At 59.3% G+C, this 56,960-nt stretch carries 51 protein-coding genes and 1 tRNA gene (1 of these 52 running past the window's edge); 26 read left to right on the top strand and 26 right to left on the bottom strand.

The window, feature by feature from the left end; genetic code table 11:
• Positions 1-696 carry the 3' portion of a tripartite tricarboxylate transporter permease gene (locus tag ACXAIC_RS19375; RefSeq protein ID WP_475184014.1) on the top strand. The gene continues 843 nt to the left of window position 1, outside the view, so only the last 696 of its 1,539 coding nucleotides appear in the window; the start codon falls outside the window, past its left edge; the stop codon is at positions 694-696.
• A 207-nt stretch (positions 697-903) separates the two neighbouring features.
• Here ACXAIC_RS19375 and ACXAIC_RS19370 read toward each other — a convergent pair whose 3' ends face one another.
• Positions 904-1,803 (bottom strand): SphA family protein, encoded by a 900-nt coding sequence (locus ACXAIC_RS19370; protein WP_475184012.1) that lies wholly within the window; start codon positions 1,801-1,803, stop codon positions 904-906.
• 650 nt (positions 1,804-2,453) lie between these two features.
• Here ACXAIC_RS19370 and msrP point away from each other — a divergent pair.
• Positions 2,454-3,428: a protein-methionine-sulfoxide reductase catalytic subunit MsrP gene (msrP, locus tag ACXAIC_RS19365; RefSeq protein WP_475184009.1), complete on the top strand. Its 975-nt coding sequence runs from the start codon at positions 2,454-2,456 to the stop codon at positions 3,426-3,428.
• Between the two features lie 7 nt (positions 3,429-3,435).
• Positions 3,436-4,068 (top strand): protein-methionine-sulfoxide reductase heme-binding subunit MsrQ, encoded by a 633-nt coding sequence (gene msrQ / locus ACXAIC_RS19360; RefSeq protein ID WP_475184006.1) that lies wholly within the window; start codon positions 3,436-3,438, stop codon positions 4,066-4,068.
• A gap of 175 nt (positions 4,069-4,243) precedes the next feature.
• On the opposite strand, the gene ACXAIC_RS19355 is transcribed toward msrQ, so the two are convergent.
• A complete protein-coding gene (locus tag ACXAIC_RS19355) occupies positions 4,244-5,176 on the bottom strand; it encodes a LysR substrate-binding domain-containing protein (protein WP_475184004.1) in 933 nt (310 codons plus the stop codon).
• Between the two features lie 184 nt (positions 5,177-5,360).
• On the opposite strand from ACXAIC_RS19355, the gene ACXAIC_RS19350 reads away from it, so the two are divergent.
• The 9 genes from ACXAIC_RS19350 to ACXAIC_RS19310 all read left to right on the top strand — a co-directional run bounded on the left by ACXAIC_RS19350 (position 5,361) and on the right by ACXAIC_RS19310 (position 13,658).
• Entirely contained in the window at positions 5,361-6,527 is a 1,167-nt protein-coding gene (locus ACXAIC_RS19350; RefSeq protein ID WP_475184001.1) for an alpha/beta hydrolase family protein, read from the top strand.
• A 43-nt stretch (positions 6,528-6,570) separates the two neighbouring features.
• Positions 6,571-7,518 (top strand): VOC family protein, encoded by a 948-nt coding sequence (locus ACXAIC_RS19345; protein ID WP_475183999.1) that lies wholly within the window; start codon positions 6,571-6,573, stop codon positions 7,516-7,518.
• 110 nt (positions 7,519-7,628) lie between these two features.
• The gene (locus ACXAIC_RS19340) at positions 7,629-8,042 is read left to right on the top strand and encodes a Rieske (2Fe-2S) protein (RefSeq protein ID WP_475183995.1); all 414 of its coding nucleotides are present in this window, start codon (positions 7,629-7,631) and stop codon (positions 8,040-8,042) included.
• 9 nt (positions 8,043-8,051) lie between these two features.
• Positions 8,052-9,182, top strand: coding sequence for an FAD-dependent oxidoreductase (locus ACXAIC_RS19335; RefSeq protein ID WP_475183993.1), 1,131 nt, complete (start codon positions 8,052-8,054; stop codon positions 9,180-9,182).
• A gap of 67 nt (positions 9,183-9,249) precedes the next feature.
• On the top strand, positions 9,250-10,368 hold the full coding sequence (locus ACXAIC_RS19330; protein ID WP_475183990.1) for an MFS transporter: 1,119 nt from the start codon (positions 9,250-9,252) through the stop codon (positions 10,366-10,368).
• A complete protein-coding gene (locus tag ACXAIC_RS19325; protein ID WP_475183988.1) occupies positions 10,365-10,991 on the top strand; it encodes a cupin domain-containing protein in 627 nt (208 codons plus the stop codon). Before ACXAIC_RS19330 ends, ACXAIC_RS19325 begins: the two co-directional genes overlap by 4 nt.
• Positions 10,988-11,965 (top strand): fumarylacetoacetate hydrolase family protein, encoded by a 978-nt coding sequence (locus ACXAIC_RS19320; RefSeq protein WP_475183985.1) that lies wholly within the window; start codon positions 10,988-10,990, stop codon positions 11,963-11,965. Before ACXAIC_RS19325 ends, ACXAIC_RS19320 begins: the two co-directional genes overlap by 4 nt.
• Positions 11,965-12,891, top strand: coding sequence for an NAD-dependent epimerase/dehydratase family protein (locus tag ACXAIC_RS19315; protein ID WP_475183983.1), 927 nt, complete (start codon positions 11,965-11,967; stop codon positions 12,889-12,891). Before ACXAIC_RS19320 ends, ACXAIC_RS19315 begins: the two co-directional genes overlap by 1 nt.
• Positions 12,888-13,658 (top strand): cyclase family protein, encoded by a 771-nt coding sequence (locus ACXAIC_RS19310; protein WP_475183981.1) that lies wholly within the window; start codon positions 12,888-12,890, stop codon positions 13,656-13,658. The genes ACXAIC_RS19315 and ACXAIC_RS19310 overlap by 4 nt, the downstream gene beginning before the upstream one ends.
• 114 nt (positions 13,659-13,772) lie before the next feature.
• Here the strand turns inward: ACXAIC_RS19310 and fumC are convergent, their stop codons facing one another.
• Together fumC and ACXAIC_RS19300 are read right to left on the bottom strand one after the other, a co-directional pair.
• On the bottom strand, positions 13,773-15,167 hold the full coding sequence (fumC, locus tag ACXAIC_RS19305) for a class II fumarate hydratase (RefSeq protein WP_475183978.1): 1,395 nt from the start codon (positions 15,165-15,167) through the stop codon (positions 13,773-13,775).
• Between the two features lie 62 nt (positions 15,168-15,229).
• Entirely contained in the window at positions 15,230-15,700 is a 471-nt protein-coding gene (locus ACXAIC_RS19300) for a VOC family protein (RefSeq protein ID WP_475183975.1), read from the bottom strand.
• 331 nt (positions 15,701-16,031) lie between these two features.
• On the opposite strand from ACXAIC_RS19300, the gene ACXAIC_RS19295 reads away from it, so the two are divergent.
• Positions 16,032-17,078, top strand: coding sequence for a siderophore-interacting protein (locus ACXAIC_RS19295; protein ID WP_475183973.1), 1,047 nt, complete (start codon positions 16,032-16,034; stop codon positions 17,076-17,078).
• 90 nt (positions 17,079-17,168) lie between these two features.
• Here the strand turns inward: ACXAIC_RS19295 and ACXAIC_RS19290 are convergent, their stop codons facing one another.
• Positions 17,169-18,473, bottom strand: coding sequence for an MFS transporter (locus ACXAIC_RS19290; RefSeq protein ID WP_475183972.1), 1,305 nt, complete (start codon positions 18,471-18,473; stop codon positions 17,169-17,171).
• Between the two features lie 339 nt (positions 18,474-18,812).
• On the opposite strand from ACXAIC_RS19290, the gene cyoA reads away from it, so the two are divergent.
• From cyoA to ACXAIC_RS19260, 6 genes are all read left to right on the top strand, one after another.
• Complete coding sequence (gene cyoA / locus ACXAIC_RS19285) at positions 18,813-19,943, top strand: ubiquinol oxidase subunit II (RefSeq protein WP_475183970.1); 1,131 nt, start codon at positions 18,813-18,815, stop codon at positions 19,941-19,943.
• Positions 19,944-19,999: 56 nt separating this feature from the next.
• On the top strand, positions 20,000-22,009 hold the full coding sequence (gene cyoB, locus ACXAIC_RS19280; protein ID WP_475183968.1) for a cytochrome o ubiquinol oxidase subunit I: 2,010 nt from the start codon (positions 20,000-20,002) through the stop codon (positions 22,007-22,009).
• Positions 22,009-22,641: a cytochrome o ubiquinol oxidase subunit III gene (gene cyoC / locus ACXAIC_RS19275; RefSeq protein ID WP_475183966.1), complete on the top strand. Its 633-nt coding sequence runs from the start codon at positions 22,009-22,011 to the stop codon at positions 22,639-22,641. Before cyoB ends, cyoC begins: the two co-directional genes overlap by 1 nt.
• A complete protein-coding gene (cyoD, locus tag ACXAIC_RS19270; RefSeq protein ID WP_475183964.1) occupies positions 22,638-23,027 on the top strand; it encodes a cytochrome o ubiquinol oxidase subunit IV in 390 nt (129 codons plus the stop codon). The genes cyoC and cyoD overlap by 4 nt, the downstream gene beginning before the upstream one ends.
• Positions 23,028-23,039: 12 nt before the next feature.
• On the top strand, positions 23,040-23,762 hold the full coding sequence (locus tag ACXAIC_RS19265) for an SURF1 family protein (RefSeq protein ID WP_475183961.1): 723 nt from the start codon (positions 23,040-23,042) through the stop codon (positions 23,760-23,762).
• A gap of 390 nt (positions 23,763-24,152) precedes the next feature.
• Positions 24,153-24,653 (top strand): ferritin, encoded by a 501-nt coding sequence (locus ACXAIC_RS19260; protein WP_475183959.1) that lies wholly within the window; start codon positions 24,153-24,155, stop codon positions 24,651-24,653.
• 151 nt (positions 24,654-24,804) lie between these two features.
• On the opposite strand, the gene ACXAIC_RS19255 is transcribed toward ACXAIC_RS19260, so the two are convergent.
• From ACXAIC_RS19255 to ACXAIC_RS19235, 5 genes are all read right to left on the bottom strand, one after another.
• On the bottom strand, positions 24,805-25,923 hold the full coding sequence (locus ACXAIC_RS19255) for a mannitol dehydrogenase family protein (RefSeq protein WP_475183958.1): 1,119 nt from the start codon (positions 25,921-25,923) through the stop codon (positions 24,805-24,807).
• The gene (locus ACXAIC_RS19250; RefSeq protein ID WP_475183955.1) at positions 25,920-26,921 is read right to left on the bottom strand and encodes a zinc-binding alcohol dehydrogenase family protein; all 1,002 of its coding nucleotides are present in this window, start codon (positions 26,919-26,921) and stop codon (positions 25,920-25,922) included. Before ACXAIC_RS19250 ends, ACXAIC_RS19255 begins: the two co-directional genes overlap by 4 nt.
• Before the next feature lie 11 nt (positions 26,922-26,932).
• Positions 26,933-28,213 (bottom strand): TRAP transporter large permease, encoded by a 1,281-nt coding sequence (locus ACXAIC_RS19245; RefSeq protein WP_475183953.1) that lies wholly within the window; start codon positions 28,211-28,213, stop codon positions 26,933-26,935.
• Positions 28,210-28,755, bottom strand: coding sequence for a TRAP transporter small permease (locus tag ACXAIC_RS19240; protein ID WP_475183951.1), 546 nt, complete (start codon positions 28,753-28,755; stop codon positions 28,210-28,212). Before ACXAIC_RS19240 ends, ACXAIC_RS19245 begins: the two co-directional genes overlap by 4 nt.
• A 66-nt stretch (positions 28,756-28,821) precedes the next feature.
• Complete coding sequence (locus ACXAIC_RS19235; RefSeq protein ID WP_475183949.1) at positions 28,822-29,811, bottom strand: sialic acid TRAP transporter substrate-binding protein SiaP; 990 nt, start codon at positions 29,809-29,811, stop codon at positions 28,822-28,824.
• Positions 29,812-29,913: 102 nt separating this feature from the next.
• Here ACXAIC_RS19235 and ACXAIC_RS19230 point away from each other — a divergent pair, with 102 nt between their 5' ends.
• The 3 genes from ACXAIC_RS19230 to ACXAIC_RS19220 all read left to right on the top strand — a co-directional run bounded on the left by ACXAIC_RS19230 (position 29,914) and on the right by ACXAIC_RS19220 (position 33,658).
• Positions 29,914-30,795 (top strand): FCD domain-containing protein, encoded by an 882-nt coding sequence (locus ACXAIC_RS19230; protein ID WP_475183946.1) that lies wholly within the window; start codon positions 29,914-29,916, stop codon positions 30,793-30,795.
• 223 nt (positions 30,796-31,018) lie between these two features.
• Complete coding sequence (locus tag ACXAIC_RS19225; RefSeq protein WP_475183944.1) at positions 31,019-32,176, top strand: cytochrome-c peroxidase; 1,158 nt, start codon at positions 31,019-31,021, stop codon at positions 32,174-32,176.
• Positions 32,177-32,545: 369 nt separating this feature from the next.
• Positions 32,546-33,658: a GGDEF domain-containing protein gene (locus ACXAIC_RS19220; protein WP_475184056.1), complete on the top strand. Its 1,113-nt coding sequence runs from the start codon at positions 32,546-32,548 to the stop codon at positions 33,656-33,658.
• Between the two features lie 217 nt (positions 33,659-33,875).
• On the opposite strand, the gene ACXAIC_RS19215 is transcribed toward ACXAIC_RS19220, so the two are convergent.
• The 4 genes from ACXAIC_RS19215 to ACXAIC_RS19200 form a co-directional block, all read right to left on the bottom strand.
• On the bottom strand, positions 33,876-35,870 hold the full coding sequence (locus ACXAIC_RS19215) for a HAMP domain-containing methyl-accepting chemotaxis protein (RefSeq protein WP_475183942.1): 1,995 nt from the start codon (positions 35,868-35,870) through the stop codon (positions 33,876-33,878).
• Positions 35,871-36,076: 206 nt separating this feature from the next.
• The gene (locus ACXAIC_RS19210) at positions 36,077-36,418 is read right to left on the bottom strand and encodes a hypothetical protein (protein WP_475183940.1); all 342 of its coding nucleotides are present in this window, start codon (positions 36,416-36,418) and stop codon (positions 36,077-36,079) included.
• 55 nt (positions 36,419-36,473) lie between these two features.
• Positions 36,474-36,659: a hypothetical protein gene (locus tag ACXAIC_RS19205; protein WP_475183938.1), complete on the bottom strand. Its 186-nt coding sequence runs from the start codon at positions 36,657-36,659 to the stop codon at positions 36,474-36,476.
• Positions 36,660-36,954: 295 nt separating this feature from the next.
• A complete protein-coding gene (locus ACXAIC_RS19200; RefSeq protein ID WP_475183937.1) occupies positions 36,955-38,073 on the bottom strand; it encodes an HD-GYP domain-containing protein in 1,119 nt (372 codons plus the stop codon).
• A gap of 452 nt (positions 38,074-38,525) precedes the next feature.
• Here ACXAIC_RS19200 and ACXAIC_RS19195 point away from each other — a divergent pair, with 452 nt between their 5' ends.
• Entirely contained in the window at positions 38,526-38,888 is a 363-nt protein-coding gene (locus ACXAIC_RS19195) for a hypothetical protein (protein ID WP_475183935.1), read from the top strand.
• 217 nt (positions 38,889-39,105) lie between these two features.
• Here the strand turns inward: ACXAIC_RS19195 and ACXAIC_RS19190 are convergent, their stop codons facing one another.
• The 11 genes from ACXAIC_RS19190 to ACXAIC_RS19140 all read right to left on the bottom strand — a co-directional run bounded on the left by ACXAIC_RS19190 (position 39,106) and on the right by ACXAIC_RS19140 (position 52,590).
• Positions 39,106-40,068: a helix-turn-helix transcriptional regulator gene (locus tag ACXAIC_RS19190; RefSeq protein ID WP_475183932.1), complete on the bottom strand. Its 963-nt coding sequence runs from the start codon at positions 40,066-40,068 to the stop codon at positions 39,106-39,108.
• A 351-nt stretch (positions 40,069-40,419) separates the two neighbouring features.
• A complete protein-coding gene (locus tag ACXAIC_RS19185; protein ID WP_475183930.1) occupies positions 40,420-41,652 on the bottom strand; it encodes an NAD(P)/FAD-dependent oxidoreductase in 1,233 nt (410 codons plus the stop codon).
• A gap of 89 nt (positions 41,653-41,741) precedes the next feature.
• A complete protein-coding gene (locus ACXAIC_RS19180) occupies positions 41,742-42,080 on the bottom strand; it encodes a RidA family protein (RefSeq protein WP_475183928.1) in 339 nt (112 codons plus the stop codon).
• A 14-nt stretch (positions 42,081-42,094) separates the two neighbouring features.
• A complete protein-coding gene (locus ACXAIC_RS19175) occupies positions 42,095-43,597 on the bottom strand; it encodes an amidase (RefSeq protein ID WP_475183926.1) in 1,503 nt (500 codons plus the stop codon).
• 55 nt (positions 43,598-43,652) lie between these two features.
• Positions 43,653-44,471: a sulfite exporter TauE/SafE family protein gene (locus ACXAIC_RS19170; RefSeq protein ID WP_475183924.1), complete on the bottom strand. Its 819-nt coding sequence runs from the start codon at positions 44,469-44,471 to the stop codon at positions 43,653-43,655.
• 18 nt (positions 44,472-44,489) lie between these two features.
• Entirely contained in the window at positions 44,490-45,887 is a 1,398-nt protein-coding gene (locus tag ACXAIC_RS19165; protein WP_475183922.1) for a M20 family metallopeptidase, read from the bottom strand.
• Between the two features lies 1 nt (position 45,888).
• Positions 45,889-47,511, bottom strand: a complete 1,623-nt coding sequence (locus ACXAIC_RS19160) for a gamma-glutamyltransferase (RefSeq protein ID WP_475183920.1) — start codon at positions 47,509-47,511, stop codon at positions 45,889-45,891.
• On the bottom strand, positions 47,511-49,163 hold the full coding sequence (locus tag ACXAIC_RS19155) for an ABC transporter ATP-binding protein (RefSeq protein WP_475183917.1): 1,653 nt from the start codon (positions 49,161-49,163) through the stop codon (positions 47,511-47,513). The genes ACXAIC_RS19160 and ACXAIC_RS19155 overlap by 1 nt, the downstream gene beginning before the upstream one ends.
• Entirely contained in the window at positions 49,163-50,071 is a 909-nt protein-coding gene (locus ACXAIC_RS19150; RefSeq protein WP_475183915.1) for an ABC transporter permease, read from the bottom strand. The genes ACXAIC_RS19155 and ACXAIC_RS19150 overlap by 1 nt, the downstream gene beginning before the upstream one ends.
• A 19-nt stretch (positions 50,072-50,090) precedes the next feature.
• A complete protein-coding gene (locus tag ACXAIC_RS19145) occupies positions 50,091-51,008 on the bottom strand; it encodes an ABC transporter permease (RefSeq protein WP_475183913.1) in 918 nt (305 codons plus the stop codon).
• A 70-nt stretch (positions 51,009-51,078) separates the two neighbouring features.
• Positions 51,079-52,590 (bottom strand): ABC transporter substrate-binding protein, encoded by a 1,512-nt coding sequence (locus ACXAIC_RS19140; RefSeq protein ID WP_475183910.1) that lies wholly within the window; start codon positions 52,588-52,590, stop codon positions 51,079-51,081.
• Positions 52,591-52,700: 110 nt separating this feature from the next.
• On the opposite strand from ACXAIC_RS19140, the gene ACXAIC_RS19135 reads away from it, so the two are divergent.
• Positions 52,701-53,381 carry a GntR family transcriptional regulator gene (locus tag ACXAIC_RS19135; protein ID WP_475183908.1) on the top strand — a complete coding sequence of 227 codons (681 nt, stop codon included), beginning with the start codon at positions 52,701-52,703 and terminating at the stop codon, positions 53,379-53,381.
• Between the two features lie 378 nt (positions 53,382-53,759).
• Here ACXAIC_RS19135 and ACXAIC_RS19130 read toward each other — a convergent pair.
• Positions 53,760-53,836, bottom strand: a tRNA-Arg gene (locus ACXAIC_RS19130).
• 561 nt (positions 53,837-54,397) lie between these two features.
• Between ACXAIC_RS19130 and ACXAIC_RS19125 the strand changes: the two genes are divergently transcribed.
• Both ACXAIC_RS19125 and ACXAIC_RS19120 read left to right on the top strand, forming a co-directional pair.
• Positions 54,398-55,192, top strand: a complete 795-nt coding sequence (locus ACXAIC_RS19125; RefSeq protein WP_475183906.1) for a hypothetical protein — start codon at positions 54,398-54,400, stop codon at positions 55,190-55,192.
• Between the two features lie 88 nt (positions 55,193-55,280).
• Positions 55,281-56,690 (top strand): M48 family metalloprotease, encoded by a 1,410-nt coding sequence (locus ACXAIC_RS19120; protein WP_475183904.1) that lies wholly within the window; start codon positions 55,281-55,283, stop codon positions 56,688-56,690.
• Positions 56,691-56,960 lie beyond the last annotated feature (270 nt).

Below are 56,960 nucleotides of genomic sequence, written 5' to 3'. Positions count from 1 at the left end.
GCGGCCTTTGTGGCCTATGCGGATGCCAAGCGCGGCTCCAGAAGGCCTCAGGAGTTTGGCAAGGGCAGCCGGACGGGCATTGCGGCAGCGGAAAGCGCCAACAACTCCATGTGCGGCGGGGCTTTTGTGCCCATGCTCATGTTCGGCATCCCCGGCGATCCGACAACGGCCGTCGTGCTGGGGGTTCTGGTCATCAACGGCCTGCAGCCTGGCCCGCGCCTTCTGGAGAACCAGGTGGATCTGATTGCGCCCATGTTCGCCTCGCTCCTGTTGAGCGCCCTGATCCTGATCCCGCTGACCCTGTTCCTGCTGGGGCCCTGGTTCGTGCGGATCGTTTCCATTCCCCGCGGGCTTTTGTATGCGTCCATCGCGGTCGTGGCCCTGGTGGGCAGCTACGTGGCCACCTTCTCGGTGTTTCAGATGGCGCTTGCGGTGGTATTCGGCATTCTTGCCTTCTTCATGCGCAAGAACGGATACCCGACGGTTTCGCTGCTGCTGGGCTTCATTCTGGGACCGGATCTGGAACAGTATCTGCGCCGGTCCCTTGCGCTCAATGACAACAATCCTATGGTGTTTCTCACCAGTCCGGACAGCCTGTTTTTCCTGGTGCTGGCGGCTGTCTTCTTCTACGTCATGGTTCTGAAGGGATCTTCAGGCAAGGCCGGAGATCCGGAGCAAGACCGTCTGGCGGAGTGATACCAATTTGATCAGATAGGTCTTTGTCAGGTCAGGTTGAGATCAGCTGACCGGCTTTGTACACGGCGCCGTCAACAATCCTTTTCGTCAAAACCAAAGACCACGCCTTCTCGGGTGGAAAGGCGTGGTCTTGTCGCGGGGCAGCCTTTTTGAAACTGGAGCCAAGGAGGCATGGCGCCAAGGCTACCGCCTTGGGAGCGCGGGTCCCTAGAATTTCTTGGCCACGTTGAACCAGAACGTATCGCCCTGGGAGCGGTTCTGTGTGACCACGTCATGCTGCCAGGAGCCGCTCAGCTCAAATCCGGGGTTGAAGGAATAGCTCAGCGACGGGCCAATGGCGAAGGCCATGCCGCGGTTGCCATCGTCCGAAACCCTCGGGCCGCTGTCATCCGTCAGCTGCTGCAGGTAATAGCCAACCGCGCCAAGGCGCCATTTGTCGATGTTCCAGCCAACCGCATAGTCAACCACCAATTCCGTTCCGGAGGTGTAGTCGGTGTCATGGTTTTCGGTGTTGAAAATCAGCCGGGCAGTGGTGCCTAATTCCAAGCCCTTCGGGTCCTTGTAGTGATAGCCAATGGTCGGCTGGAAAGACCAGTGGTTCAGGCCGATATTGATTGCATCATCGGCGCTGTATTTGCCGGTCGGGCCGGCAATATCGAGGCCGGCGAGAAAGGCGTGTTTTCCCTTTGTGTGCCAGGCGAGGCCAATCGTGCCGGAAATGTCGGCAAGTCCCAGTTGGGTGTCCGAGGCCACCGGAATGGTCAGATCGAGATGAACAACCGGAATGACGAGCTGGGTCCAGAGCTTGGCGCCTGCAATCTCCACCGGGCTTACATACAAGAACCGCATGGTTTCTGCGACGGATTGAACCTCAAAGGGGATCGGCCGCTCGTTGCCGTCGGCATCATTGGTCCGGTCGGCGTTGAAATAGCTGGTCTGTGACAGGAAGTAGAGACCGGGGAAGGGCGGCACACCTCCGGCAAAAAACTGGGCGGAACCGGGCGAATACTGGGTGTTGCCGTTTTCTGCTGCCCAAGCGCCCGATATGGCGGTTCCTGAAAGAGCCGCACACAGAAGCACTCCGCTCACTTTAGATTTCAAATGCATTCCATCCTCCTCACATGGACCTGAAAGGTCCTTTGGGACCTTTTGGGGTGCACGCCTCCCGTCAGCGCCCTCGACACAAGGGAACAGCAACGGTTTTCCAGTCTGGGAACACACGACTTCCCTCCGGCCGGCTCTTCCGCCGTCCGCGGCCTGCCGGTCTTGCCGGCGGCGTGGTGATGTCGATAAACCCTCCCGCTCGGGATCCGGGACAGGAACTGTCTCGAAGATCCCAGATTTCGCTGGCCCAATTCCTCCTGGAGCACGATGCGAACACCCGGAAATATACGTAGAATATGCAATACTATCTGTAAAATTACGATTTCAAATGAATGGTATTCATTTTTGAAATACCTGTTTGGGTGTCCTTTTTCATAAAACAAGCGCGGCGATTTCGCATCCGGACCTGAGGAAGACGATGACATGACGCCTTCCAGAGCCAGTCTTTGACCGTCGACTGCATCCGGGAGGCTGATGACTTGCTGGCTGATGACTTGCGGGCCGGGCAGGCGCGCTGGTAAAATTCACGTAACTGTAACGTGTTTACATGTTGTTTTGGCGTATCACGGAAAAAGACGCATCTAGAAGCAGACGCGGTCCGGCCCTGCCCGAGTGGCAGACGCCCGGACAATGCCCCGGATCGAGAGACGAATATGCCTGCCTACAAGCCCCCTTTCATAGCACCTTCCGAGATCACCCCGCACAGCGTCTATGTGAACCGGAGGGCCCTGCTTCTGGGCGGGGCTGCAGCGGCGGCGGCCCTTGCGGCCGGGCCGGTGCTGGCTGAGGGGCTGCGCAAACAGGGCGAGGCGCTGACAACGGTTGCCGGGCCTTTTCCAGCGCCCGAAGACAAGGTGACGCCTTTCAAGGACGTCACCAATTACAACAATTTCTATGAATTCGGCACGTCCAAGACAGACCCGGCAAACTACTCGTCGGCGTTCAAGCCGTATCCTTGGACTTTCCGGATCGATGGCATGGTCAAGGCCGAAAAGACCATCGACATTGACACACTCTTGACCAAGTTCCCGCTGGAAGACCGGGTCTACCGGATGCGCTGCGTGGAAGCCTGGTCAATGGTGATCCCCTGGGTCGGTATTCCGCTGAAGTCCATTCTCGATCTGGCAGAACCGCTCGGGTCGGTGAAATATGTCGCCTTTGAAGGGGTGGTTCGCCCGGAGGAAATGCCAGGCCAGCGCGGTTTCGGACAGGCTTTGTCCTGGCCTTACCGGGAGGGTCTGCGTCTTGATGAGGCAAATCACCCGCTGACAATCATGGCGCTTGGTCTTTATGGCAAAACGCTCTTGAACCAGAATGGCGCGCCGATGCGTCTGGTGGTGCCCTGGAAATATGGCTTCAAGGGCATCAAGTCGATCACGAAGATCACGTTGACGGACAAGATGCCGGAGACCAGCTGGAACGATGCGGCGCCCAATGAATACGGCTTCTATGCCAATGTGAACCCGAATGTGCCGCATCCGCGCTGGAGCCAGGCCAGCGAGCGGCGGATTGGCACGGGCGGTGGCCTCTTCAACAGCGGGGAGCGGATCCCAACCCTGATGTTCAACGGGTATGGGGACGAGGTGGCCGGTCTTTATGCGGGGCTGGATCTGAAAGCGAATTTCTGAGGCGTCCATGAGCATCCTGCAACCGGCTCAGCCTGTCTGGTGGCGCAGCCTATGGCGCCCGGCATCTGTCTGGGCTCTTTATGCCGCCGGACTGCTTCCGGCCCTGTGGTATTTCTATCTGGGCGTGACCAACAATCTGGGCGTTGATCCGGTCAAGACTTTTGAACATGTGCTGGGCGTGTGGGCCTTGAGGTTCCTGCTGCTCAGCCTGTGCATCACTCCGGTCCGGGATCTGGCCAGGATCAATCTTCTGCGCTACCGGCGGGCTCTCGGGCTGCTCGCTTTCTATTATGTCTGCTTCCATTTTCTGGTCTATGCGGGGCTCGACCAGCAACTGGTCCTGACAGCGGTCTGGCAGGACATCATCAAGCGTCCCTTTATTACTTTCGGTATGGCTGCCTTTGTTCTGCTGATGCCGCTGGCGGCAACGTCAAACGCCTTTTCGGTCCGCAAACTGGGCCGGGCGTGGCAGAAGCTGCACCGGCTGGCCTATGCCGCGGCCGGGCTCGGGGCGCTGCACTTCTTCATGGCGCGCAAGGTGACAGATCCTGAAATCACCTTCTATGTGGCTGTGACCCTTTTGCTGCTTGGCTACCGTCTGGTGCGGTCCAGACTTCTGGCGTGGCGGCAAGGACGGTAGCCCCGCCATCTCTTTGACCATGGTGCGTTCCAGGTGATTTGCATATTAAGCAAGACCCTCCTCGAAACCGGTCACGGCCTGCCCTGGAGGAAATCCTGACCGGCGGCCAGAGCCTTTCCGCTCGGCGCAACGCCTGGGATAGGCTTCCGCGGAAAGCTGCGCAGTCCGTGCTGCGTCAGCTTCCGTCAGTGGTTTGGGTCTCTTCAAACAGTTTTTCTGCAGCTTCCCGGACCTGTTCTCTGACCCAGGCCAGGGCAGGGTCCCGTGTGCGGTAGCTGTGCCACTGCATCGACTGTTCAAGAGCGGGAATGTCAACAGGCGGTATTGCGGTTTTCAGACCGCCCTGTTTGACGGCCTGTTCGGCCAGTTTGCTCTGGAGCAGCGCAACCCGGTTGGTGCCGCGGATCAGAAGCGGCAAGGACCAGAAGGAGAAGGTTGTCACCTCCGCCTTGATCGTCATGCCCTGTTGCTTGCAGGCCCTTTGGGCAAAGCTGATCCCGCCGCCGGGAGGCTGCATCACCACATGTCCGGCTGCCAGAAACGCCTTGCGGCTGATTTTGCCGTTCTTCAACGGCATACTCTCACTGACCATGCACAGGAACGGGTCTTCGAACAGCTGCTCGCTGGGGTGGTTGGTGGAACAGAAAATGGACGGGGCAATCAGAAGATCGGCTTCGCCCCGTTCCAGAAGCAGGTGCGGATAGTTTTGCTGGGGAGTGAAATTGATCTGCAGTCCCGGAGCCCGGTTGGCCACCTGCCGCAAAAAGACCGGCATCAGGGTGTTGAGCGTATAATCGGAGACGACAAGATTGACGCTTCGTGTGGAGGTCTCCGGCACAAAGGACGGGGTTGCCACGACAGCCGCATCGATCCGCACGATAATATCCCGCAATGGCTGCTCAAGAGATACGGCTAGGGGGGACAGCTCCATGCTTCGGCCCACCTGGATCAGTAGTGGGTCGTCGAAATAGTCCCGCAACCGTCCGAGGGCGTTGCTCATGGCCGACTGGGTGATGAACATCTCTTCGGCCGCCCGGCTCACATTGCGCACCCGGATCAGGGTGTCCAGGGCCGCCAGCAGATTGAGATCAAGATTCTTGAATCGCATCTTTCCCCTCCCAAGGCATGAATCCCGTAAATACAAATCATTGATTAAAGCAATTTTGTAAACATGTCGTTTGTTACTATCTGTCTTTTCAGGGGAGGAAATCGAAACGTATTTCCAAAAATGCGTTCCGATTGGTCTCCCCTTTTGCGAATGCCCGGCGAAGAGGCACCCCAAAGGAGACCAGATGTTCAAGTATTTCCCAACCAACTATCCGTGGAACCTGTCCGTCGATCTGTCGATCGAAATGGGCGCGCGAATAGGCGAGATTGAGGAAATGTGTGCGCCTCTTCAGGAGGCCGCCAAGGCCCGTGATGCGGCTGGAACACAGGCTTTCCGCGAAACCTGGATCACCATGGCCGACAAGCTGGTCGGCCTTGCGGAAGATGACGAGGCCAGGGGACGGATGATCTCCGCCGGAGACAAGCTGGTGCGCGCCGCCAATTACATGCTGACCGCCGAGCGCCTGCAGGCGCATGGGTCCGAAGGACGTGTCGCGCTTTACAAAAGGTTTCTGGCGACCTTTGAAAAAGGTCTCGCCCTGTCGGGGGCCAAGGCGCGCCGGGTTGAAATTCCCTATGAAGGTACGCACCTGTCAGCGCTCTATGTGCCGGCGGACGGTGTTGAGGGGCCGGCGCCCATTCTGGTCCAGGTCAACGGCTTGGACAGCACCAAGGAAATGAAATACCTGGTCGGCCTGCCGGCTTGGCTGGCCGCCCGGGGCGTTGCCTCTCTGGTGGTCGACCAGCCGGGAACGGGCGAAGCCCTCAGGCTTCATGATCTGCACGCCCGCTATGACAGTGAGCATTGGGCGAGCCGGGTGGTCGATTGGCTGGAAGACCAGCCGTTTGCCGATCCGAAGCGTATCGGCATGGAAGGGGTGTCCCTGGGCGGCTATTACTGCCCGCGTGCGGTCGCCTTTGAACCCCGTTTTGCCTGCGGTGTTGTCTGGGGCGCCAATCATGACTGGCGCGATGTTCAGAAAAAGCGTCTCGCCAAGGAAGGCAATTTCCCCGTGCCCCATTACTGGGAGCATGTGCGCTGGGTCTGGGGCGCCAAGGACATGGATGCGTTCCTGAAGATCGCCGAACAGGTGCATCTGCACGGCATTCTGGATCGGGTCAAGGTTCCCTTCCTTGTCACCCATGGTGAAAAAGACAGCCAGATCCCCGTTCAATGGGCGCAGGAAACCTATGACCAGCTGGTCAACAGCCCGAACCGGGAGCTGAAAGTGTTCGATGCCCGCACCGGCGGCGTTCAGCATTCCAGCTTCGACAATTCAGCAAATGCGGGAGCCTATATTGCTGATTGGGTCGCAGAGGTTCTGGGCGGACGCACGGCAGTTACAACTTAAAAGAAGCCTGGCCGGATCCGGCCGGGACCTGGGAGACGAGAGTATGAATATCATCGGTCCTGATTTTCTGGTGTTCGGCGTCGACGATGTTGCCGCGTCAGGCGCCTATCTGACCGATTTCGGCCTTAAGCCGGTCGATGTCGATGAGACGGGTGGGCTCTTTGAGGCGCTGGACGGAACGGGGGTTATCCTCCGGGCGAAGGACGACCCGTCTCTTCCACCGCCGCTGCCGACCGCAAATTTGCTGCGTCAGCAGGTTTATGGTGTTCAGTCCGCCGATGACCTGGAGGCTATTGAGGCGGAGCTGTCCAAGGACCGCCGGGTGACCAGGCTTGCAGACGGATCGCTGGAAACGAAGGATGACCACGGATTTGAACTGAAATTCCAGGTCACGATCCGGCGGGAGCTGACGATGCCGGCGGAAAAGATCAATGCGCCGGGCGCGCCTGCGCAGCGCATGCCGAACGAAATCGGTGTGTGGGAAGAAATGCCGGCTACGCCGCGCACCCTCAGCCATGTGGTCCTGTTCGTGCCCGATATCGACATTGCAACCGGGTTCTACTGCAACCGTCTCGGATTTGTGGTGACGGACATTCTCACCGGGGCCGGTCCTTTCCTGCGCCCGAAGGCAAACGCGGACCATCACACGCTCTTCTTCATCCGCACGCCGGAATACATGAAGGGATGTGAACATCTTGCCTTCCATATGGGCGGACCGACCGAACTCATGGTGGCCGGCACCCGGTTTGTGAAAAAGGGATACCAGAGCTTCTGGGGCCCGGGTCGCCACAAGTTCGGATCCAACTGGTTCTGGTATTTCAACAGCCCGCTTGGCTGCCACTTCGAATATGACGCGGACATGGACAAGCATGACGACACCTGGGTGGCCCGTGAGGCGCCCCATGGCGCCGAAGCTTCCCAGATCATTCTGTTTGAGACGCGGGAAAAATGGGCGCCGGGCGGCGGTCCGCCCCCAGGCAAGGAAGGCTGAGCAAACTTGGGGTCATTGAAGGCAGACAGGTTCCCGGCAAGAGGGGCTAACGTGCCTGGCCGATCCTGATGCCCAAGCACAGCGGAACGAGACGGCAAACGGAGACGGGAATGTTGACAGACGAAGACATGCCAGCCCCCGTTCCGCCTGATCAGACCGGCCCTTGCAAGGGCGGGACGGAACGTGTCCGGCTCTGTTCTGGCCGAGAGATCGGCGAAGGCGAAGCCCGCGGGTTCGGCCCGTTGGAAGGCTTTGACCGGAAGGTCATCTTGCTGCGCAAAAACGGTGTTCTTCACGCGTGGCTTGATGCCTGTCCGCATTATTCGAGCGGCACGCCGATGGCCTGGAAAACCGATGCATATTTGAATGGCGGCGGGACCCATGTCGCCTGCCATTCCCACGGGGCGCTTTTCGAAATGGACACGGGCAAATGCGTTCTGGGGCCATGCCTCGGACAATCCCTGACCCGGGTCAAGATTACGGTGACGGAAGAAGACAGCGTCTTTGCCGAGGTCACCGGCTAGGAGGAAGAAATGAGCAAAAGCATCCAGAAGGTGCTGATCATTGGTGGCGGGTTCTCCGGCATGACAGCGGCCTTGCAGCTGTCGCGTCAGGGGTTTGAGGTCGATCTTGTGGAGATAGACGCAGGCTGGCGCTCCTATGGGGCAGGGATCAGCCTGCACGGCTCCACCTTGCGGGTCATACAGCAGCTCGGCCTGCTCGATCAGTTCATGGAAGCCGGTTATGCCTCTGACGATGTGGAGATGCGGGGCCCGGATGACAGCGTGGTGGCCCGCATTCCGACACCGCGCGTTGCCGGACCCGACATTCCGGGCGGTGGTGCCATCATGCGTCCGGCGCTGGCCAGGATCATGTCTGATGCCGTGCGCGCCTCGGCCACACATGTTCGGTTGGGGCTTACCTTTTCGAAGATTGTTGACACTGATGCCGGCGTATCGGTGACCTTCACCGACGGCACACACGGGCTCTATGACCTTGTAATCGGTGCGGACGGTCTGAATTCGTCCTTACGTAAGACCTGTTTCCCGGATGCTCCGGAGCCTGAATTCATCGGCCAGTCGGTCTGGCGGGCGGTTTTGCCGCGCCCGGAAGGAGTGGATACCATCACCATGTGGATGGGTCCAAAGCTCAAGGTTGGCGTCAATCTGGTGTCAAAGGATCAGGTCTATCTTTTCCTGACCGAAGACCGGATGACGAATGATCACGTGCCACCGGAAACCTTCGTGGAAAGCCTGCGGGCTCTGCTCAGACGGTTCCCGTCTCCGACCATCCAGAAGATCTCAGATCAACTTGGCGAGGACAACCAGATCATCTATCGGCCGCTGGAACATCTGCTTCTGCCGAGGCCCTGGTTCCGGGGGCGGGTGGTTCTAATTGGCGATGCGGTGCATGCCACCACACCCCATCTGGCGGCTGGAGCTTGTATCGGCATTGAGGATGCCGTGGTGCTGACAGAGGAACTTGTCCGGAATGAGGGGCTGGAATCGGCCTTGACTGCCTTTCAGGACCGGCGCTGGGAGCGCTGCCGGATGGTGGTCGAAAATTCCGGTCAGCTGGCCGAGATCGAGATCAAAAACGGGGACCGCCAGCAGCATGCGGCGATCATGCAGGCGTCCATGAAGACCCTGTCCCAGGCGATCTGATCCTTTGGCCTGACCGTCCCGGAGGACGAGACGGGCGGCAGGCAAATGACACATATGAGGAGGGAATATGTCGAAGAAAGAATTCGGCGTAGCCGCCATGGCTGCGCTCGTGGTTGGCCATTGCGCCGGTATGCTGGATCTGGTGGCCCTGCCCGTGTGGGTCGGAGCCCTGGTGGAACGCTATGGATTCAGCCCGCAGGAGAGCGGCGCGCTGGCCACGCTCTTCCTTTTGGGGGCAGTTGCCGCCAGCCTTGTTCTGGCCCCGCGGTTCAACCAGCTGAACCAGCGCCTCGTGGCCACAATGGGCTTTGCCCTGTCTGCGGCCGCCTTCCTTATCACCTCCACCCAGTCCAGCTTTGTGCCTCTGGCCGTCCTTCACCTGATTGCCGGTCTGTCGGCAGGCTCGGCGCTGTCCATGGTGCATGGCACGATGGGTCATTCGGGCAATCCGCACCGGCTGTTCGCGGCTGCGGGCATGGCGCTTGGCCTCTTTGCCATCATCTTGCTGGCGGCGCTGCCGCAGCTGCTGATTGCTCAGGGCGGTCCGGTGATGTTTGAGGTGTTCGGTGGCGTCATGGTTCTGGCCGCGCTCGCCTCTGCCGTTCTGTTCCGCAATCCGGGACAGGTGGAAGAGCAGGCCAAGACCCCCTTTAGCAAGGCTACCTGGTTTACCATTTTGGGCATCAGCATCATGACCTTCAACCAGGCCATGGTGTTCTCCTTCGTGGAAGTGATCGGCAAGGCCAGAGGTTTTGAGACCCAGCTGGTGCTGGGCGTTCTGATTGCGCTCGGCTTCATCAACTTCCTGATCCCGGCGCCGCTGGCCACTTTTTTACAAAACCGGGTGTCCGCCACGCGGGTCACCCAGATAGGCCCCGCCATTCAGGCGGTTCTTGCGCTCGGAGTTACCACGGCCACCATCGCGCCGCTCTGGGCCCCCTCTGCAGCTTTTTTTGTGGCGATCCAGATCTTTACGCACACGTTCGCCTTCGGCCTTCTGGCACGGCTTGATCCGTCGGGCCGGGCAGTTGCAGCCACTCCGGCCATGCTCATGATCGGCGCTGCGCTGGGGCCGATTGCCGGTGGTGTTCTGGGCGAAAATTTCGGCTTCCACACGCTCGGCATTGCCGCCGTGCTGGTGGCGGTCCTGTCGATCACCTTGTTTACAAAGGCTAGAAACGCATGACTGAGTTTCCCCCCATCACCCGCATTGTCACCGGCCATGGGGAGGATGGCCGGTCAATCCTGACCGACGTCGGACCTCTAGCGACCGTCAGTGAAATCAAGGCCATACCGGGCACCGTCTTTCATGAGGTCTGGGCGACCGGAGCAACGCCAGCGCCCATCGGGCCGGACGGAGCGGACCCGGCCGCCGGGGCGATCACTTTGCCGCCACCGGCCGGAGGCACCCGTATCCGGTTTGTCGACATTCCTCCGGATACGGAAGAGTTCCTGAAATCCGGCTCGAAGCAGGTGGGCGATGCCTTTGCGCAGATCGGCGACAGCAACGCCTCGACCGTCAAGACAGATTCCCCCCATCCCCTGATGCACCGGACCGAATCCATTGACTATGGCATCGTGATCGAAGGGGAACTGACCCTTGTGGTGGATGACGGCGAGGTGGTTCTCACACCCGGTTCCGTGGTCGTTCAGCGGGGCACCAATCATGCCTGGGCCAACCGCTCCGGCAAACTGTGCCGGATGCTGTTTGTGCTTGTGTCCGGAGAATACGAACCGGCCCTGTCCCAAATCCTGTTGGACCGGGACAACGGTCAGTCTCCTGCGGATCAGGAAGGGACCCAGGCATGAAACTTGCCACCTATCATGACGGCAGCCGCGACGGCCAGCTCTGGGTTGTCTCAAGGGATGCCACACAAGCTGTGGCCGCAACTGGCATCGCTGCCACGCTGCTGGAAGCGATCGAGGCCTGGGACGACACCGCGCCCCGTCTGGATGCGCTATATGCGCGGCTGAACGTGGGTGAAGAACCGTTTGCGACTGCCTTTGAGCCGGAGCGCTGCCTGGCCCCCATGCCACGGGCGCCGCAATGGCTGGATGCCTCGGCGTTTCTCAATCACGGGCGGCTGATGGACAAGGCGTTCGACAATCCGCCCAACCCGGATTTTGAGACCATTCCGCTGGTTTATCAGGGCGCGAGCGATGATTTTCGCGGGCCGTTGGCCCCGGTCGAGTTTCCCGATGAAGCGCTGTTCATCGATATGGAAGGCGAATTCGGCGTGATCGTCGGCGATGTGCCGATGGGCGCGTCGGCGCAGGACGCGCTCGATCAGGTGAAGCTGCTGGTTCAAATCAATGACTGGTCGCTGCGCTCTGTTGGCCCGCGCGAAATGCGGGCCGGATTCGGGTTTCTGCAGGCCAAGCCGTCCTCTAGCTTTGCCCCGATTGCCATCACGCCGGACGAGATCGGAGACTGCTGGCAGGAGGGCCGGGTCGGCCTGACCCTGCATGTGGAGGTCAATGGCCGGGAAGTCGGCCGCGCCCATGGCCGGGAGATGCATTTTTCCTTTGGCGAGCTGATTGCCCATTGCGTCCGGACCCGCCGCCTGAGCGCGGGCACGATTGTCGGATCGGGAACCGTGTCCAACGAGGCCCGCTCGGCCGGGTCGTCCTGTATCTCGGAGATCCGGGTGATTGAGCTTTTGGACGAGGGCAGTCCCAAGACCCCTTTCCTGAGTTTCGGCGACACCGTGCGCATGGAAGGTCGGTTGCCGGATGGCTCGGCGCCCTTCGGGGTGATCGACCAGAAAGTGGTGCAAAACTGATGCGTGTCCTGGTGACCGGAGCGGATGGATTTGTCGGGCAGGCTTTGGCGCAGCGTCTTGCGGACAACTGGCCGGATCTCACACATCTCGTTCTGTGTGACAGGGGCTTTCAGGCGAAGGGACCGGCAGGGGCGGAATGCCGGGAAGGGGATCTTGCCGATCCGGCCTTCCGGGACAGCCTGTTCGATCCGGCGCCGGATCTGGTCTTTCATCTGGCCAGCGTGCCCGGCAGCCTTGCCGAACGCAAAGCGGAAACAGGCTACGCCATCAATCTGACGGCCTCGCTGGCGCTGGCCAGACTGGCTGCGGCGCGGCGCCCGGGAACCCGGTTCGTGTTTGCGTCTTCCATCGCGGTTTATGGAGACCTGGGCACGGAACCCGTTACGGCGGCCACACGGCCGCAACCGGTTCTCAGCTATGGCGCACACAAGTTGATGACCGAGATCCAGCTGACCGACCAGACCCGGCGCGGTGATCTTTCGGCGATCAGCCTGCGTCTGCCGGGCATTGTCGCCCGGCCCGCAGCCGAAAGCGGGCACGGCTCGGCCTTCATGAGCCAGATCTTTCATCATATTGCGCAGAACCGGTCTTATAACTGTCCGGTGCCGGGCGAGAGTTCCTGCTGGTGGATGTCCCGCAGCGCTGCCGTCGGCAATCTGATCCATGCAGCCGGGTTCGATACTCTGCCCGGAACGGTCGTTCAGATTCCGGTTCTGCAGGCAACTGTTGCAGAGGTGGCCCGGGCCATCTCCAGGGTCTGCGGCCATGCTCCGGATATCCGCTGGGGCGATGACAGCCACCTTCAACGCCTGTTTGGCGCCATGCCTTCGCTGGACGCCACACCGGCGCATTCTTCCGGGTTCTGGTGTGACCGGGATCCGATTTCCCTGGCCAAGGCCATTCTTGCCACCGGAGTTTCATCATGAAAATCCTCGATCTCTCCGTCGCAATTGAAAATGACATTCCTGCCGATCCACCCGGTCTCGGACCGCAGATCACCTATACGGCCCATGAAGAAGGGTCGGAAGAAGTGCTCCGCTTCTTTCCTGGCCTCGACATTGCCGATGTTCCAGGCGGCGAGGGCTGGGCGGTTGAACAGCTCAACCTGACCGCCCATGCGGGCACCCATCTGGACGCTCCCTGGCATTTTGCATCCACCATGAACAACGGTGAGCGGGCCTGGACCATTGACGAAGTTCCGCTGGACTGGTGCATCCGGCCCGGTGTCAAGCTGGACCTGCGCCATCTGGACGATGGCTATGTTGCCACTGCCGCAGATCTTCAGGAGGCGGTGGCCGCCACCGGGCACACGCTGCAGCCGTTTGACATTGTTCTGGTCAACACAGCTGCGGGGGCCGCCTATGGCCAGCCGCAGTTTCTCGGCAAGGGCTGCGGCATCGGGCGCGAAGCCACGCTCTGGCTGATGGATCAGGGCGTCAAAATCGCCGGAACCGATGCCTGGTCCTGGGATGCGCCGTTTCCGGTCACGGCCAAACGCTTTGCCGAAACCAAGGATGCGGGCCTGATCTGGGAAGGTCACAAGGCCGCACGGGAAGGCATATTCATGCATATGGAAAAGCTCACCCGACTGGATGAGCTGCCAGGCAGCGGTTTCACAGTGTCCTGCCTGCCGGTCAAGATCCGGGGCGGCTCGGCCGGCTGGTGCCGGGCCATTGCCATGCTGGACAGCTGACGGCCCGGCCGTCACGAGCGTCTGGCCTGCAAGTGTTCATACCAACCTCACCAAATAAAAACCTATCCAACAGGTTCTTATTTGGTGAGGCTGGCCGTTAGTGTGCAACGAGTATCAGTTTGGGCCGATCATCTTTTCCGGCCGCACCAGCGCATCGAATTCGTCTTCGCTTACATAGCCAAGTTTCAAAGCTTCCTCACGCAAAGACGTGCCGTTCTTGTGGGCGGTCTTGGCGATCTCAGTTGCCTTGTCATACCCGATGGCCGGGGCAAGGGCTGTCACCAGCATCAAGGAGCGTTCCATCAGGGTCTTGATGTTGTCCTCATTCGCCGTGATGCCGGACACGCACCGGTCGGCGAAGCTGCGGCTGGCATCGGCCAGAAGCTTGATGGATTGCAGCATAGCGTAGGCCATGACCGGCTTATAGACATTCAGCTCAAAATGGCCCTGGCTTCCGGCAAAGGAGATCGTGGTCTGGTTGCCGAAGACCTGCGCACAGACCATGGTCATGGCTTCACACTGGGTTGGGTTGACCTTGCCCGGCATGATCGAGGAGCCGGGCTCGTTTTCCGGCAGGGACAACTCCCCAAGGCCAGACCGGGGGCCGGAGCCGAGCAGGCGGATGTCATTGGCGATTTTGAACAGAGACGCGGCCACCGTGTTCAGCGCGCCATGGGCGTAGACATAGGCGTCATGAGCCGCAAGAGCCTCGAATTTGTTTGGCGCGGTGCGGAAGGGCAGACCGGTGATCCTGGCAACTTCTGCTGCAAAATCTTCGGCAAAGCCTGCCTTGGTGTTGAGGCCGGTGCCGACAGCCGTGCCACCCTGGGCCAAATCGTAAAGACCATCTGAGGCTTCCTCGACCCGGAGCAGCGCCATGCCGAGCTGGGCTGCATAGCCGCCAAATTCCTGGCCGAGGGTCAAGGGGGTCGCGTCCTGGGTGTGGGTGCGGCCGATCTTGACGATCTCCGCCCACTGGGCTGCCTTGGCCTCAAGGGCGTCTTTCAGATGTGCCAGAGCGGGCAGAAGGGTCTCATGGATTTCCCGAGCAGCGGAAATATGCATGGCAGTTGGAAAGGTGTCGTTGGACGACTGGCTCATGTTGCAATGGTCATTCGGATGGACCGGCGTTTTCGAACCGATCTCACCGCCCAGGATTTCGATGGCCCGGTTGGCAATGACCTCATTGGAATTCATGTTCGACTGGGTTCCGGAGCCTGTCTGCCAGACAACAAGGGGAAAATCGCCGTCAAACTTTCCCTCGGCCACTTCGCCCGCCGCCTGGTCAATGGCGCCTGCAAGCTCGGGTGCCAGCTTGCCCTGGGCCTTGTTGACCCGGGCCGCCGCCTGCTTGATCACCCCAAGCGCATGAACCAGCGGCAGGGGCATGGTCTCGCCGCCAATGGGGAAGTTGATCAGCGAGCGGGCCGTCTGGGCGCCGTAATACTTGTCGCCCGGAATATCCAGAGCGCCGAAAGAGTCGCTTTCCTTGCGGGGAGTGTTGGACATGGATCACCTCTAGCAAAAGTTGGGTCGTAAGCGTGTTCAGGGTATGAGCGGCACAGGCACCTCTAGATGGGGATGCTTGCCGGGCCTGCCTGAACAAAATGCAGCTTGTTGCCGTCCGGATCGCTCAGGCTGAAGCGGAGGCCGTCATTCCCGCAGTGCTGAAGACGGCCGGGAGCGGGCAGGCCCCGGTGCTGACAGGCCCGGTGCAGCTTCTCGAGATTCTTGACGCGCACCACAATGTCGAGCGCTGGCCGCTGCGCCTCAGCGCCGGTGCGCAGCAGTTTCAGATCAAGCCCGCAGCCGCGCACGCGCAAACCATCAAGATCCTTATAGACCGCGACGCCTGGCAACGCGCTGTAAAACACGCAGGTACGTCTTAAGTCGGACGCGGGCAGCAGCGGGAGGGGTGTCGTTTCGGGCGCGGCAGGAGCGCCTCTCTTGCGGGCCTTGTGCCGGAAAGTGTCGAAAGATCTCGGATTGGCTCTCATGGCGTTCGGCGGCCTCTTGACGTGATGGGGGCAGGTGTCGCTCATCACTCCGGCCGGGCCTTTGGGAAAAGCGCCGGGCCCATTCGGTTGGCTTGTTGCTGACCGCCATGCAGAGCGAAGATGATGTTTTCCCTATTAAACTTGAGTTTAAATATCAAGTTTAATTTCGTGAGGATCCGGGGCGCATCGCAAGAGGGCCTGTCAGACTTCACACTTCTACTGGAACGGGGGGCTTTTCTCACGGCCCATGCGAGGATAGGGTGCGCGGCGCTTGCGGGTGAGGATTTGAGGAGAGGCCCGGGCTGTTGACCTGTCTTCGTCTGCCGGAATGCAGCGAAGAATGCCCTCGCTGCTGTTTAGAACGGAGCCCTGACCCTTGCACCATTCGTCCACCTATGTCGGCCTGGCTGAGGCCGATGCCGTCTTCCGCCAGCTGATTGATCATGCGCTTGGCCATGATGTGCCCGTTGAAGAAACCGGTGCCGGACGCGCCACACTTGGCGGCGCCAATCAGGTCATTGATATCGTATCGGATGGCAACGGGCTTGCGATCAAAGTGTCCGCAGAAAGCGAGAGCGCACTCTATTTTCTAAGAGAGGCAGTGGTACTGCATCTGGCGGAAGTGGACAGTAAAAGCGCGCAGGCGCTGCGTTGGGATGGCATTGCAGCTGGCGCCGGCGCGTCCCGGCTGCCTTCCAATTTTCATGCGGCCAAAATAGCAGGGCGCAGGGCGCCCATACCGGGCCTGATCCGGCTCACACTGTCCTTTGAGACTTGGGATGACAGCCTGTGCGGGCCCGGCCTGCACGTCAAGCTGCTTGTGCCCATGACGCCGGGCAGGCTCCCGGTCTGGCCGGTTGCAGAGGCCAATGGCGCGACCCGGTGGCCTTCGGGAGAGGACGAGTTGCATGTGCGCTACTACACCATCAAGTCAGCCGATCCCGTCACCCGGACCGTGGAGATCGACATTGTCTGCCATGAGGGCGGCCGGGTGACGGGCTGGGCGAAAGCGGCCCGTCCCGGCGACCCCGTTGGCCTGATGGGACCCGCAGGCCGCGAACGGCCGGAAGCCGGTCAGTCTGTTTTTCTAGCGGGTGACCAGACTGCCTTGCCTGCCTTGGCGCGCACCCTTGAGACCCTGGCGCCGGGAACCCGGGGAACCCTTTTGGCGGCAGCAGATGGGTTGGAAACGCTTCAAGCCTATCTGCCTGAGACGGGACTTGATCTGGTTGCTCTGCCACCCGCTCGTTTCGCGGAAGACTGTTTGGGGCAGGCGCGGCATCTCGTCGCATCAAGCTGGCCGGATTTTGCCTGGTTTGCCGGGGAACATCAGAACGCGCAGGCGATGCGCAAGCTCTTCAAGGGGGAGTGGGGCCTGACAAAGGGGCAGCAATACGCCATCGCCTACTGGCGGGATATTTAACGGATCCGGCCGATAAGAAGCGCCCGGCCCTTGTTGAAAGGGCCGGGCCGTTTGTCGTCATATTCTCAGACAGGCCAGCCGGACGCGGCTCTAGCCGATGGTGGCGTGCCGTTTGCCCCGTGTGGCCAGAAGGGCCAGGGCCAGCAGAGTAACCAGGGCGCCGGACAGGAGATAGAAACCGGCAAATATCAGCCCGAATTCCTGTGTGAGGCCAAGGGCCACCAACGGTGCAAAAGCGGCGCCGAAGATCCAGGACAAGTTTGTTGCCAACGCGCTGCCCGTATAGCGGTATTTCTGCTCAAACCGGTTTGGCAGGATCGCGCTTGCCTGGCCATAGGAGAGGCCCATCAGCACATAGCCGACCAGCACATAGGCAAAGGCGTGGGTTTCCAGGGCCGAGACCGAGAAGCTGAACAGCCCGATCAGGACCGACACAATGGCCAGCATGCGCCGGCGGCCGAACCGGTCGGACAGGATGCCGGAGAACACCACGGCCGGAATGCCACAGACACCGCCGATCAGCAGCAGAAGCAGGAAGTCGGAAATCGGGGCTTCCCCGGTCAGATAGTCAAAGGCGAGCGGGTAAACCGTGACCATGTGCAGGATCGCGTAGCTGGCCAGGGGCAGGAAGGTTGCCAGCAGCACGTCTTTCCAGTGAACCGACAGCATTTCCAGGAAGGGGGCGGATTTGAGCTGGACTTCTTCCTTCAGGATTTCGTGTCCGTCGCTGTGAATGAGCTGTAGGCGGGCGAACAGGGAAACGACATTGACGGCCAGAACCGCAAAAAACGGCCAGCGCCAGCCCCAGGTTATGAATTCCTCATCGGTCAGAAAGCCGGTCAGCACATAGAAGATGGCGGCGGCAACACACAGCCCGATCGGCGCACCGAGCTGGGGGATCATCGCGTACCAGCCCTTGCGATGCTGCGGTGCGTTGGTTTGCAGGAGCAGCGTCATTCCGTCCCAGGAGCCGCCCTTGCCGATGCCCTGGCCGATCCGGAACACGATCAGCAGGATGGGCGCCAGGATCCCGAGACTCTCGTAACCCGGCAGCAGGCCGATCGCCATGGTGGAGCCGCCGAGCACAAAAAGGGCAATGGTGATCTTGCCCGCGCGGCCCACACGCCGTTCCAGAAGCTTGAAGGCCTGGCTGGCGAAAGGTCTTGCGATGAAGGCCAGCGGGAACACGGCGAAAGACAGAAGCATCCCTGTGGCCGGGTCATAATTTGGAAAAAAGAGCCGCGGAAACACCAGGACGGAGGCGAATGCGTAAACGAAAAAGCCAAAATAGTCGGTGACCCTGGCCATGATGACCGTGATCACAAGCTCATCCACCTCGAGATGTGCCCTTTTTCCATCCTGGGGTTTCTCGTGGATATTCGCAATATCAGTCATTCGTATCTCCTCCCGTTACGAATAACCTCATATTATTTCCCTCAGACCATTTGTGAATAGCGAAAATAACTTTATCATTGGAGTTCAAAACCGCTTGCCAAAGGAAGCAAGCTTATTGTGCCGCTGGGGAAGATGCTGCGGCGCAATAGGATGATTGACGTGCTGGCCTTTATCGTCTGTTATGTTGCGGCGCAAAAGCGTCTTGCATGACTGATCTTGTTTTACTACAAGGCCCACAACACCGAAAAGCCATCTTCTGAAAACCACTCGTCAGCAACATCCTGTGCGTCTGCACGAAGTTTCGTTTAAACGACAGCAATGAACCGTGGTGCGACCTATATGAAAACACTCCGCAACCTCAGCCTTTTTGCGCTCGCACCGCTTTTGGGCGGCTGCAATCTCGTGGTGATGAACCCGTCGGGGGATATTGCCAGCCAGCAGGCCGACCTGATCATCTATTCCACGGTGCTCATGCTGATCGTCGTGCTGCCGGTCATGGCGCTGACCGTATTTTTCGCCTTCAAATACCGGGCGACGAACAAAAACGCTGAATACGATCCGGAGTGGCATCATTCTACCAATCTTGAGATTGTCATCTGGAGTGTTCCGATGGCGATCATCTTGTGCCTTGCCGGACTGACCTGGGTCGCGACGCACCGGCTGGAGCCCTATAATCCGTTGTCGCGGATTTCGGCCGACAAGCCGATGCCCGCAGATGCAAAGCCCCTGGTGATCCAGGCGGTGGCGATGGACTGGAAATGGCTGTTCATCTATCCCGAACAGGGCATAGCTGCGGTCAATGAAGTGGCTGCTCCGGTCGACCGGCCAGTGAAATTCGAAATCACCTCATCCACGGTGATGAACTCGTTCTATATTCCGGCCCTGGCCGGGCAGATCTATGCCATGGCGGGCATGCAGACCGAGCTGAACGCGGTCATCAACGAAGAAGGCAGCTTCAAGGGCTTTTCCGCCAACTACAGCGGCGCCGGCTTCTCCCATATGAATTTCCAGTTCAAGGGCATGACCCATGAGGGGTTCGACCAGTGGGTGGAGAAGGTCGCCGCAGTGGATGAGCCGATGGACCGGGACACATTTGTTGCGCTCGACAAACCGAGCATCGATCATCCGGTCACCTACTACGGCGCGGTCGACGGGCAATTGTGGGACGCAATCATCAACCTGTGCGTGGAACGCGGCACACTGTGCCAGAACGATATGATGATGGTGGATGCGCTTGGCGGGGGCGGCCTTGAAGGCCTTTACCTGCGCGAAGTCTTTGCCGGTATCTGCAGCTCCAACGACCCGGCCGCCCGCATGGCGAAGATCCGGATCGACCGGGAGCTTGCCAAGACCGAAGACGGCGACACTCCCAACATGTCGGTTGCCAGGACGGATATCAACGCCCTGGACCAGATTTTGGCGCTGTCCGGACGGACGTCCGCAGCATCTCAAACAAGTCAAACCAACTGAACTTATGACCGGGTCGATGGGGAGGACCCGGTCAAGGCAAACACTTCGAGGACGGAATGGCATCAGCTGATTATGCCCGCTGGGACCCGGTTTTTGGCAAACTGGGCTGGGATATTTTCCCGATTCATGAACCTGTCGTGGTGGTGACCTTCATCGGCGTTGCAATTGGTGGCGCGGCCGTTTTGGGCGCGTTGACCTATTTCCGCCTCTGGGGCTACCTCTGGAAAGAGTGGTTCACGAGCATCGACCACAAGAAAATCGGCATCATGTACATGGTGCTGGGGCTTATCATGCTTGTGCGCGGGTTCGCCGACGCCCTGCTCATGCGCGTCCAGCAGGCCTGGGCCGCAAGCGGCGGATCCGGCTATCTGGACCCGCATCATTATGACCAGATCTTCACAGCCCATGGCATGATCATGATCTTCTTCGTGGCGATGCCATTCGTCACCGGGCTCATGAACTTTGTCATGCCGCTGCAGATCGGCGCGCGCGACGTCGCCTTTCCCTTCCTGAACAATTTCAGCTTCTGGATGACCGTATCCGGGGCCGTGCTTGTGATGATCTCCCTGTTTGTGGGGGAATTCTCCACCGCCGGCTGGCTGGCATATCCGCCGCTTTCGGGGATCACGTTCAGTCCGAGCGTAGGGGTCGACTATTACATATGGGCCTTGCAGATCGCGGGGATCGGGACCACGCTGTCGGGCATCAACCTGGTGGTCACGATCATCAAGATGCGGGCACCGGGCATGACCTATATGCGCATGCCGGTCTTCTGCTGGACCTCGCTCTGCACCAACATCCTGATTGTGGCAACCTTCCCGATCCTGACCGCAACGCTCGTGCTGCTGACCCTGGACCGGTATCTGGGTACCCACTTCTTTACCAGTGACATGGGCGGAAGCCCGATGATGTATGTTAACCTGATCTGGATCTGGGGCCACCCGGAAGTGTATATCCTCACCCTTCCGGTTTTCGGCGTGTTTTCCGAGGTGGTGTCCACTTTCTCCGGCAAGCGCTTGTTCGGCTACACCTCTATGGTCTACGCGACCGTGGTGATCACCATCCTGTCCTACATCGTCTGGCTGCACCACTTCTTCACCATGGGGGCGGGCGCCAGCGTCAACTCCTTCTTCGGCATCACCACCATGGTGATTTCGATCCCGACGGGGGCAAAGATCTTCAACTGGCTGTTCACCATGTATAAGGGCCGGATCCGGTTCGAACTGCCCATGATGTGGACTATCGGTTTTATGCTGACCTTCGTCATCGGTGGCATGACGGGCGTTCTTCTGGCGGTGCCGCCGGCGGATTTCGTGCTGCATAACAGCCTGTTCCTGATCGCCCACTTCCACAATGTCATCATCGGCGGCGTGGTGTTCGGCATCTTCGCGGCGATGAGCTACTGGTTCCCCAAGGCCTTCGGCTTCAAGCTGCAGCCGTTTTGGGGCAAGGTCTCCTTCTGGTGCTGGCTGACCGGCTTCTATCTGGCCTTCATGCCGCTCTACCTGCTGGGCCTGATGGGGGTCACCCGCCGCCTCAGCCAGTTTGAAGACACGATCTATGCTGGCTATTTCATCACCGCGCTGATTGGAGCCCTGTTCATTGCCGCGGGTATCGGGTCGTTCCTGATGCAGCTGTTTGTCAGCATCCGGGACCGGGAGTCGCTGCGCGACACAACGGGCGATCCCTGGAACGCGCGTACGCTGGAATGGTCGACTTCGTCGCCGCCGCCCTATTACAACTTCGCGTTTACCCCCCAGGTTCATGAGGTTGACACATGGGCGCATATGAAGCGGGAGGGATATGAGCGTCCGACCGACAAGTTCGAGCCGATCCATATGCCGAAATCCACCGGCACTGGCATCATTCTGGCCGGGATCGTCACGGTGCTCGGGTTTGCCCTGATCTGGCATATCTGGTGGCTGGCTGCGGTGACCTTCGTTCTGGCGCTCGGATACGGGATCGATCACACCTTCAACTATAATCGCGACTATTATGTCCAGCCGGACGAAGTCGAGAAAATCGAGGGTGAACGGACCAAGTTGCTGGCAGGGGCAAAAGCGTAATGACAACCGAAAACACTGCGGCGCCTGTCGAATTTTACGTTCGCCAGTCCCACGATCACGACGAAGAGCATCATCACGAGACGGGAACCATGCTTGGGTTCTGGATCTACCTGATGAGCGATTGCCTGATCTTTGCCAGCCTCTTTGCCGTTTATGCGGTGCTCGGCCACAATTATGCAGCCGGTCCGTCTCCGAAGGATCTGTTCGAAATCGACATGATCCTCGTGTCGACCTTCATGCTGCTGTTCTCTTCCATCACCTATGGGTTTGCCGTTCTGCGGATGGACAAGAACGACCTGATCGGGACACAGCTCTGGCTGATCGTCACCGGCCTGTTCGGCGGGGCATTCCTTTATCTGGAAGTTCTGGAATTCACCCATCTGTGGCATATCGGGGCAACGCCGATGGCCAGTGCCTTCCTGTCGTCCTTCTTCACTCTGGTGGGCACCCACGGGTTGCACGTGACGGGTGGCTGCATCTGGCTGATCGTTCTGATGATCCAGCTGCAGATGCATGGCCTGACCGAAGCCAACCGGCGCCGGGTCATGTGCCTGAGCATGTTCTGGCACTTCCTGGATCTGATCTGGATCGGTGTGTTCTCCTTTGTCTATCTCGCGGGGGTTGTCCTATGAGTGCGTCTTCCAACACCGCCCACGACAAGGGCCACGGCCACCAGGGCGGCGGTCACGGGTCTTTCAAGTCCTACATGATCGGCTTTGTCCTGTCGGTCATCCTGACCGCCATCCCGTTCTATGTGGTGATGGGGGATGTTCTGGACAGCCGGCTTCTGGCGGTGGCGATCATCTTCGTGCTCGGCGCGGCCCAGATGATTGTTCACATCTATTACTTCCTGCATGTGACCTCAAAGGCCGAAGAAGGCTGGCTCGCCATGGCGCTTGTATTCACGGTGCTTCTGGTGGTGATCATGCTGTCCGGCTCGGTTTGGGTCATGTTCAACCTGGAAGAAAACATGATGCCCGCTCACGATCAGATCGAACGCGTGCGCTCTCTTCCTTAAGCGGGTGATACGATGAAAGACTGGCGGCAGCGGAAATGGATGAACCGGTTTTTGCTGCTGCTTGTCGCGTTGGCCGCCGTTGCGCTGGTCCAGCTCGGCAATTGGCAGATGCGGCGTCTGGACTGGAAAACCGCGCTGCTTCACGCCATTGAAATCCGGGCGTTCTCAGACCCGGTTCCCGCTCCGGGCAAACGCAACTGGCCCGGGATCAACGCTGATGATGACGCCTATCTGCGGGTAAAGGTCAGCGGAACGCTCCTGAATTCCCACGAATTGTCCGTGCGTGCGCTGACAGAGCTGGGCGGCGGATATTGGATCCTGACACCGCTTCAGACCGGGGCGGGCGAAATCATCTGGATCAACCGGGGCTTTGTGCCGCCGGACAAACGGTTTGCCGACAGCCGCAATGAGCCGGTGCACCAAGACGTTACGATAACCGGTCTTCTGCGCCTGTCAGAGCCGAAGGGGACCCTGCTGCAGGACAATGAGCCGGAGGCCGGGCGCTGGTATTCCCGGGATGTGGACGCGTTTTCCAAGGCGGAAGGACTGCCACCGCCCGCCCCGTATTTCATTGATGCGGACCAGGTCAGCGGTGCTGCGGACTGGCCACGGGGTGGTTTGACCAAACTCAGCTTTTCCAACAATCATCTCCAATATGCACTCACCTGGTACGCCATGGCCCTGGGTCTGCTGGCGGGCACAGGCTATGTGATCTGGCTTGCCCGGCGCTCCTGATACCAAGCGCCATTGATGATGCCCTTTGTCGGAGGCTGCACTTGGAGGGTCTTCGGACGTTGCCGCACGTCTGGCCCGATACCCCGTATCGACCTGCGACGCACTCCTGGCCGAAGACCCTCCAAGCGCGGTCAAATAGGTCATCATCAATTGCGAATGGTATGAGTTGGAAAGGGGCTGCCAGCGCGAAGTCCTGATATCAGTCTCAGCTGCCAGGGACCTATCCGACCGGGTTTTGACAATCGGGATTGGGATGAGACGCAATTGCAAGTAAGAAGCATTTTAACTAATTGAAATAAAAGATAAAAACTGTATTTTTTTGACTTTTCTCAAAGCTGCCGCCAGAGCCTGACGCCACAGTTCCTGCCTGACTTGAAGAAAGGAACAGCCATGAAAATGAACGCCCAGGTCGCTGAAGCCCTCAACCAGCAGATCAATTCCGAACTCCAGGCGTCCTACACCTATCTCGCCATGGCGGCCTATTTCGATTCCATCGAGTTGCCCGGCTTTGCCGCCTGGTTCCGGGGACATTCCAAGGAGGAGGTGGATCACGGCATGCGCATTTATGATTTTCTGGTCAAGCGGGATTCCCGCGTGAAGCTGGAAGGGATTGGAACGCCGCAAGGTGAATTTGCGAGCCCGAAAGAAGTGCTGGAACTTGCTCTTGCAAAGGAAAAGGATGTGACCGCCCAGATCAACGCGCTGTTTGAACTGGCCAATGATCAGAAGGAATATTCGACCCAGAACATGCTGAACTGGTTCTTGGAAGAGCAGATTGAAGAAGAAGACCTCTTCCGCTCCATTCTGGAGAAGGTCAAGGCGGCCGATGGCAACCGCTGGCACATGCTGATGCTGGATGGAGAACTGGCGAAGGCTGACGCTGTGTCCTGAGGAGAATAGCTTGAGCGCGGCCTCCCAAAGGGCCGTGCTCACTTTCTTGAGGTCCGTGCAGGACGCCTCATATCAACCACACCCGACAAGACCCTACTGGATGGTTTGTATGGGCTGGAAGCTGGTCGCGTTCGCCGGGATTCTAACTGCTCTAGCTCCCGCGGGCGTTTGCAAGCGCATAAAGGGTTGGGGCTGCCTCGGCAAACGCGACGCCCGCCCAGCCGTAAAATGCGACGATGCGTCTTTCCACTTTTTGAGGGTGGTTTTGCGCAATGTCCGCAATCCGGTGCGCAAGAAACGGATTCGCGAACCGGTCGAGGGTCGCCTCCAGATAGGGCCTTGCCTGATCTGCGAGTCCTTTTCTTTCAAAAACCGGCAACACTTCCTCATCATAGATGCTTTGCAGCCGGGCCAGGTGCTCTGACCGCATGAAGTCCAGGACCGTCATGTTCTCATCCCAGCCGCCGCGTGCCCAAAGATCGGCCATATAGGTGTGACCCAGGTTCAGGATATGCAGTTTGAGCCGTTCCGGCACGTCCAGATCATCAACCATCTGGATGGCCGGATGCTGGCAAGGAGCGGTGATCCCGGGGGCGCTCTGGATTGCCCAGAGTGCGTAGGGTTCAGCGACCGCGCCCGCCGGTTCAATCGGTTCGGACACAATCCGGTCTACGATCGAATTTGCACTTGGCATTGCTGCGAGCCAGGTCATGAAGTCCGGTCTTCTGACCACCCGGTCCGCGATCACGAGAACGCGCTCCTTCAGCACGGTGCCATTGTCTGGAATGAGTTCCGTCGGCAGCAGGGTGGGCTGTTCCTTGCGGGCCTGAAACCGATTGAACAGGATATGCATGAGCTTTGCCGGATAGCTCATGATATTTGACGGTTGCGGGGCCTCGTCGGCGTCCTGCGCGTCGAACCCACGGTCTGAGGTGTTCGACACAATATAGTCCGCGTGCAGGGCAACCTCGCACACTTCGGACCAGTTCGTGGCGCTCGAAAGCGTCTGCTTGACGCTGGTGACGCGGATTTCATCGTCGATCATCTTGCCGGCGGATAGGCCGCGCACTTTCACCGGAAAGCCCTCCGGCAGGGCCAGAGCCTTCAACCGGTGCGCCCGCGACGGGTCGTTCGAGGATTGCACCGTGGTGACTGTGACTGCGGGATCAGCCTGCGAAAAGAACAGATCGGCATGGGCCTGCAGAAACCGGCTGGTTCCAAACTGCAGGACTGTGGTTTTCAGAAGGTTGTTCCCGTTTGCATCTGTCATTGCGATACCTCGATGATTGCCTTGATCACCCGGTCGCGGTCCTGCGCCCAGTTTGCGAGATTTTCCGGTGCATCCGCAAAGGAGGTGTGATGGGTCTTGAGCTTGTCTGTGTCGATTTTCCCTTCGACAATGGCCTTGACGACATTCTGGAAGTCTTCGCTCAGTGCATTCCGGCTGGCCAGAAGCGTTGTCTCGCGCTTGTGAAACTCCGGATCGGGAAAGCTGAGATCACCTTTGACAACGCTGATCAACGTATAGGTTCCAGCATGGGCGACGTAGCGCAGGGCATTGTTCATGGCCTTGATGTTCCCGGTCGCGTCAAAAACCTTGGGAAAGGTGCTGTCCAGCGCCTGCATCCTGGCTGTGTCTTTGGCATCCAGGGTGTTGAACGCGAAATCCTGCGCCAGCAACTTGAGCTTTTCGTCCGACATATCGGCAATGGTCACATCCGCACCGGCGATGCGGGCGAACAGGGCGGCGGCCAATCCGATCGGGCCACCGCCAATCACCAGGGCCTGTTCGCCTGTTCTGATCTGCGAGCGCGCCACCGCATGACAGCCGATTGCCAGAAATTCCACCATGGCTGCCTGGTCCGGCGTCAGCGACCCGGCGCGGATCAGGTTGGAGGGGGGCATGGCGAATTTTTCTGCCATCGCGCCATCCCGGTGCACGCCGATAACGCTGATCTCCTCGCAGCAATTAGGCCGGTTGACCTGGCAGGCCCGGCAGCGGCCGCAGGAAATATACGGGTTGACGATGACGAGGTCGCCGGGGGTGAAGCCGTCTCCGCTGTAGCCTTCGGCAACGCGTGCAGAGACTTCATGGCCCATCACGCGCGGATATTGCAGGTAAGGCTGGGTGCCGGAATAGATATGATAGTCCGTCCCGCAGATACCGACCCGCAGAACATCCAGCGGCACCCATCCCTCCGGGGGGGCTGTGTCCTCAACATCCCTCAGAACAAGCTTGTGAGGTTCGACGCATAGCAGTGTTTGCATGGGAAAGAACTCTAATTTCCGTTGAGAACAGAGGGCAGCCAGAGGGTGAGCTGCGGCACATAGGTGAGCAGCAGCAGCACGGCAATGAGCGGCACCAGAAAGGGCATCGTTGCGCGCACGCATTGGCCAAACGGGACATCCGACACTTTGGACAAGACAAACAGCACCATGCCGACGGGAGGGGTGAGCAGGCCGATCATCAAATTGAGAATGACGATCACACCCAGATGCACGGGATCGATGCCAAGCTGGGTGGAAACCGGCAGCAAGACCGGTACGAGAATGGAAATTGCTGCAATTGTTTCCATAAACAGGCCGATGACCAGCACCACAAACATGATCATGAGCAGAATGAGGTTCTTGTCATCGGTGATGCTGAACACCAGCTCGGCAAATTTTCCTGCGGCCTGATTGGCGGTCAATATCCAGGCAAAGACCGTTGCCGTTCCCACGATCATCAAAACGGAGGCGGTGGTCTCGATCGTTTCCATGCAGACGGAGATGAAGGATTTCAAGGTTATGCTGCGATAGATGATGGCGCCGAGCACCAGTGCATAGGCGGCTGCGCACACGGCCGCTTCCGTCGGTGTAAAGGCCCCGGAGACAATCCCGCCCACGATGATGACCGGGGTCATGAGTGGCAGGAAAGCCGCCCAGAACTTGGTCCAGACATTTCCGACAGAAAATCGCTCATCGGTCGGATAGCCGCGGCGGCGCGCGTAGAACCAGACCATGACCATCAGGGAGCCGGCCATCAGCAGCCCCGGAATGATCCCGGCAACGAACAGATCGCCAATGGAAACGGAGGCCATGACGCCGAAAATGACAAGCGGCAGGGAGGGGGGAATGATCGGCCCGATGGTGGAGGAGGCTGCCGTGACGCCGACCGAAAAGTCATCATCATAGCCGGCCTCGCGCATGGCCTTGATTTCGATGGCCCCAAGCCCGCCCGCATCGGCGACGGCGGCCCCGGACATCCCGGCGAAAATGATGCTCGCCCCGACATTCACGTGACCTAGCCCGCCATGCATCCAGCCCACCAGCGCGCGGGCAAACCCGAAAATCCGGCTGGTGATGCCCGAGGAATTCATCAAGGCACCGGCCAGGATAAAGAAAGGAATGGCGAGAAGCGGGAAACTGTCCATGCCGTTGATCATGTTGTGCATGAGCAGGACCGGCGGCAGACCATCAACCAGAATATAACCGATGGAGGAAAGTCCGAGCGCAAAGGCAATCGGCACGCGCAGCACCATCAGCACAAACAGTGCGACAAACATGAGAGCGAGCGTCATTTTCTGGCGCCTCCAAGCAGGCGGATCAACTGGGAAAGGCAAACGCAGCAGAAGATCACCATTGCAGCCAGCACGACCGAATAGAGATAGTATTTGGGAAAGGGCAGCGAGATCATCTGCTGGAAGGAGGTGCGCTGAATCAGCTGCCAGACCGACCAGCAGGCAAAGACACCAAAGCCGGAGACGGCCGCCAGCGAAAAGGCTTTCAGCGGCCGTACCCATTTCGGAGCGATCTGGTCAACCACTTCCAGGCGGATATGCAGGTCAAGCTCCTGGCACTTGATGCTGCCGGCAAAGGTGAGGCAAATCAGCAGGTAGCGGGCGGCTTCTTCGGTCCAGGAGATGCTGTCATTGAGCACATACCGGGTGAAAAACTGCAGGAACACGACCCCAAACAAGGCGAGGAAAATCGCGACGGTCGCTGCGTCATACCATTTGAAAGGCACACGTGGCCCTTCTGCCTTGGCCAAGGCTTCCTGTTCTTCAAGCAGGGCGTCAATCCGCTCCGACGTCACCACCTTGTGTGCGGCCTTGTCTGCCACGTGCACCTCCCCATGCAAAAAAGGCGGAAGGCTTCTTCAGCCTCCCGCCACTTCCAGATTGTCAGTTTAGTCTCCGATTGCCTGAAGGCGTTCGTAGACGGATGGGTCCCAAGGCATATCGGCGCCGGTCAGGGCCGGTGCGACAGCTGCGATGAAGGGGGTGCGATCAACGGTGTTGACATTGTTGCCCTGTTCGCGGAACCAGCCGACAAGCTCGGTTTCCGATGCGACGATTTCCTCAGACGCCCAGGCTGCAGCCTCTGCCAGCGCCTCTTTCAGTTTGGGGAGGTCGTCGCCCAGCTTGCTCGCGGTTGCAGGCGAAATCAGGGTCGCCAGCGAATTGATGATGTGACCGGTCAGGTTGATATCGGACTGCACTTCATAGAATTTTTTAAACTGAATGGTTGGCAGCGGATTTTCCTGTGCGTCCACCACACCCTGTTGCAGGGCCAGATAAACTTCCGAAAACGCCATCGGGGTCGGGTTCGCGCCGGTTACTTTCGGAAACAGCTGATAGGCCGGAGCATTCGGCGTCCGGATCTTCAGACCCTTCATGTCTTCAGGCTTCAAGATCGGCTTGTTGGAGGTCACGTGGCGCGCGCCGTAATAGGTCATTGCTGCCACTGTGTTGCCGGTCACCTTTGTGTACTCAGCTGCCAGTTCTGCAAAAAGATCCGATTTGACGTAGCCTTTCCAGTGGTCGTAGCCGCGCATGGTGAACGGATAGTCTGAAATGGCGATGGGCGGATAGCTTTGCGCCATGAAGGCGGGGCCGGTGTAGATGATGTCAACCGTGCCCAGAGAAAGCCCCTCATTCAGGGCTGTTTCCTTGCCGAGCTGAGAAGCGGGAAACACCTCGATCTTGTAGGCGCCGTTTGTGGCCGCTTCGAATTTTTCCGCTGCCCGCAGCGCGGCTTGATGATAGGGCGTGCCGGTTTCGTACACATGGCCAAACTTCAAGACATCCTGCGCGAAAGCGGAAAAGGATGCCCCCGACGCGAGCAAAAGCCCGAGGCCAGTTGAAACCGCACGTCTGGAGACTGCACTCAGAACCATTGATAACTCCTCCCAAGGTCTATTGTGTCCTTTATCGATAAAAGACTTGAAATGGGCCGGTCAACTGTCTTTTATTCATATAAAAACAGGAGAGGGACAGGAATGGCGCGTTCTGATCGTGTGTTCAAAAAGAGCTACAACGACACCCTGGACTTGATCGCCTCGGGCCAGTCCTTTGGCTCCGTGTCCGAGCTTGCCGGCCGGCTGCAGGTCAGCCGCAATACGGCGCGGCGGGTGATCGAAACCTTGGAAACATGCGGTAAGATGAGGCGTCTGGACGGGGTTTGGGAATTCAGCACCGCACTCTCGCGCAGTGATTATTATGCTGCAGACGAGCTGCGCACGCCGGATGAGTTTCTGGAAGCCGCCTTCATGGAGAAAGTTCTGGCTGGCCAGTTTGATGCGACCACGCGCTTCAGCGAGTCTGCCCTGGCAAGAGAGCTTGGCGTCTCGACAACGGCCTTGCGGGAGTTCTTGCTGGGATTGGCCCGGTTCGAATTCATTCGCAAAGAACCCCGGAAAAGCTGGGTACTGGAAGGGTTCAGCGAGAAATATGCCGAAGATCTGCATGAAGTGCGCACGATGTTTGAGCTGCGGGCCATCGAAAAACTGATCAATCTGCCGGAAGAGCACCGGTTCTGGATTGCCCTTCACAGGATGCATAAAGAGCATCTGACGTTTCTGGAGGAATACGAAACCGCCTATAATGACTTTCCCGCGCTCGATTCCCGGTTCCACAAGCTTATCAATGATGCCGGTGACAACCGGTTCTTCACCAGTGTTCAAGGGGCGGTCACCCTGATTTTCCACTATCACTACAGGTGGAACAAATCCGATGAAAAGGAACGCAATCTGGCCGCCGCAAATGAGCATATCAGGATCATTGAAGCGCTGTTGCTTAAGCGGAGTGACGAGGCCCGGCAAGCGCTGGCCGATCATCTGGCGTCAGCCAAATTCACGTTGAAAGCCTCGCTGTCAAAATAACGGGCTTTGCTCATGTCAGTCTCAACACAATGCCTGGCTGGCATTCATGCGCCGGGTTGATCTGGCTCAAGTCTCCGTAAAAATTTGAAGTTTATAGTCACCTTTACTTGCCCGGCCCCCAAAGGCAGGGGGCTCTGCTGTGTGCCTGCATGGGCGTGCGGTCTGAAGATCGGCTCTGTTCTACCGTTTCTGGCGGCCCGCCCAAGATTTTTGAGATCGAAAAATGTGCATCACGTTCCGTTCGTCCGTTGCCGTTGTTGCCGGAGTGCTGGCCGCGGCTGCAAGCTCTGCCGCCTCCGCGGATCCCGGTTTTGAGAGCAGGGAGGCACTGGGGGAAGCGCTGTTCTTTGACGTGAATCTGTCAAGAAACCGCACGCAAGCCTGCGCCACCTGCCATGATCCGGCCTACGGATTTACGGACAAACGGCCGACGGCGGCCGGTCTGGCTGTGTCGCTGGGGGATGACGGGGTCTCGCTTGGCGACCGCAATGCGCCGACCGCAGCCTATGCGAGCTTTGCCCCTGTATTTCACCGGTCACAGAACGGGACCTACAAGGGCGGGCAGTTTTTGGACGGGCGGGCTTCAGATCTTGCGGTCCAGGCTGGAGGTCCGCCGCTGAACCCGCTGGAGATGGGTATGGACGGCAAAGCGGCGGTGGTGGCGCGGCTGCGGGAAAACCCGGCCTACCGTGAGGCCTTTTTATCTCTTTACGGGGAGGGCTCGCTGGACGATCCAGACAGGGGCTACTGGGCGCTGCAGGACAGTCTGGCGGCCTATGAAAAGACGCCGGTTTTTGCGCCGTTCAATTCAAAATATGACCGGTTTCTGCGCGGGGAATACAAGCTGAAAGATCAGGAGGAACTCGGCCGCGTGCTGTTCTTTTCCGCTCAGTTCACCAATTGCAACAAATGCCACCAGCTGCAGGCCTCTCAAGTTTCCCAAAAGGAAACCTTCTCCAACTACGAATACCACAATATCGGTGTGCCCGTGAATGTTGAGGCCCGGGCTGCCAACGGTCTTGGCGCTGACGTCGTGGACCCGGGGCTTGTCAACAATCCGGATGTTTCAGGCCCGGAGCAGTTGGGCAAATTCAAGGTGCCAACCCTGCGCAATGTCGCGGTCACCGGTCCCTATATGCACAATGGTGTTTTCAAGGACCTGCGCACCACCATCCAGTTTTACAACAAGTATAACAGCAAGGCGGCGAAGGCTCAGATCAATCCTGAAACCGGGGCTCCCTGGGCAGCGCCGGAAGTGGGTGGCACTTTGTCACTTGAGAAACTGGAGCACGGGCCAGCGCTGGACGACAGGCGGATTGATGCGCTGGTCGCTTTCCTGAAGACCCTGACAGACAAACGTTATGAGGACCTGCTTGAGTAGATCGCAGGCTTGCGCGGCAGTACCTCACTAAACCGCATCTCCTGTGTGGCTCTCCGGCCCCGGCAGGAGCTTGCCATGACCCGCTTTTGGATCCCTTGTTGATTGCCGTTTGAGGCACTATCCGTGTGTCATGCCCATGGTGTATGGAAAACTCCCAGTGTGACAATTTAGAGGGCCTGATTTAAGGTCCGACGTCACGTTGAATGTTGGCGAGAGGATCAAGTGTCCCGGAAACCGCTTGTTTGAACCATGACGCTTGATACCCCGACAATGTTTACCTGTCTTATGGTGACCGGCTTTGCAGGCTGCGCCATCTTGCTTTTGTTCAATTTCCTCTGGAGTGCGCAGGATAAAACCAGACCCTTGAGCGTGACGCTCTGGGCCGCCGGGTTTTTCCTGATCGGCTGCGGAACGCTGCTTGTTGCCTTGCGCGGGGTAATTCCCTACGGTGTGAGCGTTATTTTCAGCAATGGGCTGATCCTGGCCGGGGCCGGTTTGCGCCGATGCGGGTTCGCGGACTTTCTGGGATTGCGGCGGCATGGATGGCTTGTGGTTGCCTCCGTTGGGTTGTGGCTGTTGCTGTGCTGTATTCCCGGTTTCCATACAAATTTCGTTTTGCGCGTGAATGTGGCCTGCGCCTTGATGCTCATCAACAATGCGTGGATTGCATGGCTGGTGTTCCGGCACACGGACAATGAGTTGCACTCCGTCCGGCTGCTGGGGGTGACAACCCTGATCGAAGCCGCAGCCGTGCTTTGGTATCTGGCCAACCAGAATTTTTATCAGCCGCCGGATTTTCTGACCGCTTTTCCCTATGTCTTCATGGCCATTTACCTGATCATGCTCCTCTTCGCCAATATCATGATGTGTGTGCTGCCTGCCTGCATGGTAATTGAGCGCTCACTTTTGGGGTTCAAGGATCAGGCCCTGCGGGATGGCCAGACGGGGGTGCTCAACCAAAGGGCGTTTCTCGGCCGGGCACAAACAAGTCTTTCCGGGCAGAATGCATCGGCCCGCTATAGTGTGATTGTGCTGCAGCTGGACCAGTTCAAATCGGTCAATGAAACCTTCAGCAACGCGATGGGGGACGCGGTTCTCCGCCTGCTTGGGCGGGTCCTTCAGGAAACGGCGGATGACAGGGCGCTCCAGGGCCGGCTCGGCACGGAGGAATTCGTGGTCTATCTGCCGGGGGCGGACAAGGAGCTGGCGATGCTGACGGCGCAGAGGATTTCGCGCAAGTTCAAGGTTGCCTGCCAGGAAGCCTCTCATGGCAAGCTGACAACCTCGCTCAGTGCCGGTCTTGTGACCACGCGGGCCTGTGTTGATCTGGACCGGGCTATCGAGGTGGCTTGCCGTGGCCTACAGCAGGCGCAGCAGCAAGGGGCTGCCCAGCTTGTTGCCATGGATCTGACGCCTGAAGGCAAGCTGGAGCGGGGCTCCAATCTGACCGGCTTCTCTGCCTTGCGGAAGCGGACAACGTAAAAGGGGGCTTTATACATAGCGTCATTCCGGCGGCCACTCTCCTGAGCCTATGATGCGGGGTCGTAGCACACGCCCCAAGAGGCATAAAAGGAGAGTGACCGCCGGAATGACGCTATGTATTAGCCCCCTTTGGAGCATCGTGCTGACTTATCGCCCGATGCTCCAGATCTAGCCCAAACTTGTTTGCGGCGGCCAAGGGGCCGCCCCCTTGTCAATCTCAGGCCGCTTTCACGTCATTCAGGAACACCTCGATGGTGGACCGCATGTTCTCGGCTTGTGCGGACAATTGCTCCGATGCTGTCAGCAGGCTGCGGGCGGCTTCGTCCGTTTCGCTGGCGGCGCTGGACACCCGAACAATGTTCTCGCTGACGACGCCCGTGCCGCGGGCGGCCTGGTCAACATTTGTCGCGATCTCACTTGTGGCTGCAGATTGTTGCTCCACAGCTGCGGAAATGGACGCTGCTACACTGTTCATCTCGGTGATGATCTCGCTGATCGACTGAATGCCGTCCACCGCATCGCGGGTTTCCTGCTGAATGGCAGAAATCTTCGTTGAGATCTCCTCGGTCGCCTTGCTGGTCTGGCTGGCCAGGTCCTTGACCTCCGCTGCCACAACCGCAAAGCCTTTGCCGGCTTCCCCGGCCCTGGCCGCTTCAATCGTGGCATTGAGCGCCAGAAGGTTGGTCTGTTCGGCAATGTTCTGGATCAGGCTGATCACTTCACCGATGTCTTCGGCAACGCTGGCCAGGCTGCCGATCTGGGCATTGGTCCGGGTGGCGGCATCGGAGGCCTTTTCGGCAATGCCCGTTGAATGGGTCACCTGACCGCTGACCTCAACCAGGGAAACGGACAGCTCTTCCGTCGCACTGGCAACCGTTTGGACATTCACGGTCGCTTCTTCTGAAGCGGAGGCAACCTCAGTGGATTGGTTGCTGGTGGCCTGGGCCGTTTGCGACATCTGGGTCGCCGTCCCCTGCAGTCCGACCGTTGCATTTTGTACCGACTCCAGCATGGTTTCAATCTGGCTGCTGAAAGTGTCGATCAGTTCGGCAATCTTGATAGTCCGCACCTCGCGCTGTTTTTGTTCTGCCTCTTGCTGACGGCTCAGTTCCTGTCCCTGTACGACCGTGTCCCGGAAACCGGCCACGGAATTTGCCACAATGCCGATTTCGTCTGCGCGTTCAGCTTCCTTGAACGCCACAGACGTATCGCCTTCCGCAAGACCCCTTGCGTCGGTGACAAGGCGTGCGAGCGGCCTGGTGATGCCCAGTGTGATCAGGATGGCCAGAACTGCGGACAGGACGAAGCCGAGCGCGGCGACGCCGAGCACCTCAGTTTCCGTTGCTTGCGCAGATGCGAGGGTCGCCTTGGACAGGGCATGGCTGTCTGCGACGGCCGTATCCTTGATCTTTGCGGCCGCGCCATTGATGTCAAATCCGGTCTGGTCCAATACGGAGTGGCGGATCTCGTTCCGCTCCAAAATGATGTTATGGACACGCTCCGAGGCGGTCTTGTAGCTTTGCAGCATTGGAACGGTTTCAGCCAGAAGCGCCTTGCGCTGCGGGTTCTCAATGCTGGCCTGAAGCCTGGCGACCTCTTTTTCCGCCTTGGTCATTTCCTCGATGGCACGGGCAAAGTCCTCATCCTTGTTGGAGGAAAGAAACTTCAGCACATAAAGGCGGGCAAGCAGGAAGTCCTGGGAACTGCGGGCGGCGAGATTCGCGGTGTTATAGTCGCCGTCGCGGGTGGCTGTTTCATTGATGTCCGAAAGGTTCTTGCGGGCTTTCGGGCCGATGACGTCCAGCGTGTTCTTCACCAGATCGTCCCGCTCCTGATACAGTGCGACTACCTGATCCAGTCCGGCTTCGAACTTTTCCATGTCGTGTTCAATCTGTTTGAGCAGCTTGATCCGTTCCGGATTTTGAATCTCGGCTTTCGCTGTTGAAATCCCCTTGTCCATCTGCTGGACATATTCCCGGGCCTGGGCAAGGGCTTCGTCAGTGCGGGTCTGAATGTACTTGTTGGTGTTGAGCAGGGCCTTGGCCATGTCGGCGTTCATTTCCGACGACAGCAGCGCATCTCCGCTCATATCTTCCATTTCAGCGATGTCTTTGACGACGTCTTCCACGCCGAAATAGGTCCAACCCCCTATTGCGACAATAATAAGGGCAACAGCGCCAAATCCAAAAACGATCTTCATCCAGATTTTCATGTCGGCCTCCGGTTGGACAAGTGTTTGTCTGTTCTTTCGAACACGTGTTTGTAAGTCTGATGCGCAGGCTCCAGGCGTGACGGCCTTTGGATGTATTTCCTCTGGCCGATGGCTTCTGGCACATTCCGGCGGTGGTGCTGGAAAGCTGGGGGGGGCTGGATGGCTGCGCAGAGTCGTGAATGCTTACTCTAGGTTGATTGTGATTACTATTTATTCGAACGTAGCGTTATTTGAGTTAATCTATATTTAATTACGTGTTTTTTCTTATTCTGCCGTATTTTCTTGTGTTCGGAAAATGCAATCATATCCAAAAAAACGAATTTCAAAGCTCGACTGGCGGTCAGGCGTGTTTTTTTGTGAGTCAGATCTATTTGAATTTGAGACTTAAGTTTTTCTTCTTTGAAGGTTTGCTTCAAAGAGCGTCGTTGAACTTTAGATGTTGCTGTCGGTGCATAGGGGAGGCGTGCTGGCCGGCTGGGGCGCGGTTTGCTGTGTGGCGGCCGGAAAAGACGGCTCCATCGGCCCTGGTGCTGCGGGCCGGTGTCCATGATGCTCCCTCTGGAAGAGGGGCGTCAAAGAGGCCATGAGCAACTGTGCTTGGTATTATGTGCCGGCGGAACCTGACGGTTTCGATTGCTCTTTTAGCAGCATCAGAACGAGCGCAAGGCTGGCGCCATCTTTGCCAAGGGAAACACCCTCTCTCAGTTCTGTCAGTTCCTGGTCCGAAAGGGCGGTTGCAATCTGCTTGAGGTGCTTGATCCTTTGCGCGAGTGCGGCGATGTATCCCATGCCGTTTCCTGGAACAGCGTTTCGATCTCGCCGATATGCGCAAGGCTGTATTTTTCCGCTTCAGACAGGTGGATCAGGCCCAGGTCAAAGTTGTGTTTGCGACGTCGTGGAGGCGTCCTCATGAGAACGATCCCTGAGTGAAGTGATCATGGCAAAGAAAAGCTTGGGTCGTCATAGATCCCAAAGCAGGGTTGAAGGGGGGGGGGCTCAAGAGGCAGGATGCCTGTTTCTAGCGAAGAGTGTCTTTAAGAATCTTTATCGCGAAGATCAAACTTTGCGAGAGTTTTTCGGGTCCTCAGACTTCGTTGCGCGGTCTGCGGACTTCACCAAGGGGAGATGTGGAGGAAGTCATCATCCGGGCAAAACATTCTAGCAGCTGCTGGTCCAGTTTGCCCTTCATGCGCTCCAGCTCCGCCAGGGCCTCTTTCTGGGAGAGGCTTTCCTTGTAGGCACGTTGCTCGATCAGGGCGGTGTAGATGTCGCAGATGGTCAGCGAGCGCACAAGTTTTGGAATTTGCTGGTCCCGCAGCTTGTCTGGATAGCCTGACCCGTCAAGCATCTCGTGATGATTTCGGGTCAGCTGGCGGACAATGGTCGGGATACGCGCGTCCTGCGCCAGGATCTGGTCCCCATAAACCGGGTGCTGCTTGATAATTTCGTATTCTTGGGGGGTCAACTTGCCGGGCTTGTCCAGAATGGCTACCGGGATTTTCATCTTGCCGATGTCATGCATCAGGGCGCCGACCACCAGGATTTTGGTTTCTGCCGGATTGAGGGCGGTGGCTCCGGCAAATTCCGAGGCGATGCCGGCCACCATCATGGAGTGGCGGTAGGTGTAGCTGTGATGCTGGGCCACGGCCGTCAGCCATTGTGACAGCCCGCCATCGCTCATGGCCTCTATCAGGCTGTGGGCCGTAGACAGGGTTTGGGGCAGGGGGAGTTGGTCGTCCTCGCTGATCGCGATGGCAAATTCGTCGAAAAGGGCGTCTGTCTTGGAGATTGCAGTGTTGATCTTCAAATTGTCGACCGCAGGTTTGCGCTGCTTTTGCCGGACCTTGTCTTCCATCTTGATGAGGCGGACAATCTGTTTCAGCGGAGCGTCCCTGGGCAGCAGTGCCTTTGCGCCGAACGCCTGCGCCTGGGTCACTTCCAGGCGGTTGCCCTGATCCACTACGAAATAGAACGGGTGCTGCCCGTTCTGGCGGACCTGCTTTCCCAGAATTTGCAGATCTGAGGGTTTGGCTCCGGCCAGATCAACGATGACCGCATGGCTTGTTTTGGCCGCATCGCTTGGAAAACTGGACAGTGTGGAAAGGTGCGCTGGAATGATCTTTGACAGCTTGTCAAAAAGCGGGTTCGCGGGCGCCTTGTCGCCTGCCAGCAGATAGTGTGTTGCGCGTCGGGTGTCCCTCATTTTCCTATTCCGGTCAAAGTGCACAATGGGGGCCGGTCTTCTGCCGGTCTTGATGTTTTTGCTTCAGGCAAAGCGGTTTGAGTTGCCCGTCAGGGGGGCTGGTGTTTTTATGTGCGGTCCATGTGGTGGTTTAATCGGCGGCAGGCCTTCTCAGGGTTTTCGTGCTGGCAAGGGGCCGGATCTGATCAGTCATGGTCACTTGTTCTTGGTTTTAAAGCTCTGAGTAAGCTGAGTTCTTTCTTATCGACTTCATCTTCAAGCACATCCTTTAACAAAAAGAGAACACGGACTGTGCAAATTACGAATACCGCAGCAGGATATTATACTTAGAGTGAAGTTTAATTTGCGTTGAATTTAAGTTATCGTGTTTTATGATATCGATGCGGTTGATCTTGGGTGAGTGGATAATAGACATTTCTTGAAATTCCGCGAAATATGACGTAGGGTTCCTTATGAGGCCTAAAGAAAAAGATTCGCATATTCACCCGAAATTGCAAGAGCGCCGTCTTGCCATTGCCATGGAAAAGATCGAGCGCGCGGATAAGGTTCTGTGTGAACAGATTGAAGGTCTTTCTCTTGTTGCTCAGAGCTGGCTTCCCGACGACTATCCTCTGAAATGGTCCCTTCTCTCCAGCATTGAGGACATGATGCAGCTGGCTGCCGGACTCGGGACTCTCGGCGCCGACCGGGCTGAGGCCCGTGCCCTGATGGCCACGAAAGCGAAAAGCATCGAAGTTTTGCTGCGGGCTCTGGCGTTTGCAGAAACGGACAATGCAACCGAGCCTGAGAGGGGAACCAAAGACGGGGGGCGGTGAGCATCTGACCAGTATGGTGCTCTCCTGGCACGGCTCAGGCGGCTGCCCACTTTTGTTTCAAGGGGCAAGGCTTGATCCGGTTTTTTGGCGCTCTGGTTGTTGTCTAATTCCGTCCACAAGGTCTTTTTTGTTGATCTTGGTATAACCGGTTTGTCTATTGTGCTGAAATCTTTGGTTTCACGCTGCAAAAGACAAATTTGACGAAACAAGATCTGCTTTAGCGGCCGCCTCTTCTCAGTTCCGACGGGCTGACCTTGTAGAAATTGCGGAAATACTCGCTGAACCTTCCCGGGTTCAGAAAGCCCCATCGTCTCGCGATGACACCGATCGACTGGTGTGGTTGAGACAACAGGTCTTCCCGGGCCCGTTTCAGGCGGACATTGCGTAAATATTCCGCCGGGCGGATCTCCAGATGTTTTTCAAAGCCGTATTGCAGCGCGCGGACACTGACACCGCAGGTTTCTGCCAGATCCGGAACGCTTGAAATGGCCATCGGATCCGCTTCGATCAGATCGACGGCCCGTTGCACGGAGCTTCGCCTGCTGGGGTGTGTGCAGATTTGCAGCTTGTGGGACTGGGAATGGGGCCAGCTCGTCAAAAGGATTTCGATGAGCAAGTGGCTCATCTGTTTGGCGATCGCCGGAGAGCCGGTCAGAAGATCGATATTCGTATCCGACACAAAGCAGTTTGAAATGGAGACAAGGCTTTGCAGAGCCGGATTATAAAGGTTCATTGACTGTTCAAAGACGATCTTGTCTTCAACGGGTACACTCAGGATGATGGAAAGATGGTGCGTCAGAACCTCGGGCTTGACTGCGAGCGACAACATCTGATTGTCCTGATAACAGGCTCTTTCGCAATCGGTGCCATCAAAGGCTATGGCGGTTCTGGGATTGCCGTGGCTCCATTGGTTGCGTTCCCGGCAATGGACGTCTCCCCTCTCGCTTAAAATGAACAAGTGCCAGTTCCAGTTTGTCTCCGGTCTGATCACAAGGTTGCCGTTGATTGCAGTTTTGCTGACCGAAAACGTCTCTGAGGCAGCTGTGCGCGTTTCGTATTGGATACTCTCTCGGTGGGCTTCCGCTTTCAGGCTGTCCGGGGCGTATTTCTTTTCGGATAGAAACCGGGAGAGGTCGTCCGCGTCAGACAGATCCTCTATGAGCTTCGTGCAAGCAAACATCTTATGTCCTCAAGAGAGGTTCGTTTTTCATTTAGGGTTATGTTGGTTTGTTTTGTTTTCTGCGGATTGTTTTAAAGTTGGTCCAAAAGTTCAGAATTTCAAGGTTCCGATCTTTCGCTGCTGTTTCCCGTGCACTGTAAGTTGGGCATATCATCTTTTTAGTTCCGTAGGGAAATTTTTCGTGAACTCTATTAAGTATTACTTTATGACTTTTGTAAAGGCTGGGTGTGGATACCCAAATTCCTTTTTTAAATTATAAGCTTAAGGAGCATCTTAAGTAATGTATGCGTTGGGAAGCTGTTCGCGTCTGCCACGCGCCGACTCAAGTGCGGACCCGGGGTGCGTCCAGTTTCAGACCCGGCCAAGCGGAGATAGAGCGCTCACTAGGCTGTCAGTTTTGCCCTCAAAGGCATCCGCCAGCAGACGGGCTGTGGTCGGCCCCAGGGTGAAGCCTTGATGGCCATGACCGAAATGAAACCACAGGCCCTTGTGACGGGGCGCCGGGCCCGCCATAGGCAGCATGTCAGGCAGGCAGGGACGGGTGCCGCTCCACTGGGGCTCCTCAATTCTCGGTCCCAGATCGAGCAAGGGGGACAGCCCGTGGACGGCCCGCTCAAGCTGCCTTGTGTCGTGCGGCGCGGACATGGGCACAAGCGCAGCGCCGGTTGACACACGCAGGCCCTGCCGCATGGAGGCAGCCACCACCCCGTAATCCGTGTCCACAAAGGGACGGCGCAGGGAGAGGGGGGCTGCGTAGTGGCCGTGGTAACCCCTCTTTAGAACCATCCTGACCGTATAGCCGAGCGGCTTAAGAACCTCTGGCGACCAGGGGCCCAGGGCAACAACCGCATGTTCTGCTTCCAGTGGCCCGCCAGCACCCGGCAAGCTCCATCCGGACCGTGTGGCGCGCAGGCCGGTAGCGTTGGCGCTCACCATGCGCCCGCCGCGCTGGACGAAGAGATCCGCATAGTGGCCGACAAGGCTGCCCGGATCGGAGCAGGTCCAGCTTTGGAGCCAGTGAATCGCACCCGCAGGGGCGGCTTTGAGCGCCGGTTCCTCGCTCCGGAAGGCCTGGCCATCCAGAACGCGGGAGGTGATGCCGTAAAGCTGTTCCAGCCGGTCCAGATCCGCTGCCGCAGCGTCCAGATTCTTCTGGTGGCGGAAGAGAAAGTTGAAGCCTTCCCGGGAGATCAGGTTGTCCGCGCCGGAGGCGGTAATCAACGGAGCGTGGTCCCGGGGGGCGGAGCGGGTCAATTGGGCATAGATACGGGAGAGCGCCTGGTGGTGGTCGGGGGCGGAGGTGAGGAAATAGCGCCAGAGCGCCGGGGCCATGGACAAAACCGCACGCCAGGACCAGGTCACATCATTGGACTGGCCCAACGCGTAGCTCAAAAGGGTGGGAAGATCCCTCGGCAGGGCATAGGGTTCGGCAGCTTCCGCCTGGATGATCCCGGCATTGCCGAAGCTTGTTTCCTGGCCCGGCGCCTTGCGGTCGGCCACAACAACATTGTGGCCACGGGCCTGCAGTTCCAGGGCTGCGGAAACACCGGCCATTCCAGCGCCCAGAACCAATATCTCAGCCATGATGTGTTTCCTCAACGGGGCGTGGGAAAATATCAATCGAGATTGTGATCGGAGGCGCAAGGGCCTGTCAGGCCCCAGCGCCGCTGCGGTCACTCTTTTGCCGCGATCACCGTGATTTCCACCTTGGCGTCGATCATCAACTGGCAGCCGATGGTGGTGCGCACCGGAAAGGGCTCCGGGAAAGTGCTGGCATAAACGCCGTTAAAGGCGGCGAAGTCGGACGGGTCGGTCAGGAAGCAGGTGCAGGAGACCACGTCGGAAAGGTCCATGTCCTGGGTTTTCAGGCTGGCCTTGATGTTGTCGATGCAGTTCTGGGTCTGGGCCTCGATCCCTTCAGGGATCTTGCCGTCGGCATCAAAGCCGAGTTCGCCGGAGAGATAGACCGTATTGCCAACGCGGCGGATCTTGGACAGTGGGATCTTTGACATGGGGGTGCCTTTCTTCAGTCAAAGGTGAAAAAGCCGTCCGCTTCCGAAATGGGAGCGGCTGCGGCGATGGAGGCAAGGTCAGGTCCCTTGGGGGCCAGACCGGGCAGACCTGAAATGATGGCTTCCAGTTCGGCTGCGATGGCCAGAACACCCAGATCATCGTGACGCTTGCCGACAATCTGAAGGCCGAAGGGCATGTTATTTGCGTCCGTGCCACAGGGGATGGTGATGGCTGGATGTCCGGCAATCGTGGAAGCATAGGCCATGGCCAGCCAGTGATAGTAACTTTGGGTCGGGGTGCCGTCGATCTCCTTGGGATACAGCTCCCGCCAGGACCTTGGCGAAATCGTCACCGCCGGTGAGATCAGGAAATCGCAGGTCTCGAAAAAGGCCTGCCAGTCCCGGTAGTAGCGGCCCTGGTCAATCAGGGCGGTGGCCACGTCTTCGGCGGAATAGCGGCGGCCTTCTTCAATGTTGTCCGTCACATTGGGGCCGACCAGCTCCGGCTGGGTATCGACGAACTCGGCGAGCTTGCCCAGAAACATCACGGCCCTCAGAACCGCAAAGATGCGGTCTGCGCCGTCGCATTTCGGACTGGCCTCCTCCAGCGTGCCGACAAAGGGCGTCAGGGCGGAGACAACGTTTCGGAAGTGGCTGCGCACAAGGCTTTCTGTTGGGGCAAAGCCGTAGTCCTCGGTAAAGGCGACCCTGGCTGAGGACAGCTGGCGCCCTGGCAGGCAGGCAAAGGCGCCAGCATCCCAGGGGGTCTTGCCATTGAGCACAAACGTATAGGGGTCGGTACGGTCCGGGCGGGCCAGAACAGACAGCATCAGGGCCGCATCGGCCACGGAGCGGGCCATCGGGCCGGAGGTGGACAAGGGAATGAGAGCCGCCGGGCGGGTGTCACCTGGCACGATGCCGGGGCTGGGCCGGAAGCCGACCACCCCGCAAAAGGCCGCCGGATTGCGAAGGCTGCCACCGGTGTCCGACCCGGTCGCCAGGGGGGCATAGCCGCAGGCAAGGGCTGCGGCGGAGCCACCGGACGACCCGGCGCAGGTTCTGGAAAGATCGTGGGGATTGGCGGTGACCCCATAGACCCGGTTGCGGGTGTTGCCGCCCGCGCTCCATTCCGGATTGTTGGTCTTGCCAAGCGGGAGGGCGCCTGCCACCCGCATGGCGGCAACAATCGCATCATCTTTGACTGCGATATTGTTCCGGAAGATTTCCGATCCGAAGGTGGTCGGCAGGCCGGTCACATCGATCATGTCCTTCACGGCGAAGGGCAGACCATGGAGCGGCCCCAGGTCTTTGCCCGCCATCACGGCTGCTTCCGCCTGTCTGGCCTCTTTCCGCAAGGCGTCGAAATCTCTGGCGACCAGCGCATTGACCGCATGGTCCAGCGTCTCGGCCCGCGCAATGCAAGCTTCTGTCAGGTCCACGGGAGACAAGTGTTTTCGGGCAATCAGCTGCCGCGCCTCAAGGGCGCCAAGATCTGCCGGATCGGAAACGTGAGCCATGGGGTTTAAGGTCCGCAGTTGCCGGCGGTTGCCGGGAAGGAGAAACGTACAGGTGTCACGCGATCAGGGCCTTGCGCAACATGTTTCCGGCCAGGAGCAGGATTGTCAGCGCAAAAACCAGCTTCAGCTGTTTCGCGGACAGCTTGTGGGCCAGCCTCACCCCGAGCGGCACCGTCAGCATGGTGGCAGCGACCACCAGAAGGACCACCGGCAGGTTGACATAACCGATGGTAAAGGGCGGTTTGCCCGCGATCTGCCAGCCGGTGGCCAGAAAGGTCAGGAAGCCGGGCACGGAGATCAGAAGACCAAAGCCCGGGGACGTGCCTACCGCCCGGTGCGGGGGCACCCCATAAGCGGTCAGAAGCGGCACGGTGAAGGAGCCGCCGCCGATCCCCATCAGGGCAGACAAAAAACCGATCACCATTCCATAGGTCCGGCCAAGCACCGGGGGCGGAAGCTCTGATGAAAGCCGCCAATGGGCGCGGCCAAGGGCCATATAGAGACCCATGGAAACGCCAATTATCCCGAACACCAGTTGCAGGTCCTGAGAGCGCAAGGAGGTGGCCGCCGCCACCCCGGCGACGGACCCGAGCGCGATGAACGGCCCCCAGCTGCGGATCAGGTCCACACTGACGGCGCCACGCCTGGCATGGGCCAGCACGGAGCGGAGCGAGGTGAAGATGATCGTGCCGGTGGAGGTGGCCACACAGATCTGCATCAGCTGATCCGGGTGAAAGCCAAGGGTGGTGAACATGTAGTGGAAGGCGGGCACCAGAATGATGCCGCCACCAACCCCGAGCAGGCCGGATATCAGGCCTGCCAGCGCACCGCACAGGATGACAATGCCGGCCAGCGGCAGGGTGTCCGCTATCATGTCCATCTTCTGACGCTGTCAGCTGGGCCGGCCGGGCAAGCCGGTTCCGTCCGCAATATCGGCAAACAGGCCGGTCATGCCGAGCAGGGCCTGCCGGGCCAGGGATTTGAGGATATGTTCGTCCGGAGCGTGCTGGCTGCAGCCCGCATAGCTGTGCGGGATCCAGATTGTCGGCAGGCTCAGTACATCGGCAAAACAGTCATTGGGCAGGGAGCCGCCCAGATTGGGCAGAAGATGCGGCCGGGCGCCGGTTGTCCTTTCAAGGGAAGCGGACACGAAGCCGACCCAGGGATGGTCCGGGTCCAGCCGGGTGGCCGGGAAAGATCCAAGGTCCGGCTGCAGAACCTGGACTGTTTCAAACCCGTTCTTGTCGAGATGGCGCCGCAACGCGGGGACGATGTCGTCGGGATCGGTACCGACCACAAAACGCAGCTGGCAGGTGGCCCGTGCCCAGCCGGAAATTGCGTTGACGGGGGCGTCCGGCACACCGGATTTCATGGCCAGTACCGCAAAGCTGTTCCAGCCAAACACCCGTTCGGCGGGGGTCAGATCCGCTTCGCCCCAATCCCCGTCCAGGGCAATCCCGGCTTCTACTGCCGGCAGGACGCTCAAGACCTCACGGATGCGCGGGGTCAGGCTGTCCGGGCGCCATTCGGGCACCTTGATCTGGCCGCGCGCATCGGTGATGCACGCGAGCGCATTGGAGAGAATGAGGGCGGGATCGGCCAGGAGGCCGCCGAAATTGCCGGAGTGATGGGCGCCTTCGCGCAGATCGACCAGAAGATCGAAGGTGGCTCCGCCCCGTGAGCCGGTGAAGATCGTCGGGCAGTCCGGCTTCAGCCGGGGGCCGTCGGAGGCGATCAGCACATCGGCTTTCAGCAGGTCTTTCTTGGTTTCACAAAACTGCTTCAGGCCGGGCGAGCCGTTTTCCTCGCCCATTTCCAGCAGGATCTTGGCATTGAAGCCAAGCTCGCCTTGTGCGGCAATCACGGCGGCCAGGGCGCGGATATTGATCAGGTGCTGGCTCTTGTTGTCTGCCGTGCCGCGCCCGTAAAGCCGGTCGCCTTCCTCGACAATCTCGAAAGGGGACAGGCCCTCGCGCCACTGCTCCGTCTGGGCGCGCACCACATCGCCGTGGCCATAGGTCAGTATGGTGGTGAAGGCCGGATCCTCGATGCGTTGCCCCACCAGAATGGGGGCGCCGGCGGGGGCTGGATTGTCGTAGAGGCGGCAGTCAAATCCGAGCTCGGTCAGCATCGGGATCATTGCCTCGTTGAGATAGGCCAGAAGATGAGGTTCGCCGCGCTCTTCCTGGCTTTCGCTCGGGTAGGCGACAAGATTCTGCAAGTCTGTCTTGAAGCTGCCGCCGTCGAAATAGCTGGCACTGATGTTCAGTGCCGTGTCTTTCAGTGTCATGTTAACCTCTTGAAGGGAGATCCGCTTCTTCGATGCCGTCGCCCCAGGGACTGAAGGTTTCGGTGGTGCCGGAATTCAGGCCATCTTCGCGCAGCACGCCCGCCGGGCACGCAAAGGCGTAAGGGAACGGCAGGCGCTTGACGGTTTCCGTCGGTCCATGGGCGGACAGCGCTTCGGTGACCGGGCCCTTCAGCCGGGCGTCCGCCACAATCTGAGCGCCGCCGGAGACATCGATCCGCGGAGCCTCGAACGCCTCCTGAAGGCTCATCCGGCCGTCGATCAGATAGGAGGCGATCTGGCCGACAGCGGCCATGATCTTGCGGCCGCCGGAGGCGCCGAGGGCAAAGCGGCGTCCGCCGGCCTCTCCGGTCACCGGGCAGATATTCATCAGGCAGGCCTTGTCCGGCCCCAGGGAATTCGGTTTGCCCGGTTCCGGGTCAAACCACATGATGCCGTTGTTCAGGAGCATGCCGGTGGATGGGGAGACCACCTTGGAGCCGAAAATCGACAGCAGGGTCTGGGTGACAGCCGCCATGTTGCCAGTCCGGTCGACAATCGAGAAATGGGTGGTGCAGCCAGGCGCGGCCGGATGCTCATGGTCGCCCATTGTGTCCAGGCGGTGCGCATAGGCCTTCTGGAAGGCTTTTGCATAGGCCACATAGGCGGCTGCGTCCGCTGTGCCTGTGGCCGCAATCCGGTCCTGCCAGCTGTCCGGGTCCGGCCAGGTGTCAGCGCTTTGCCAATGTGCCATGGCCTGGGCCAGGGTCGGACCGGCGGTGAGGCCCGGCATTGCCGAAATGTGCCCTGGCCCGTAAGGGATCTTCAGCGGCACTTGCCATTCGGCTTCATAGCCTGCCAGATCGCCAGAGGTCAGGAAGCCGCCTTTTTCTGTCACGTCCTTCACCAGAGCAGCGCCAATGTCGCCCCGGTAAAAGTCGGCCGCCCCCGCCTTGGCCAGCTGGTCAAGGGGCTGCGCGTGCCGGGACTGGTCCAGCCGGATGTTGGAGAGAGCAGTCCAGCCGGCGGATTTCGGCCAGGTGCCGTCTTCCAGAAAGAGGGCGGCTGCGTCCCGGTCGGCGGCAAGTTCACGGGCTGAGGAGCCGATGATCAGCGAGGCGTACCAGTCCACATGCAAGCCCTTGCGGGCGTGGGCGATGGCCGGCTGGAGCAGCTCTGCCCAGGGCATGGTGCCAAAGCGGGCATGCATGGCGGACATTCCTGCGACGGTGCCGGGAACGGCCACAGAGCTCGCACCGCGCACATTCCGGTCGTCCTGCACCGCCTGCCAGGGGAAGAGATCGGAGGCCTTGCCCTTTCCGGACAGCGGGTAATGCGCCACATCCAGGCTGGCGGAAGAGCGCATGCCAAAGCGCAGGGCGTGGGACTGCTGGTCCTCAGCGGTCCATAGCATCATGCCGCCGCCGCCCATGGGGCCGGACATCCACGGCTCCAGAACGCCAAGAGCAAAGCTGACGGCGACGGCCGCATCAAAGGCATTGCCACCTGCGGCCAGCACGTCTGCGCCGGTTTCAGCGGCAACGGCGTGCTGGGCGGCAACCACGCCGCCCTGGCAGCCTACCGCGCCGGGTTTGCGGGTGTTTTGCGAGCGGGAGAAAGACGACATCAGGCGATCCCTCCAGCCAGCGCAGGGGGCAGTTTGGAAATGTCCGGCACGTGCCAGTCCTTGCCCGGCTGGGCGTCGAGTAGTTTCTTCGTATAGGGATGTTTGGGGCTGCCGAAGACGTCCGTGACCGAGCCCTGCTCCACCACATCACCTTCCTGCATCACCAGCAGGTTGTTGCAGATTTCAGCGGCGACCCGCAGATCATGGGTGATGAACAGAACCGTGAGGCCCATTCTGTCGCGGATTTCGTTCAACAGATTGAGGACTTCTTTTTGAACCGATACGTCGAGGGCGGAGACCGCCTCGTCGGCGATCAGCACTTTCGGCTGCACCATCAGCGCGCGGGCAATGCAGATCCGCTGCCGCTGGCCGCCGGAGAACTGGGCCGGATAGCGGTTGAGCGCATCCGGGTCGAGCCGGACAATGCGCATCAGCTCCTTGGCGCGCTCCATCGCCTCAGCGCGGTTCTCTCCAAAATTGACCGGCCCTTCCACCAGTTGGTCCCCAATGGTCCGGCGGGGATTGAGCGAGCCGTAAGGGTCCTGAAAGACAATCTGGATGTCTTTGCGGAATGGGTGCAGGTCGGCCTTGGACAGGGAGGCAATGTTGTGGCCATTGACGACCACATCGCCCGCGTCCGGGTCTTCCAGACGGATCAGGCATTTGACAAGGGTCGACTTGCCCGAGCCGGATTCACCAACAATGCCGAGGGTTTCGCCCCGGCGCACGGCAAAGCTGATCTTTTTGCAGGCATGGACGGTGCGGCCGGGCCGGAACATGGTGCCCTTGACGTGATAGGTCTTGTCCAGATCCGTCACGGTCAGGATCGCATCGCTGTCGCCTGGTTCGGGCAAAGCTTCGGGGTGGCGGCGCGGCACCGCATCGATCAACAGGCGCGTATAGGGGTGCTTGGGCCGGTTCAGCACCTCTTCGGCCGGTCCCTGTTCCACGATTCGCCCGTGCTGCATGACAATCACCCGGTCGGCGATCTCTGCCACAACGTCGAAATCGTGGGTGACGAACATGATGCCGGCAGCGTGTTTTTCCCGCAGTTCCAAAAACAGCTTCAGGATCTGGGCCTGGGTGGACAGGTCCAGTGCGGTGGTGGGCTCGTCGGCAATCAGGAGGGCAGGGTCGAGGGCGAGCGCCATGGCAATGACGATCCGCTGGCGCTGGCCGCCGGACAGCTGATGCGGATAGGAGCCGTAAATGCGCGCTGGGTCGGGCAGGTGCACCTCTTCCAGAAGGGCAAGGGTGCGCTTGCGCCGCTCGGCAGCAGGCAGGCTGGTATGCTGCTGGAACATTTCCTCAATCTGGTTGCCCACCGTGTAACACGGGTTGAGCGCGCTCATGGGCTCCTGAAAGATCATGGCCATATTCTTACCGCGCAGCCTGGCATGGGCGGCGGGTGGCAGGCTCAAGACGTCCTGTCCTGCAAAATGGATCTCACCGGCGGAGGGGGAGAGCGCCTTTGGCAGCAGGCCCATGGTGGTAAACGAGGTGATCGACTTGCCGGAGCCGGATTCTCCGACAATGCAGACGATTTCCCGGGGATTGATGGTGAGCGACAGGTCTTCAACCGCAAAGGGACGGTCGCCGCCCTCCGGCAGCCGGACGCTGAGGTTCTTGATCGACAGGATGGGATCGGACATCAGTTGCGTCCCTCCGGAGCGGTGACATCGCGGATGCCGTCGCCGAACATGTTGATGGCCAGCACGAGCAGGAACAGGGCGACGCCTGGAATGGTGATCAGCCAGGGTTCGAACAGCAGCATTTCCTTGCCTTCAGAAATCATCAGGCCCCAGGACGGGGTGGGCGGCTGAACGCCGAGGCCCAGAAAGCTCAACGCGGCTTCCAGAATGATGGCATGGGCCATTTCCAGGGTCAGGATCACGATCAGGTGGTTCATGACATTGGGCAGAATATCTTTCACCAGAACCCGGGAGAGCGGGGCACCAAGCACTTCGGCCGCCGCCACATATTCCAGCGCGCGCACCTGCATTGTGGCCGAGCGCAGCACGACCGCAAAGCGGTCCCAGAGCAAAAGGCCAAGGACCGCGATCACCACATGGAGCGAGCCGCCGAACAGGGCAACAACGGCAAGAGCCACCAGCACCACGGGCATGGCCAGACGCACATTGATGAGAAAGGTGACGGCCAGATCCACCCGGCCGCCGAAATACCCGGCCAGAATGCCCAGAATAGAGCCGATGATGGCGGAGATGGTGGCGGCGAAGAAGCCGATCATCAGGGAAATCCGGGCGCCATAGACCATCCGGGCCCAATAGTCGCGGCCCAGGGCGTCCGTGCCCAGCGGGTGCTCCCAGGTGCCGCCGAGAAAGACCGGCGGTTTCATGCGTGCCAGGAGGTCCTGGTGATAGGGGCTGTAGGGGGTCAGAAGCGGCGCGCAGATGGCCACGAGCACCATGGCCAGAATAACGGCGAAGCCGAACAGAAGCCCCTTGTGGCTCTTGGCCCGCCGGACCATGGCCTGGCGGGGGGAGAGCGGTGCCTTGCGGGGCGGTGTGACCGGCTCCACGGCCGTTGTCTCAAGTGTCATGTGATTGATCCGGTCTTGGTCAGCCGATGCGCAGGCGCGGGTCCATCCAGGCGTTCAGCACGTCCGCAAGAAAGGTGAAGAAGATGTAGAACATGGAGAAGATCAGGATCAGCGCCTGCATGGTGGGCAGGTCATTGCGCGAGATCGATTCCCAGGCGAGATAGCCGGCGCCATGCAGAGCGAAAATGGCTTCCACCACAACCGAGCCGCCCAGCATGAAGCCCATCTGCACCGCCGCCAGGCTGACCACGGGAATGACCGCGTTGCGCAGTGCATGCTTGAACAGAATTTTCGATTGGCCAAGGCCCTTGGCCCGGGCGGTGCGGATATAGTCCGCGCTCAGAACCTCTAGCATCCCGGCCCGGGTCAGGCGCATGATGGCCGGAGTGGCGTAATAGCCCAGCACCACGGTCGGCAGAATGAAATTCTGCCAGTGATCGGACCCGGAGGCGGGCACCAGCCCCAGCTTGATGGAGAAGATCACGATCAGGATCAGCCCGAACCAGAAGGACGGGATAGCCTGGCCGACGACGGAAATGAACAGGGCGGCCCGGTCGATTAGGGAATTGGGCTTGATCGCGGCGGCCACGCCCATGGGAATGGCCAGAAGCAGGGCGAAGCTGATGGCGCAGACGCCAAGCGTCATGGTCACGTGCAACCTGTCGGCGATCAGGGTGGTCACCGGCAGGTCGAAATACCAGGACTGGCCAAGATCTCCGGACAGGGCGCCGCCAAGCCAGTCGAAATACTGCACGATCAGGGGGCGGTCGAAGCCGAAGCGCTCGTTGATCAGGGCAAGGTCCTCGGCGGTGGCGTTTTCTCCGCCAATGGCAACGGCCGGATCCCCGGCCATGAACAACAGGCTGAAACTGATTGCCGAGACAACCAGCGCGACAAGCACCGCAAGACCGAGGCGCTTGAGGATGAAGAAAGCCATACCGGCATCCCCGTGATGTCAGGAAAAAGAAAACGGGCCGGAAAAGCTTCCGGCCCGCAGGCTTTGGGGGTTACTTCCAGCTGAACTCGTAGAAACGGATGATCTCATCCGGCGTCGGCTGGAAGTCCATGGCCGGGTCCATGACATAGTTCACATTGTAGGTGAATAGCGGCACCCAATAGGCTTCCTCGACGATCTTGTTCAGAGCCTTGGCATAGAGGTCCTTGCGCTCGTCCTTGTCGATCGTGGAATCGGCCTTGTTGACCCAGTCGATGATTTCCGGGTCCTGGGTGTCGTCCAGAGGACCGCCGGTAAAGAATTCGCCGACAATGGCCGAGGCATCCGCCAGGGAGTAGGAGCCCCAGGTCTGGAAGGAAATCGGCACTTCGCCCTTGGTGCGTTTTTCCCGAAGGGCCGCATATTTGAGGTAGTGGAAATTGGTCTTGATGCCGACCGCATTCAAAAACCCGGTCATGGCTTCGGCGTAAGGCCGGTTGCGATAGGCATAGAAGTCGATTTCGAACCCGTCCGGATATCCAGCCTCGGCCAGCAGTTCCTTGGCCTTTTCCGGGTCGTAGTCATAGGTCGGCAGGTCCTGGGTGCAGGCAAACTGGACCGGTGAGCAGGCGCTGTCGATCACCTGGGAGGAGCCCTTGACCAGAGCGTCGACAATCGCCTGGCGGAAGATCGCGCGATAGATCGCCTGGCGGACCTTTTTCTTGGTCATCGGCCCGTTCGGGTCAACCCGGCCGGCCGCGTCCATGGACAGATACCCGATGCGCATGGCTGGCGCGTTGGCCACGGTGAACTTGCCCATGGCGTCCAGCTTCTCCGCCTGGTCAGCCGGAACGTTCCAGAGGAAATCTAGGTCACCATTGAAGAGTTCGGCAATCTGGGTATTGAAATCCGGAATGGTGCGGATGTCGACCTTGCCAACCTTCGCTTTGCCCTTGGGGCCGTCATGGTAGTTTTCGTTTGCTTCCAGCACAAAATGCTTGCCTGGCTCCAGCTCGGTCACCTTGAAGGGGCCGGTGCCGATGGGCTTCAGGCCCATGCCTTTGGGACCAACTTCCTTGTAATATTCATCCGGATACATGGGCACCGGACCAGCCAGGAATTCTTCGGCCGGAGGGAATGGCGCGTCCAGAATGATGCGCACGGTATAGTCATCGACCTTTTCGGCGTGATCCATCCAGCTGACATTCTTCTGGTTCTTCGCGCCATTGTCCGGATTGGCGACAAAGTTGACCGTGTAGACCACATCATCGGCGGTGAACGGCTCGCCATTGTGGAAGGTCACGCCTTCACGCAGCTTCAGTTCCAGGGTGACATCGTCAATCCAGGTCCACTCGGTGGCCAGGTTGCCCTTGTATTCGCCGGTTTCTGGATCGCGGTAGAGCAGGCCGTCCCAGACGGAGTGGGTCAGCAGCAGGCCTTCGCGCGCCGTATTGAAATAAGCATCGGCCGATTCCAGCTCTTTTGGGAAAGCCATATTGACGCTGTTGCTTGCCTTATCGGCAAGAGCTGTGCTGGACATGACAGTTGCCAGCAGCAAAGCGCCAAGCAGTTGCGGGGATTTCATTAGACCAATTCTCCTGTTCTCCTGCAGTCGGCAATTCTTTATTGTATGCTTCTTGAGACTATTTATATACAAAATAGAAAAATTGTATGCAATCCAGAGGCGCATAAAAAATGGTCAAGTCGTCAAAATCGGCAGCGAAAATAAGTGCAGACATAGAGCAACTGATTGCGGAGGGGGCATTTTCCGACGGAGACAAATTGAACGAGGTGGCGCTGGCCGAGCAGTTCAACGTGTCCAGAACGCCCTTGCGCGAGGCGTTTTTGATCCTGGAATCCATCGGCCTGATCGAGCTGATCCCCAACCGGGGCGCCTTTGTAAGGAGGCCCTCCATGGAGCGGCTGGTGGAAATGTTCGAAGTGATGGCGGAACTGGAAAGCTGGTGCGTGAAACTGGCGGCAACCCGGATCACGTCCGCGCAAAAGCTCTATCTGCGGCGGGCGGTTAAGGATTGCGAAACCGCCCTGCAGGAGAGCCGCACCGACCTTTATTACGAAGCCAACCGGCGCCTGCATGAAACGCTTTATGAGGCCTCGGGCAACACGGTTCTGGCGGAAGAGGCGGACCGGATGCACCGCCGTCTGCGGCCATTCCGCCGGAAACAGCTGGAGGCCACCGGCCGTTTGGCCCGGTCGATGCGCGAGCATCTGGACATTCTCGAAGCGATCGAGGGCAGCGATGCCGAAAAGGCCGCCAGCCTGATGCGCGATCACATCATCACCTTGTGCCAGACCTATGCGGATTTCATGGTGACCGGCTTGGAAGGGCCAGCGTCAGCTGTCGGCAAGTGGTGAAGCGGAGAATGTTCTGCATGTCTTGGGGCCGCGAAAGGGGCGGGGAGAAAGGTTTCTTTCAAAAGGCTCCCGGCCAGAGGAATCGCGCAGACCGGAGGCGTCTCAGATTTTATCCGCCAAACGGATCTGGTTTTCCGCCAGGCTGCAGCAGGACGCGCCGAGGCTTGGGAGCCAGGCTCTGATCATCGCAACGCCGGATCCGGCACAGGCCTACCGGAAGGTTTAACCCTGAAGACCTGACAAACTCAGACAAACGCATGGCTGGCCGTTAACGCTGCTTGATTTGATTGCACACGGAGTGTGTGACTTTGGCCAGATGGCGTGATGAAGCGTTGCCGCAACTGCGGGGCCTGGATTCAAATTGTATATGTTTGCAAGTGGTGACCCCGACAGGATTCGAACCTGTGACCCTCAGATTAGGAATCTGATGCTCTATCCTGCTGAGCTACGGGGCCGAAGGAGGTCGATTAGCATGATTTTTCAGACTTTGCGAGCCCCCGGATGCGGAGGAGGGGCAGGTTTCGACAAGGGTTGGGGGCAGGCCAGAAGGCAAGAACGACCGGTCAGCTGCCTTTGCGCAGGGGCTGGTCTTGGACTTGCCGCAATCGCTGCGTAGCTACGCGATTGGAGTGATCGGGGCTATAGTACTCCGCTCCCGCCGGTTGAGAGGTGGCCCCGGCGGTGCATCAGGGCTCGGCGGCCGTCCGGCGGCACCTTGGGCACGGGCAGGCCGGGAGAATCTAGCGCGGCCAGGGCAGGAACAGGCAACAAGATGTGAGGGTGCGCATTTGAGATGCGTGGGCAGGACAGAACCGGCGGGCCGAAATGGGTGGAGTTCACCTTTTTGGAGATATGCCGTCTCAGATCCCGGCGGATTTGCCCCAGTCGGAGCGGACACCGGTAGAGCAGGCACGGGCAGTGCAAATTCCGGTGCATCCGGGGCGTCCGGTCTTATCCGTAAGGCTGCGCGCTGCCCGGCCCGTGCCCGCCGGGGGCGGCTGGCGGGGGCTGTGTTGTTGAGCGCGGCCGCCGTGATGGCGCCCCCCCAGACCCGGGTCCGGGCTGAGCCATCCGGCGCAGGCTCATGTTTTCTAAGCTCTGGGCGTCCCGTCGCGGTGCAGCCGGGAACGGAGCCGGGGATTTTTAAGGACAAAACCGGCGGGCGCTATTTTGCCGCAGGCATTTGGCCTTTTGACGCAACCCTGCCGCAGGCTGGGGAGGGCGGCGCGTTTGAGGCCATTGCTTTGGACGAGGCGAATCGCTGGGGCGTGAGGCCAGCCTGGATCCTGCAGTCGGACGCAGAGGAGGGGCTGTCCCTTTATCAAGATGCTCTGTTGACGCAAGGCGTGGCGCTGTTCCAGCCAAGCGGTGCAACTTTTGCGTGTTCTGACCGGTTGCGCAGGGCGGAGGGCGAAGCGATCGGTGCAAAAGCAGGGCATTGGGGCCACCACTCCGGCTTCAAGGTCTATTCAACTGCTGCGCCCAAAGCGCTGGAAGGCAAGGCGGGGACTTATGTGGTTGCGCGTGGGCGCATTGTTTCGCTTGGAAAAACCGCCCGTACCCGCTATCTCAATTTTGGAAGGCACTGGAAAACCGATTTCACAGGGACGCTCAGCGTCTCTGCGGAAGACCGGTTCAATGCGGTCTTGTCCCGCTCCGGCCGGAGCCTGGAGGGTCTGAGCGGCGCTGTTGTCGAGATCCGGGGTATCCTAGAGGAAAGGGACGGCCCGTTGATCGCACTGAAAGATCCCGGACAACTGGTGGTACTAAAGGGCAGAAGGTCTGGACGTGGCGGCGAAGACAGCAAGTAAAGTCCGGCGCGCAGAGTGCGCGCGCCTGCCTGGTTCCCGGGCCCGGCGCTGGTTTAGCCGCTGGGGACAGTTTCTTTTTGCCTTGATCTTGTCAGGAGTTGCTGCCGCCTGCCAGCTGCTGGGCGACGGCCCGACCGCCAGCACCGTGTCGCCGGGCACGCTGCGTCCGGGGCTGACAAACGAGATCGGCGCACGCGAACACCCCCGCGTGGTGGCGACCTATGGCGGGGTCTACAAGGACCCGGGCGCGGAACGGGCAGTGGCCAGTGTGGTTGGCCGTCTGGTCGCCGCCTCCCAGGACCCGTCGCAGACCTATAAGATCACCATCCTCAATTCTCCGGCGATCAACGCCTTTGCGCTGCCCGGGGGCTATCTTTATGTGACCCGCGGGCTGCTGGCGCTTGCCAATGACACGTCGGAAGTGGCGGCGGTTCTGGCCCATGAAATGGCCCATGTGACCGCCAATCACGCGATCAAGCGCCAGCAGCGCGCCGAAGCGCGCCAACTCGCCAACAAGATCCTGACGGATGTGGTTCAGGATTCGGAAGAGGCGCGCAAGGCGCTGATTTCCTCGCAGCTGTCCTTTGCGCGCTTCAGCCAGGTGCAGGAACTGGAAGCCGATGCCATCGGGGTCAAGACCCTGGCCCGGGCCGGGTTCGACCCTTATGCGGCCTCACGGTTCCTGAAGACCATGGCCGCCTATGCGCGCTACCAGTCTGCGGACAAGTCAGCCTCCACGGCACCGGACTTCCTGTCCTCCCACCCGTCCACACCGGAGCGGCTGCAGATTGCGGTCCGAGCGGCCCGTCAGGTGGGGGCGCCGGGCATTGGCGAGCGCGACCGGGACAGCTATCTGACCCATATTGACGGTATGCTTTATGGCGATGACCCACTGGAAGGTTTCGTGCGCGGGCGGTCGTTCCTGCACAAAGCGCTCGGCATCGGCTTCACCGTGCCAAAGGGCTATATTCTGGAAAATTCCCCCGAAGCGGTTCTGGCCAGCAATGGTTCCGGCACGGCGATCCGGTTTGATGGCGCCGATGTCAGCGGCTATTCCGACCTTGCGGATTATATGAAGTCCGGCTGGATCAATGGCCTGTTGCCGGAAAGCGTGCGCCAGACGACCATTCACGGCCTGCCGGGGGTCACCGGGGCAGCCATCACTCAGGGCTGGTCCTTCCGCATCGCCGTTGTGCGGATCGGACGCACCGGCTACCGGTTTATTTTTGCCAGCCGTTCGCCGAGCCAGAGCTTTGACGACGACTTCCGGGCAACAGTGGACAGTTTCCGGCAATTGACGCCGACCGAGCGGGCAAGATTGGAATCCCTGCGTATCAAGGTCATCAAGACCAAGCCGGGCGACACGCCGCGTAAGCTGGCGGTGGGCATGAGCGGCATTGAGCCGTCCCGGCGGCTGCGGTTCTTCTCCATCCTGAACGATCTGGACGCGAACAAGACGATCCCGCCGGGCACGGCAGTCAAACTGGTGAAGGACTAGAGCATCGCACGATGCTTTTGCCTCCGGCTTCTTGTGGCGCGCCCCAGGTCGGGTCACCGGAGGCTGCGCTTGGAGGGACTTCGGACGTTGTCGCACGTCTGGCCCGATAGCCCGTATCGACCTGCGACGAGCTCCTGGCTGAAGACCCTCCAAGCGCGCTCAAATAGGTTATCAACAATCGCGCTTGGTTGTCTAATTCCGGCCTCACAGTCAAGTCCCAAGCCCTGTTGCCTCCTCACCAGGTCCACGGTTGTCTTCGAAGTCGCTGCC

Source organism: Roseibium sp. AWQ4_254, from assembly GCF_056161025.1.
This window is presented reverse-complemented; position numbering and strand designations above follow the sequence as displayed.

Excerpts from the sequence above, each read along its gene's own strand:
- ACXAIC_RS19370 (WP_475184012.1), bottom strand. The coding sequence starts at position 1,803 with ATGCATTTGAAATCTAAAGTGAGCGGAGTGCTTCTGTGTGCGGCTCTT.
- msrP (WP_475184009.1), top strand. The coding sequence starts at position 2,454 with ATGCCTGCCTACAAGCCCCCTTTCATAGCACCTTCCGAGATCACCCCG.
- msrQ (WP_475184006.1), top strand. The coding sequence starts at position 3,436 with ATGAGCATCCTGCAACCGGCTCAGCCTGTCTGGTGGCGCAGCCTATGG.
- ACXAIC_RS19355 (WP_475184004.1), bottom strand. The coding sequence starts at position 5,176 with ATGCGATTCAAGAATCTTGATCTCAATCTGCTGGCGGCCCTGGACACC.
- ACXAIC_RS19350 (WP_475184001.1), top strand. The coding sequence starts at position 5,361 with ATGTTCAAGTATTTCCCAACCAACTATCCGTGGAACCTGTCCGTCGAT.
- ACXAIC_RS19345 (WP_475183999.1), top strand. The coding sequence starts at position 6,571 with ATGAATATCATCGGTCCTGATTTTCTGGTGTTCGGCGTCGACGATGTT.
- ACXAIC_RS19340 (WP_475183995.1), top strand. The coding sequence starts at position 7,629 with ATGTTGACAGACGAAGACATGCCAGCCCCCGTTCCGCCTGATCAGACC.
- ACXAIC_RS19335 (WP_475183993.1), top strand. The coding sequence starts at position 8,052 with ATGAGCAAAAGCATCCAGAAGGTGCTGATCATTGGTGGCGGGTTCTCC.
- ACXAIC_RS19330 (WP_475183990.1), top strand. The coding sequence starts at position 9,250 with ATGTCGAAGAAAGAATTCGGCGTAGCCGCCATGGCTGCGCTCGTGGTT.
- ACXAIC_RS19325 (WP_475183988.1), top strand. The coding sequence starts at position 10,365 with ATGACTGAGTTTCCCCCCATCACCCGCATTGTCACCGGCCATGGGGAG.
- ACXAIC_RS19320 (WP_475183985.1), top strand. The coding sequence starts at position 10,988 with ATGAAACTTGCCACCTATCATGACGGCAGCCGCGACGGCCAGCTCTGG.
- ACXAIC_RS19315 (WP_475183983.1), top strand. The coding sequence starts at position 11,965 with ATGCGTGTCCTGGTGACCGGAGCGGATGGATTTGTCGGGCAGGCTTTG.
- ACXAIC_RS19310 (WP_475183981.1), top strand. The coding sequence starts at position 12,888 with ATGAAAATCCTCGATCTCTCCGTCGCAATTGAAAATGACATTCCTGCC.
- fumC (WP_475183978.1), bottom strand. The coding sequence starts at position 15,167 with ATGTCCAACACTCCCCGCAAGGAAAGCGACTCTTTCGGCGCTCTGGAT.
- ACXAIC_RS19300 (WP_475183975.1), bottom strand. The coding sequence starts at position 15,700 with ATGAGCGACACCTGCCCCCATCACGTCAAGAGGCCGCCGAACGCCATG.
- ACXAIC_RS19290 (WP_475183972.1), bottom strand. The coding sequence starts at position 18,473 with ATGACTGATATTGCGAATATCCACGAGAAACCCCAGGATGGAAAAAGG.
- cyoA (WP_475183970.1), top strand. The coding sequence starts at position 18,813 with ATGAAAACACTCCGCAACCTCAGCCTTTTTGCGCTCGCACCGCTTTTG.
- cyoB (WP_475183968.1), top strand. The coding sequence starts at position 20,000 with ATGGCATCAGCTGATTATGCCCGCTGGGACCCGGTTTTTGGCAAACTG.
- cyoC (WP_475183966.1), top strand. The coding sequence starts at position 22,009 with ATGACAACCGAAAACACTGCGGCGCCTGTCGAATTTTACGTTCGCCAG.
- cyoD (WP_475183964.1), top strand. The coding sequence starts at position 22,638 with ATGAGTGCGTCTTCCAACACCGCCCACGACAAGGGCCACGGCCACCAG.
- ACXAIC_RS19265 (WP_475183961.1), top strand. The coding sequence starts at position 23,040 with ATGAAAGACTGGCGGCAGCGGAAATGGATGAACCGGTTTTTGCTGCTG.
- ACXAIC_RS19260 (WP_475183959.1), top strand. The coding sequence starts at position 24,153 with ATGAAAATGAACGCCCAGGTCGCTGAAGCCCTCAACCAGCAGATCAAT.
- ACXAIC_RS19255 (WP_475183958.1), bottom strand. The coding sequence starts at position 25,923 with ATGACAGATGCAAACGGGAACAACCTTCTGAAAACCACAGTCCTGCAG.
- ACXAIC_RS19250 (WP_475183955.1), bottom strand. The coding sequence starts at position 26,921 with ATGCAAACACTGCTATGCGTCGAACCTCACAAGCTTGTTCTGAGGGAT.
- ACXAIC_RS19245 (WP_475183953.1), bottom strand. The coding sequence starts at position 28,213 with ATGACGCTCGCTCTCATGTTTGTCGCACTGTTTGTGCTGATGGTGCTG.
- ACXAIC_RS19235 (WP_475183949.1), bottom strand. The coding sequence starts at position 29,811 with ATGGTTCTGAGTGCAGTCTCCAGACGTGCGGTTTCAACTGGCCTCGGG.
- ACXAIC_RS19230 (WP_475183946.1), top strand. The coding sequence starts at position 29,914 with ATGGCGCGTTCTGATCGTGTGTTCAAAAAGAGCTACAACGACACCCTG.
- ACXAIC_RS19225 (WP_475183944.1), top strand. The coding sequence starts at position 31,019 with ATGTGCATCACGTTCCGTTCGTCCGTTGCCGTTGTTGCCGGAGTGCTG.
- ACXAIC_RS19215 (WP_475183942.1), bottom strand. The coding sequence starts at position 35,870 with ATGAAAATCTGGATGAAGATCGTTTTTGGATTTGGCGCTGTTGCCCTT.
- ACXAIC_RS19210 (WP_475183940.1), bottom strand. The coding sequence starts at position 36,418 with ATGGACACCGGCCCGCAGCACCAGGGCCGATGGAGCCGTCTTTTCCGG.
- ACXAIC_RS19205 (WP_475183938.1), bottom strand. The coding sequence starts at position 36,659 with ATGGGATACATCGCCGCACTCGCGCAAAGGATCAAGCACCTCAAGCAG.
- ACXAIC_RS19200 (WP_475183937.1), bottom strand. The coding sequence starts at position 38,073 with ATGAGGGACACCCGACGCGCAACACACTATCTGCTGGCAGGCGACAAG.
- ACXAIC_RS19195 (WP_475183935.1), top strand. The coding sequence starts at position 38,526 with ATGAGGCCTAAAGAAAAAGATTCGCATATTCACCCGAAATTGCAAGAG.
- ACXAIC_RS19190 (WP_475183932.1), bottom strand. The coding sequence starts at position 40,068 with ATGTTTGCTTGCACGAAGCTCATAGAGGATCTGTCTGACGCGGACGAC.
- ACXAIC_RS19185 (WP_475183930.1), bottom strand. The coding sequence starts at position 41,652 with ATGGCTGAGATATTGGTTCTGGGCGCTGGAATGGCCGGTGTTTCCGCA.
- ACXAIC_RS19180 (WP_475183928.1), bottom strand. The coding sequence starts at position 42,080 with ATGTCAAAGATCCCACTGTCCAAGATCCGCCGCGTTGGCAATACGGTC.
- ACXAIC_RS19175 (WP_475183926.1), bottom strand. The coding sequence starts at position 43,597 with ATGGCTCACGTTTCCGATCCGGCAGATCTTGGCGCCCTTGAGGCGCGG.
- ACXAIC_RS19170 (WP_475183924.1), bottom strand. The coding sequence starts at position 44,471 with ATGATAGCGGACACCCTGCCGCTGGCCGGCATTGTCATCCTGTGCGGT.
- ACXAIC_RS19165 (WP_475183922.1), bottom strand. The coding sequence starts at position 45,887 with ATGACACTGAAAGACACGGCACTGAACATCAGTGCCAGCTATTTCGAC.
- ACXAIC_RS19160 (WP_475183920.1), bottom strand. The coding sequence starts at position 47,511 with ATGTCGTCTTTCTCCCGCTCGCAAAACACCCGCAAACCCGGCGCGGTA.
- ACXAIC_RS19155 (WP_475183917.1), bottom strand. The coding sequence starts at position 49,163 with ATGTCCGATCCCATCCTGTCGATCAAGAACCTCAGCGTCCGGCTGCCG.
- ACXAIC_RS19150 (WP_475183915.1), bottom strand. The coding sequence starts at position 50,071 with ATGACACTTGAGACAACGGCCGTGGAGCCGGTCACACCGCCCCGCAAG.
- ACXAIC_RS19145 (WP_475183913.1), bottom strand. The coding sequence starts at position 51,008 with ATGGCTTTCTTCATCCTCAAGCGCCTCGGTCTTGCGGTGCTTGTCGCG.
- ACXAIC_RS19140 (WP_475183910.1), bottom strand. The coding sequence starts at position 52,590 with ATGAAATCCCCGCAACTGCTTGGCGCTTTGCTGCTGGCAACTGTCATG.
- ACXAIC_RS19135 (WP_475183908.1), top strand. The coding sequence starts at position 52,701 with ATGGTCAAGTCGTCAAAATCGGCAGCGAAAATAAGTGCAGACATAGAG.